We start from the raw sequence: 57095 nt of genomic DNA on the forward strand, positions 1-57095 counted from the left end.
CGCACCCGCGAATCGGGAGCCCCGAAGCGGTGACTCGACTGGCCGAAAGGCGCCGTCACGAGCATCAGGGCCAGAAATGCCATGAGCGCAAGGCTCACGAGTGCGAGCGCCTTCCAGACGCGTCGTCTGGGAAGTCGCCCGTCAGGGAACAGCACGAGCACGAGCGGCACGGCGAACATCGCAATGCCCGAGCACCGCTGCACCAGCCACAGCGCGGCAGCGACGAGAGGCAGTTCGGGCGACCCCGTCGCCGCCACGTTCACCCACCCCGCGCTCAGCCCGACGAGCAGTTGTCCGAAACCGAACACGAGGAGGATGACCGCGATCGGATGCCGGGGCATCCGACCCGCCATCAGCGCACCCGCCGAGGCGAGGCATCCGCCCGGGAGTGCGAGCGTCCATGCCGGAGCCACCGGCGGGTTCTCGCCGCGGGCGGCGACGAGCAGGTCGAGCGCCACTGCTGCAGCGGCGAGCGCCACCGCGAAGGAGAGCGTGACCGACATCGCCACCGGCGAGGCCCGCAACACCCTGGCCCCGGTCGCCGCGCCGACGGTCACTGACATGTGCTCATCGTCGCAGGCCGGACGGCCGCTGTCAGCGGGCAATTGTCCCGACCCTGTCCCGTTCTGCGGGGACATCGTGCCGCTGAAGGCATGGCGCGCCGTCACTGTCCGCCCGGGACGCATGGCCGCGATCGTGGCATCAGTTGGAACCACCTCGACCGATTGGAGCACCATGAACACCAGCACCATCCCTCGCGCCGCACGTACCGATGTGCCGGCGCATAGTGAACCGAAGGCGCCTCAGCAGCGCCAAGCCGTGCGGGCCGGGGGCCTCGCGATCACCGCGCTCGTCGTCGTCTTCGGAGTGCTCGTCGCGCTTCCGTGGCCGGAGGGCGAGCGCTATTCGCTGACCGGTGCGTTGGCGGCGATCGCCCTCGAGCTCGCGATCGTCGGCGTGCTGCTCATCGTCACGCTTGCAGGCGGCGTGGGCCGAAGCAGCGGCTGGCGAGCGATGGGCGCCGTGGCGATCGTGCTGAGCCTCGGCACGATGGCCACCAGCATCACGCACGCGATCGCCCCGAGCGAGACGAGCCTCACCGTGTCGAACACCGCGATGTTCGTCACGGCGGCCGCGACGTTCGCCGTCGCGCTGAGGGTGGCGCTGAACGGATCGTGGCGCGGCGCGGCGCGGGCGCTGCCGCTGGTCGCGGCATCCTGGCCGCTGATCCCCTTCATCGTCACCGTGCTCGAACAGGGCGACCAGCCGCTGGCGTGGCCTGCGTACATGACGTTCATGACGCTCAGCCACCTGGCGATCGGGCTCACGTTCGCGATCTCGCCCCAACTGACGGAGCGCGCACGCCGGTGACGGGGTGCGGTGAGGCTGCGGCCGCGACCGCATCCGGCGCAGCAGCCGCTCGCGCCGCCATCGGGCCGCGAGCACGACGACATCGGTCCGGTGAGCCCATTCAGGGCCGCCGGACCGATGTCGTTATGGATGCCGCGCGACGCCTTTGCGCTACGCCGCTTGAGGAGCGCGCTCCTCGAGCCCCCAGGGCTGACCGTAGCCGCCCTCCTCGACGGGCTTCGCCATGAGTTCGAGGAACGGTGCAGCGTCGAACGCCTCAGGGCCGACGACGCCCACGCCGTGCCAGACACCGGTGGCCAGCAGCTCGAGGGCGATCACAGGATTCATCGCGGTCTGCCACACGACGCATTGCGCGCCATACTCGGCCATCGTCCACTCGTTGTCGCTGACGTTATAGAGGTAGACCTCGCGCGGCTCGCCGTCTTTGCCGAGGCCGGTGACCCAGACTCCCGCACAGGTCTTGCCCGTCATCATCGGGCCGATCGTGGCCGGGTCGGGCAGTGCTGCGGCGACCACATCACGCGGCGCCACTTCGACCGGGCCGTTCGCGGAACGCACGCGGATCGGCGTGGTGGAGTCGAGTCCGAGCTGGTTGAGGGTCTTCAGGATGCCGATGAACTCGTCGCCCAGCCCGTACTTGAACGTCACGCGCTGCGCGTCGAGGTACCGCGGCATGAGCATGACCTCTTCATGCTCGACGTTGACGCACTCGACCGGCCCGATGCCCTCGGGGAAGTCGAACACCTCCGGCTCGGAGAAGGGTTCGGTCGTGTACCAGCCGCGGTCCTTCTCCCACACCACCGGCGGGTTCAAGCATTCTTCGATCGTGGTCCAGATGCTGAACGAGGGGGCGAACAGTTCGTTCCCGGCGCTGTCGCGCACGACGAGGTTCGCGCCGTCGCGAGTGCCGAGCTCGTACACCTCGCTGAACAGATGGTCGACGGCGTACCGGGCGAAGACATCGCTCAGCCCGGGCTCAACGCCCATGCCCACAAGCGCCAGCCGCCCGGCGGCCTGCCAGTCGGGCGCCTGCGCGAACTGATCGTCGCCGAGCTTCACCCCGGGCTGCTCGTACGGCGCGGTCGGGTGCGGTTCCGACAGGCTCATCGCCATGTCGAGGTAGTCGGCGCCGCCATCCAACGCGCCGGTGAACACCGAGGGCACGAACTTCGGCTCGACCGCGTTCATGACGTGCGTGATGCGGTGCTCGCGCACGAGCGCCGTGACGCTCGCCGGGTCGCCGGCATCCACCCTGGCCGCGATGAAGCGCGAGCCCTGATCGCCATGGCGCTCGGTGAGCCAGGCGATCGTTTGCTCGGCTCGCTCCGGGTCGTAGTCGCTCACGACCATGGTCTCGAAGAAGTTGCGCCGTGCGGCGATCTTCGCGATCGCATTGCCGACGCCGCCGGCACCCACTAGCAGGATTCGCATGCCCTGACCGTAGCGGCGTCATCGGCCTCGCACCAGAGCGAGGCCGTCAGAGCCGGTAGCCGGATGCGCCGCCGGAGCCGTCTCGGCGCCGGTCGTCAGAGGCGCCGCCGGAGCCGGTCGTCAGAGGCGCCGCCGGAGCCGGCCGTTAGAGCCGGTCGTCAGAGGCGCCGCCGGCGCCCGTCGTCAGAGCCGGTCAAGCGCCTCTGTCAGATCGGCGAGCAGGTCGTCGACCGACTCGATGCCGACCGATAGGCGCACCACGTTCTCGGGCACGGCCAGCTCGGTGCCCTTGACCGACGCGTGCGTCATCTCGCTCGGGTAGCCGATGAGCGACTCGACGCCGCCGAGCGACTCCGCCAGCTGGAACAGCGTCGTGCTCTCAGCGAGCTTGCGCGCGGAATCACTGCCACCGCGCACGGCCAGCGACAGCATCCCGCCGAAACCGTGCATCTGCTTCGCGGCGATCGCGTGACCCGGGTGATCGGGGAGGCCGGGGTAGTAGACCCGTTCGATCTTCGGATGCCGCTGCACTGCCTCGGCGATAGTGCCGGCGTTCGCGCTATGCCGGTCCATGCGCACCGGAAGCGTCTTGACGCCGCGCACGGTCAGCCACGCCTCCATCGGCGACGAGACCGCTCCCGCGCCGAACTGCTGGAAACCGACCTTGGCGGCGAGTTCATCGTCATCGAGCACCACCGCTCCGCCGAGCACGTCGGAGTGCCCGCCGAGGTACTTCGTCGTCGAGTGCACCACCACATCGGCGCCGAACGACATGGGTCGTTGCAGGTAGGGCGATGCGAAAGTGTTGTCGACGACGACCAGAGCGCCCGCATCGTGGCCGATCGCGGCGAGCGCGGCGATGTCGGTGATCTTCATCAGGGGGTTGCTGGGGGTCTCGAGCCACAGCACGCGAGTCTCGGGCCGGATCGCGTCGCGCACGGCGTCGGCATCCGACATCTCGACCGTCGAGAGCCCCACTCCCCACGGCACGTGCACGCGGTTCACGAGGCGGTGAGTGCCGCCGTAGACGTCATTGCCCATGAGCACGTGGTCGCCCGGCTTCAGCACCGCGCGGAGCAGCGCGTCTTCTGCCGCGAGGCCCGAGGCGAAGCTGAATGCGTGCTTGGCGCCCTCGAGCGAGGCGAGCATCGTCTGCAGCGAATCGCGCGTCGGGTTTCCGCCACGCGCATACTCGTACCCGCCGCGGAACCCGCCGATGCCGTCTTGCACGAACGTCGACGACATGTAGATCGGCGGCACCACGGCGCCGGTGGTGGGGTCGAAGGCCTGGCCGGCGTGGATCGCTCGGGTGTTGAAGTCGTAGCCGTCGAGGCGGTCGGTGTGGTGAGTCATCTCAGAACCCTTCTCCGTTGAATCGGATGCCGTCGCTCCGCCTGTGGTCTGAAGCCAGGCGGGCGGGCGCTCAGCGAGCCGCGATGGGGATGCGCCTGTCGATCATGGGCGTGTGCGCGAATGGGCGAGGGCTCGGTGGCGAAGGATCGCCGCCCTCGTGATGGTGGCGATCGGCTTGCCGAGGTCGAGCACGAGCGCCGAGCCGACCCCGCGCTCATCGAGTAGGCGCTCGGCCTCTTCGATCGGCTCGTTGGCTCCGACGAGCGGCAGCGCCGATTCGGGCAGCGAGTCGAGCCGGGCGAGAACGGTGTCGCCGGTGATGCCGCCCTCGGCGAGCGCGGAGAGCAGCCCCGACTGGGTGACCGCCCCGGCCACCTCGCCGAGCACGACCGGCTGGGCGGCGCTCAGCACGGCGAGCTCCGTGACGCCGTGGTGGGCCATGGCTTCGACTGCCTCGCGCACGGTCGCGTCGCGGTGGATCGCGATGAGGGGCTCGGTGCCGCGGGTGACCTCGGTTCCCGAAGCGCCCGAAGCGCCGGCATCGCCGGCATCCGCACGTGACTCGTCGAGCACATCGCGCACTGTGAGCACTTCGCTCTCGTCGGGCTCTTCGCCGAAGCCGTGGTGATCCATCCACGTGTCGTTGAAGATCTTGCCGAGGTAGCCGCGTCCTCCATCGGGCAGCAGTACGACGACGACGGCGTCCTCATCGAGGGATGCCGCGGCTTTGAGCGCAGCGACGACCGCCATCCCGCTCGAGCCGCCGACGAGGATGCCCTCTTCGAGTGCGAGCCGTCGAGTCATGTCGAACGACTCGGCATCCGTCACTTCGATGATCTCGTCGACCTGCTTCGGGTCGTAGGCGCCGGGCCAGAAGTCTTCGCCCACGCCCTCGACGAGGTAGGGACGCCCGCCGCCGCCCGAGTAGATCGAGCCCTCGGGGTCGGCGCCGATGATGCGCACGCGATTGTCCGAGACCTCCTTGAGGTACCGGCCGGTGCCGCTGATGGTGCCGCCCGTGCCGACTCCCGCGACGAAGTGCGTGATGCGCTCGTCGGTGTCGCGCCAGATCTCGGGACCGGTCGTCTCGTAGTGACTCAGCGGACCGTTCTGGTTCTCGTACTGGTTGGGCTTGAACGCGCCGGGAATCTCGCGTGCGAGGCGGTCGGAGACGCTGTAGTACGACTCGGGGCTGTCGGGCGCGACCGAGGTCGGCGTGACGACCACCTCGGCGCCGTAGGCCTTGAGCACGTTGCGCTTGTCTTCGCCCACCTTGTCGGGGCAGACGAACACGCAGCGGTAGCCGCGCTGCTGCGCCACAAGAGCGAGGCCGACACCCGTGTTGCCGCTCGTGGGCTCCACGATGGTGCCGCCGCGCTTGAGCTTGCCCTCGCGCTCGGCCGCGTCGATGATGCGGGTCGCGATGCGGTCCTTCGACGAGCCGCCCGGGTTCAGGTACTCGAGCTTGACGAGCACCGTGGCCTTGACATCGGCGGTCACGTGGTTGAGCTTGACGAGGGGGGTGTCGCCGACCAGGTCGATAACACTCGCGGCGTACTTCATGACTGCGAGGCTAGCAGCGGGGTCTGATGCTGTTACGAGTACTTGGGCGCCTGGGCCGGCCTGCCGCCTGGGGCCTGCCGCCTGCCGCCTGCCGCCTGCGCGAGCCGCCGACCTCGAGCCCAGACCCGCAAGGGGTCGACCCGGACGCCGACCACCCGCGAAGCCGCCGACCTGCGAGCCGCCGACCTACGAGCCGCCGACCTACGAGCCGCCGACCTACGAGCCGCCGACCTACGAGCCGCCGACCTACGAGCCGCCGACCTACGAGCCGCCGACCTACGAGCCGTTGACCTACGAGCCGTTGACCTACGAGCCGTTGACTTGCGAGGGTTTGCTGCACTCGCGCGGGATTCAACCCTTGCTGGTGCAGCAAACCCTCGCGACGACGGACAGCGGCCGCACCTGGTGCGCCGACTGCCTGGCTCGGCTCCTCGGACGCGCGCTGCCTCGCGGCCGCGCCCCGCCACTCGACGGCAACGCCGAGCCACCGCACCACCGCCTGCCACGCCACCGCGCTGTCGAGCCACCGCGACTTCGGTTTCGCGAGGGTTTGCTGCACTCGCGGGGGTTTCAACTGTCGCAGGTGCAGCAAACCCTCGCGACGGGCAACTCAGGCTCACTCGGGACGGCGGATGCCGCGGTGCCTGCGGCGGCGGCAGCGCTCAGTGGCACGCGGGCACACCGAGGCGGAGTTGACGGGCGGGGTGTGGTGGCGCGGGAATGCCGAGGGATGCCGTGCCACCGGCATCCGTCATCCGGCATCCGGCATCCGTCATCCGGCATCCCTCGGCACGCGGCATCCGTCACCGCTGCTGTTCGAAGAGGCGCGCGTAGGTGCCGTTCGCGGCGAGCAGTTCGGCGTGGGTTCCGCGCTCAACGACGCGACCCCGCTCGACGACAAAGATGACGTCTGCACCGACGATGGTCGAGAGGCGGTGCGCGATCGCGATCGTCGTACGCCCTCGCGAGGCAGCGTCGAGCGCTTGCTGCACGACACGCTCCGATACGGTGTCGAGCGCGCTGGTCGCCTCATCGAGCACCAGCACGGCGGGGTCCTTCAGGAGCACTCGCGCGATCGCGATGCGCTGCTTCTCGCCGCCGCTCAGCCGGTACCCGCGTTCGCCGACGACCGTCTCGTACGCGTCGGGGAAGCTCATGATCGTGTCGTGGATGTTCGCTGCCCGTGCTGCAGCATGCAGTTCCGCGTCGCTCGCATCGGGCTTCGCGTACCGGAGATTCGCGGCGATGGTCGAGTGGAAGAGGTACGTCTCCTGACTGACGATGCCGATCTCGGCGATCAGGTCGTCGTGGCGCAGCTTTCGCACGTCGGTACCGGCGAAGCGCACCGTCCCACCCGACACATCGTAGAGACGCGGCACCAGGTAGCCGATGGTCGTCTTACCCGCACCGCTGGGGCCGACGAAGGCCGCGAACTGTCCGGGCTCGATGCGGAAGCTCACCTCGCGAAGCGTCGGCTCTGCCTCGCTCGCGTCTGGGTAGTGGAAGCTCACGCCGTCGAACTCGACGAGGCCGACGCGGGTGCGATCGACCGGAGCGGATGCTGCGGCATCCGTGATGCTCGGTCTGAGGTCGAGGTACTCGAAGATGCGCGCGAAGAGGGCTTGCGAGGTCTGCACGTCGAGCGCCAGGCGCATCAGGCCCATGAGAGGGAACAGCAGGCGCCCCTGCACCGTGGTGAAGGCGACGATCGTGCCGGCGGTGATGCCTGCGGCGCCGCCCGTGATGAGGAGGCCCGAGACGAGGTACACGATTGCCGGCACCGCCGACAGGAAGATATTCACGAGCGCGAAGAACCACTGGCCGCTCATCTGCTGGCGCACCTGCAGCCCGACCTGCCGCCTGTTCTCGTCGGCGTAGCGGTCGGTCTCGGCGCGCTGACGGTTGAAGCTCTTCGCGAGCAGCACTCCCGAGACGCTGAGCGCCTCCTGCGTGATCGCGGTCATCTCAGACAGCGACTCCTGCGACCTGGCGGCGATGCGGGCGCGCACCTGCCCCACGCGGCGCTGGGCGATGACGAGCACCGGCATGAGGAACAGCGCCACGATCGTGAGCTGCCAGCTGAGGAGCAGCATGGCGATGAAGGCCGCGATCACGGTGACGGTGTTGCCGAGCACGCTTGAGATGGTGTTGGTGAGCACGTTGGCGACGCCGCCCACGTCGTTCTGCAGGCGCGATTGGATGACGCCGGTCTTCGTGCGAGTGAAGAAGCCGAGCTCCATCGTCTGCAGGTGGCGGAACAGACCGACGCGCAGTTCACCCATGACGGTGTTGCCGACCGTGGCGGTGAGCCAGGTCTGCCAGACCCCGAGCAGCGCCGACACCACGTACACCGCGATCATCAGGCCGACCAGGATGCCGAGGACCTGCAGGTCGGGACCGCGCTGATGCTGCGGGAACAAGCCGCGGTCGAATGCCTGCTGCGTGAGCAGGGGCGGCACGACGCTGAGCGCAGCGCCGACCAGCACGAGGGCGATGGTGACGCTGAGCTTCGCCTTGTGCGGCGCGAAGAGCGCGGCGATCCGGCGGAGCAGGTGCGGGATGTGCGGGGCCTCGGCGTTGATCGCGCGCTGCGCCTCGGCATCCCCGCCACTGATGCGGGCACCCGGCCTGCCCCCGCCGCCGCCGCGGCCTGCTCCCACCACACTCACACGGCGAGGCTACCCCCGCGCTGCCGAGTGCCTCGGCGGTGCCGGCTGCCTTGGGGTTCCAGTGCGCCCGACTTCGCCGCGCCGCGGCCTCTGCCTTCGTCTCCGTCGTCGCTTCTGCCTTCGCCTCCGCCTTCAACTCTCGCGCGGGTCTGCTCGAGCCGCTTCGGCTTCGACGGCAACTCACGCGAGGGTCTGCTGCACCTGCGCGGGTCCAAACCGTCGCGACTGCATCAAACCCTCGCGCGGACCGGAGGTGAACCGTCACGCGAAGGAAGGGTCGGTCGCGGACCGGAGGTGGTCGGTCGCGGACCGGAGGTCGTCCGTCGCGTGAGGATGACACCTGCCCTCTCGCGGGTCGAAGGCCGTCGCGACGGTTTGCTCGAGCTGCACCGCGGCGGCGTGCTGACACGCGCGAGAGATTGCTGCACCTGCGCGGGTTCAAACCGTCGCGACTGCATCAAACCCTCGCGCGGCCGGCGGCCAGGCGCTCGCGTGAAGGGATGCGCGCGGGAGGTGATCGGCGCGTGTGAAGCTTCGGTCAGCGGGTGTCTGAGGCGCGCGGCACACCGAAGTCGGACAGCAGCGCCGCGAAGCGCCGTGGCGAGATCGCGTCGTCCCAGGTCCAACGCTCGAAACCCCTGACTTGCCGGCGCAGCTCGTCTTCTCGGCGCTTCTCGGCGATGACGGATGCGGCGGGCGACATCCCATTCAACTCGCGCGACCGCGAGTACTTCACGAGCCCGTCGAACTCGCCGATCAGCGCCTGCCGTCTCCAGAAGAAGTCGACGAACGAGACACCTCCACCCGGGCGGTCGAAACGCACCTGAAGCTCTGGAACCTCGAAGCCGAGCTCGATCATGCGCGCGCGGCTCAGCGACTCGCCGGCGCTGCCGGAACGCCTGTCGGCGGCTCGCAGCACGCGCAGCGCACGTCGGAGGCCGCGCGTCGGTTGAAGGGACTCGAGCGTCTCCAGCAGCGGCGCCGGAGTGTCCGCGTCGATCAACGCGAGCGCTCGGTCAGCAGCGGCCAGCGCGGCTGCGAAGGATGCTGTCAGCGCGAGGTCGACGACCGTGCGCTCCAGCGAGGTGACGAGCAGGCCCTCCACGACCACCGGGCGCACAGGAGACTGTGTCGTGTGGACGCAGCGACCAGCAGAGTTGCTGCCGCTGCGGGTCTCAGCCACCACGTGCACCCTGCCCGGTGCGTCGCCGATGAAGGGAAGACCATGGAGGGCAGCGGCGGAAACATGGCTGAAGACGAGGGGCTTGTGCGCGACCGCGGCTTCTGCCCGCATCCGCCACACATGCCGCTCCTCGGGCCCGGCGGCGTGCACTGCGGCGTCGGCATAGACCCCGCGTCGCAAGGGCGCGAGCCGGCCGGTAGCGACCGCGCGTGACACTGCTCGGCTGCTGAACCCGAGCTCGGTGAGCTGAGCGGTCGTGACCAGGCCGTCGTGGGAGGCGAGCGCGACTTCGAGGTCGTCGGCGAGAGCGGAGTGCAGCATCCGTCCAGCACACAAGACGACCGCGGAGCATGGATGCCTATGCGACGGCCTGTGGACGAGGGCGCGGCCGTGTGAACTGTGGTGGCGGCGCGAGGGTTTGCTGCACTACGTCGGGTTCCAACGCGCGCGGGCGACGCAAACCCTTGCGACAGCGCGGAGGGCGACGCAAACCCTCGCGACAGCGGGGGCTGGCCGCAAGGCACAAGTCGAGGCAACTGCGGGGGGGCGTGACTGTGACGGTCGCGGTCGCGGCGGCGGCTCTCGCGAGGGTTTGCTGCACTCCGTCGAGTTCCAACCCGCGCGAAAGACGCAAACCCTCGCAACAGCGCAGGCTGGCCGCAAGGCACAAGTCGAGGCAACTGCGGGGGGCGTGACTGTGACTGTCGCAGTCACGGTCGCGGTGGCGGCGATGGCGGCGGTCGCGCGAGGGTTTGCTGCACTACGTCGGGTTCCAACCCGCGCGAGCGACGCAAACCCTCGCGACAGCGCGGAACACGGGCGGCTACTTCTGCGAGCCGGCGAGCAGCGCCTGCACGAAGTACCGCTGGAAGGCGAAGAACACGACCAACGGCACAAGCATCGACAGGAACGCGCCAGATGACAGCACGTCGATGTTCGCGCCGAACTGCCGCAGCTGGCTCTGAATCGCGACCGTCAGCGGTTGCGACTCAGAGTTGCTGAAGATCAGCGCCACGAGCATGTCGTTCCACGTCCACAGGAACTGGAAGATCGCGAGCGAGGCGATCGCGGGCCCGCCCAGCGGCAGCACGATCCGCGTGAAGATGCGGAACTCGCTCGCCCCGTCGATGCGCGCTGCCTCCAACAGTTCGCCCGGGATCTGCGTGAAGAAGTTGCGCAGCAGGAATACCGCGAACGGCAGACCGAAGGCGATGTGGTACAGGATCACACCGATGATCGAGCCGAAGATGCCGATGGCCCCGAACATGCGTGCGATCGGGATGAGGCCCACCTGGAGCGGCACCGCGAGCAGCACGATGATCGCGATGAGCAGCCAATCGCGCCCGGGGAAGTCCATCCATGCGAAGGCGTACCCGGCGAGCGCGCCGATCACTACGACGGCGATCGTCGTCGGCACTGTGATGACCACCGTGTTCCAGAACGATCCAGTGATGGTGGAGTTCGAGAGCAGGTTGGCGTAGTTCTCGAGCGTCAACTGCGCCGGGGCGGTGAAGACCGTCCACCATCCCGACGAGGTGCTCTCGCCGATCGGCCGCAACGACGAGATGAAGAGTCCCACGGTCGGTACGAGCCAGAACACCGCGACGATGATGAGCAGGACGTTCACCAGACCGCGGCCGAGGAATGTAACCACGCGCTCAGCGGGCGACCGCTTACCCCGCACGACGGTGAGGTCGCTAGTAGTCATCGCGCACCCCCGCATCCGCAGCCTGCGCATCGCGCCTGCGCATCGCGCCGCTCATTGCTCTCGCTCCTGCTTGAACCGGCGCACGTTGATGATCATGAACGGCAGCACCAGCACGAGCAGCAGCACCACGAGCGCGCTGCCCAGCCCTTGATCGTTGCCGCCGCCGAACGAGACCGTCCACATCTCGACGGCGATCACGTTCGCCGCGGGCTTCGACGCACCGGGCGGTATGACGTAGACCAGATCGAAGATCTTCAGCACGTTGATGATGAGCGTGACGAACACGACGATGATCACCGGCGCGAGCAGAGGCGCCGTGATGCGAGTGAACACCTTCCACTCGCTCGCGCCGTCGATCCGCGCGGCCTCTTGCAGGGAACGGTCCATGGCCGAGAGGCCCGACGAGATCATCACCATCGCGAAGCCCGCCCAGATCCAGATGTACGAGAGGATGATGACGCCGGTGATGAACGAGGCGCTCAACCACGACACGCCGTTGAAGCCCTCGTCGAAGTTGGAGGCGGGCAAGGCGACGCGATAGCTGCCCGGGTCCAGGCCCGACAACGTGTACCGCCCCTCCGCATCGGTCTCAGCGGACGCAGCCACGGTCCCGTCGTCTGCCACGGCATCGACCCGGATGCCGGGCAGCCCTGGTTTGCCGTCACCGATCTCTCCGTCGACACCACCGCCGCCGCGCACGACGTCGAGCCATACGGTGCCGCTGATCTCGTCGTTGCCCGCGCTGCCCGCTTCACGGGCATCGTCGGCCTCTTCGGGCACCCCGGACTGGCGGATGCCGACGAGCGGGAAGTTCTGCTCAGAGCCCGTATCGACCTGACTCTCGCTGGCTATGAGCCCTCTGTCGGCGACGATTCCTTGGCCCTCGCGCGGTCGTGCGCCGGGATACGCAGCGTCGTCTCCGAACACGCTGTTGACCGCCACCAGCGATGCGTTCACGACACCGAGGTTCGGGCTCTCCTGGAACATGCCACGGAAGATCACGCCCGCCGCCAGCATCGAGATCGCCATCGGCATGAAGACGATGAGTTTGAAGGCGTACGACCACTTGATCTTGTCGAGCAGCACGGCGAAGATCAGGCCGAGGATCGTGCAGGTGATCGGCGCGACGAGCACCCAGATGATGTTGTTGCGGATCGCCGTGAACGTGGAGTCGTTCGTGAACATCGTCACGTAGTTCTCCCACCCGACGAAGCGATCGCCGGTGCGGTCGTACAGCGACCGGATGACGGTGTAGACGATCGGGTAGACGACGAGCGCACCGAGCAGGATCAGTGAAGGCGCGAGGAAGATGAGCGCGATGCCGACCTTGCGCCAGCGAGAACCCGATGAGGGGCGGCGAGCTTCGCCGTCCCTCATCGGTTGCTCGCGCGGTGGCTCCGGCGGCGCCACTGCAGCTTGCGTCATACGTCACCGCCTGCTCTGATCACCCGAGCCTCCTCTGCACTCGCCGGGGCTCAGCTCGTGTACGCCGCTGCGGCAGCCGACTCGAGCTTCTGCTGCGTACCCGGGATGTCGCTCGGATCCTGCAGGAACTCGATCATGATCTGCCAGAACCCCTGACCCGGCGTACCGCCGAAGGCGCTCGGAGTGAGGTCGGACATGTCGAAGCGGAACGTCTCGGCGCCGGTGAGCGCTTCAGCGATCTGCCGCGAGATGTCGTCGGGGTAGAGCGAAGTGTCGACCGAACTGTTCGGCGAGGTCAGACCGCCGTTGGGCACCCACACCTCAGCCGAGTCGGCCGAGGCGAGGAACTGCATGAAGGCATCGGTCACCTCGTCGTCCACGAACGCGACGGCGACGTCACCGCCTCCGACCACGGAGGGCTCCGAGTCATTGATCGCAGGGAAGTCGTAGAACAGGGCGTTCTCACCGACTGTCGAACTTCCGTCGTCGGCGATGTTGCCTGCCACGAAGTCGCCCTCGTACACGGTGCCGGCCTTCGGATCAGCCCCGAACACCTCGGTGACCGACTCAGGGAAGGTTCGCTGTGCCGCACCCTGCTGCACGAGGTCGGTGCCCCAGAGCGTCGCGAGTACTTCGAGGGCCTCGGCCACCGACGGGTCCGTCCACGGGATCTCGTGGTTGGTCAACTGGTCATACATGTCGCCGCCCGCAGTGCGCAGGTAGACGTTCTCGAACCAGTCGGTGAGCGGCCAGCCCACGTCGGCGCCGATCGAGATGCCCGCGTACCCGGCATCCGACACCAACTGCAGCTGCTCCAGGAAGCCGTCCCAATCTTCTGGCTCCGTAGCGCCGGCCTCGTCATAGATGTCAGCGTTGTACCAGACGGTCGACTTGTTCGACGCCTTGAACCACACCCCGTACAGCTCGTCGTTGACGGTGCCCAGCTCGATCCAGCTCTCCGAGTAGTTGTCTTCCACCGCGGATCGCGCATCGTCCGATAACGGGATGAGGTTGCCGTCGTTCGCAAGCTGCTCAAGAAGCGCCGGCTGCGGGAGCAGCGCGACATTCGGCGGACTGCCGCCCTCGATCTGGGTGCCGAGCGTCGTCGCGGCCTGGTCGCCGAAGCTCGAGTAGTTCACGGTGGCACCGGTCTGATCCTCGAATGCTTTCAGCACCTCTTCGAAATTGGCTTGCTCGGCACCCGACCACGCGGCTGCGACCTCGATGGTCTCGCCGCTGAAGTCCTGATTCGTCGCATCGGTATTGCCATCATTGTTGTCGCCGCCGCCTGTGCAGCCGACCAGCGTCAGGGCGAGAGCCCCGCCGAGTGCGACAGGCGCAAGAGCCCGTCTGCGTTGCAGGATGACACGCATTTCTCCTCCTCATCGGTGAATGCCGAGCGTCGTCCGTGCGAGGAGAAGATGCTGTGGCGAAACCTCTCGGCGATCGGACGACGATCGCAGGTGCTTCCCAGGTTCAACGTATGCCGCCCCCTTGAGGGGGGCAAGGGCGCAGGTGAAGAGCCTTCGACCTTTTCTGAATCGTTATCGGACCCGTGAAGAGGAGAGTCGCGGGTTTGCGCGCCGGGCGGCGAGTCAGCGGCGAGTCGCAGCCGCCGTTAAACGACGGATGCCGCGACACGAAGTCGCGGCATCCGGTGCAGTGTTCCGTTGTCGCCGTGGCGACTGCCCCTCGCGGGGCGCGGCTCACTTGAGGACGACGGTGGCGCCGGCCTCTTCGAGCTGGGCCTTGGCCTTCTCGGCGGTCTCCTTGTTGGCACCCTCGAGGACGGTCGACGGAGCGCCGTCGACGAGCGCCTTCGCCTCACCCAGGCCGAGGCTGGTGAGCGAGCGCACCTCCTTGATGACCTGGATCTTCTTGTCGCCTGCGGCCTCGAGAACGACGTCGAACGAGTCCTTCTCCTCGGCCTCTTCGGCACCGCCAGCAGCGCCACCGGCGGCGGGGGCCGCGGCAACGGCGACGGGGGCGGCAGCGGTGACCTCGAAGGTCTCCTCGAACGCCTTGACGAACTCGCTGAGCTCGATGAGGGTGAGCTCCTTGAACGCCTCGAGCAGCTCCTCAGTGGAAAGCTTGGCCATTTCTATCTCCTTGTTGGCAGGGTTTGTAGTGGTTGTTGTCGTACCGCGGATTAGGCGGACTGCTTCTCACGCAGCGCGTCGACCGTGCGAACGGCCTTCGACAGCGGAGCGTTGAAGAGGTATGCAGCACCGAACAGCGAGGCCTTGAAGGCACCGGCCAGCTTGGCCAGCAGCACCTCACGGCTTTCGAGGTCGGCGAGCTTGGTGACCTCTTCGGGGCTGAGGGCGTTACCGTCGAAGTAACCGCCCTTGACCACGAGCAGAGGGTTTGCCTTGGCGAAGTCACGCAGGGACTTTGCAACGGCGACAGGGTCGCCGTGAACGAATGCGATCGCCGACGGGCCAGCGAGCTGGTCGTCGAACGCCGTGATCCCGGCGTTGTTCGCCGCGATCTTGGTCAGCGTGTTCTTCACCACGGCGTACGTTGCGTCCGCACTGATCGACTTGCGCAGCTGCTTGAGCTGAGCGACAGTGAGGCCGCGGTACTCGGTCAGCAGAACGGCGGTCGAGCTCTGGAACTTCTCCGTGAGCTCGGCAACCGAGGCTTCCTTGTTCGCCATGGCGCTCCTTGATGAATTGAGCCGGTAGCCCCTGGCGCACCAATGAAAAAAGCTCCGGCGCACGCGCACGGAGCTTGGTCCTGCCGACGGATGCTTGGCATCCGTCTTGGAATCTCACTTCATACACCTGCGCAGGCCTTCACCCTTGGTGAACCTTCGGTCGCACACCCCTTCGGGCACGCGACAACCGGCGGTCTTTGGCTTCGACAAGGGTACGCGGAGGGTGTCGCTACGCGCAAATCGGCAACACCGGCTCCAGGGGCGACCGCCAGGCGGGCAGGCGGGCAGCACAGTTCTTCAGGCGATCGCAGTCAGGCGGAGGGTGAATCGGGTGAAGCCGGACGCCGCGGCATCCGTCGCCTCCGTGGCACTCGGCTCGGCAAGTCGGCTCTCGACGGTCAGCGATCCCCCGTGCGCCTCGGCGATGGCGCGCGCGATGGCGAGCCCGAGCCCCGTGCTGCCACCGTTGGCGCGCGTGCGAGAGCGTTCGCCGCGCACGAAGCGCTCGAAGAGCGTCGCCTGCAATTCGGGTGCGATGCCAGGGCCGTCGTCGGTCACGGTGATGAGCACCTCGCGTGACGAGCCGTGATCCGGCATCTGCGGGACGTGCGACGAGAGGGCCACCTCGACACGCGTGCCCGCCGGGGTGTGCAGGCGCGCATTCGCAAGCAGATTGCCGACGGCCTGCTGGAGCCTCGCGGCATCCGCGTTCACAGTGACCGGCTGATCGGGCGCGTCGAGCGACCACTCATGGTCGGGCGCAGCCGCTGCCGCGTCGGCCACGGCGTCGCGCAGCAGCGCACCGATGTCGACCGGATGCCGTGAGAGCTCGGTGCCGGCATCGAGCCTCGCGAGCAGCAGCAACTCGTCGACGAGTCCGGTCATCCGCACCGATTCGGATTCGATGCGGGCGAGCGCGTGCCTGGTGTCGTCGGGCAAGACGTCAGCACCTCGCCGTGTGAGCTCGGCATACCCGCGGATCGAGGCGAGGGGCGTGCGCAGCTCATGGCTCGCGTCGGCGACGAACTGGCGTACGCGTCGCTCGCTCGCCTCACGAGCGGCGAGCGCTGCGAGCACGTGGTCGAGCATGCGATTGAACGCCTGCCCGAGGCGGCCGAGCTCGGTTCGCGGGTCATCGAGTGCGACCCGCTCGGCCAGCTCGACCTCGCCGCGATCGAGCGGAAGCTGCGCGACACGACCGGCGGTCGCCGCGACGCGGTCGAGCGGGCGCAGCGCCGCTCGCACCACCATGCCTCCCGCGAGCGCGGTCACGATCAGCGCAGCCGCGGTGATGGCCGCGATCGCGAGGGTGAGGTTTCGCACCGCGTCGTCCACCTGCTGCTGCGGCAGACCGACCACGAGCCCGAGGCCCGGTGCGAGTTCGACCTGCGTGACCCGGTAGTTGCCGAGTTCACCGCCCAGCTCGACGGTTCGAGGGATGCCGTCGGCCTCGACGCCGAGCAGCGCGCTGAGCTGCGAGCGCGTGAGCGTGTGCACCTCAGCGCGCTCATCGAAGTACTGGGCCCGAACGACCACCCCGTCGAGCACGACCAGACCGATCGTTCCGCTCGATTGCGCGTTGCCGAGCCCGGGGGCCGCGTTGCCTGGCGCGCTCAGTTCGGCCTCGATCGCGCGCTCGCTGCGCTGCTGCGCCAGCGCCACTTGCTGATCGAGCTGCGACATGAGGAGCCCCCTGAGGGCCAGCACACTGACCACACCGACCACGAGGCCCAGCACCGCGATCATCGCGATGACGCCGAGCATCAGCCGACGTCTGAGCGACCACGGCGCGCGGGAGAACCGCGGCCGACCAGCGACTGCGAGCTGCGAGTTGGCCGCCTCTCCTGGGGGCGCAGCTTGTGATTCGGGCGGCGACGGAGCGGGCGGGACTGAGACGCGAGCCTCGACGGCATCCGTCTGTCGGTCGGTCATGGTGCCGGCTTGATCATGTAGCCGACCCCCCGCACCGTGTGGATCATCGCGGGGCCCAGCGAGTCGATCTTCTTGCGCAGATACGAGATGTAGAGCTCGACCACGCTCGCCTTGCCATCGAACTCGTAGCTCCAGACGCGATCGAGGATCTGCGCCTTCGACAGCACGCGGCGAGGGTTGCGCATGAGGTAGCGCAGCAGCTCGAACTCGGTGGCGGTGAGCTCGACCGGGGTGCCGCCCCGGTGCACTTCGTAGCTGTCCTCGTTGAGCACGAGATCGCCGACCCGCAGCTCGGGGTCGACGGCATCCGCTCTGATCGTCACGGTGCGGCGGATCAGTGCGCGCAGCCGGGCGACCAGTTCTTCCAGCGAGAACGGCTTGGTCAGGTAGTCGTCGCCGCCGGCGGTGAGGCCTGCCACGCGATCGTCGACCGCGTCTTTCGCGGTGAGGAAGAGCACTGGAACATCGTCGCCACTGGTGCGGAGCCTTCGGAGCACCTCCAGCCCGTCGAGGTCGGGCATCATGATGTCGAGCACGATCACGTCGGGCTTGAACTCGCGCGCATGCGTCAGCGCTGCTTGGCCCGTGGCCGCCGTGCGGACCTCCCAGCCCTCATAGCGCAGCGCCATGTGCAGCAGGTCACTCAGGCTCTCCTCGTCGTCGACCACAAGCGCGCGCACCGGGCTGCCGTCGAGGCGGGTGAGACGGGGAGCCTCTGCGGATGCCGCGGGCGCAGTGCGCGGGTCGCTGCCAGGTGCCATGGCTTCAGCATCCCGCCGAGGGCTATGAGTTGTCTATGAACATGCTGGGGCGATACCGGGCCCGCCGCGCTCCGCAGTCGATCGCACCGGCTCGCGGGATTCTCTGGGTGCCCTCACTCGCGCACAAGGGGAGACAATGGAGCGGTGACCGTTCCTGTCGACACCGCTGCGCAGCCCGTGCTGCCGCTCCGGGTGGAGCAGAGCGATCCCCGCCAGCAGCAGCGGAAGCGAACGGATGCAGGTCTCTTCTCGCCGATGGCGCTGCAATCTCCCGGTGCGGCTCAACGCGACCAGCCGACTCTCGCCGAGCCCGCGATGCTCGGATCGACCGCGGCTCTGGGCATCGGCAACGGCGCAAACCCGGCGATCGGCAATGCTCAGCAGCATCCGCACCTCGCGCGAATCCTCGCCCGGTCGAGCGACCGCGTCGCGTGGCTGCGCGCTCGCGCTCGCGGCGTGACCGCGACCGATGTCGCCCGTTTCAGCAGTGAGCGCGCACTCCAATCGGTGGTGCGCGACAAGCGCTACGGCACCGGGTTCGCCGGGAACGCCTATACCGACCACGGACGTCAGCGAGAGCCGGAGATCGCGCGTTGGGTGCGTGCGGAGTACGGCATCGTGCCGAGCGATGCGCTGTTCCACGCCTCCAACTCGCCGCTGCACCTCGCGACGCCAGACGGGATCGCCGTACGGGGTGGCGGAGCGCTCGAACTGGCCGAGATCAAGACGACCACGACCGCATGGAAGTCGATCCCGCGCTCGTACCTGCGGCAGGTGTGGTGGCAGCAGTACGTGCTCGGCGCAGAGCGCACCCTGGTGGTGTGGGAGCAGCACGACGATTTCGTGCCGGTCGGCGACCCGCGATGCCGGTGGGTCGAGCGCGACGAAGACGAGATCTACCGCCTGGTGACCATGGCCGACCGGCTGCTCGAACTGCTCCGGCACTGACCCGCCTCGACGCGCAGCCGCCGCACGCGCCGTCACTGCACTGCTGCCTCCGCCCGAGGCCGACGTTCTGAGCGAACAGCTGCGGCCGTGTCGCTGCCGCCGCAACACCCCGTAACCCCGAATAGGCCCCGAACTAGGCTTGCCCGCATGAGCACCACCATGCGCGCAGCTGTCATCAACCGCACCGGACCGGCCGAGGTCCTCGAGATCGCAGAGGTGCCGGTGCCGCCGAAGATCAGCGCGGAGTTCCTCATCGAGGTCCACGCCGCGGGCATCAACCCGATCGAGGCCAAGAGCCGCGCCGGCGGCGGCGTCTCCGCAGCGTTCACCGGGTTCCCGGTGACTCTTGGAGCAGATTTCAGCGGTGTCGTGGTCGAGTCGCCCTACGTCACGCACCCGCTCGAACCGGGCACCGAGGTGTACGGGATGTCCTCGACACCGCGCATCCCTGGCACCTACGCCCAGTTCGCACCGGTGTCGGAGATGAGCGTGGCCCGCAAGCCGAAGAATCTGACCCACATCGAGGCAGCCGGGGTGCCGCTCGCCGCGCTGACCGCCTGGGGCGCGGTCGTCGACGTGGCTCGTGCGCATGAGGGGCAGCGGGTGCTGATCCACGCCGGCTCGGGGGGCGTCGGTCACTTCGCAGTGCAGTTCGCCCGCTACTTCGGCGCCCACGTCATCGCGACAGGCTCGACGCGCAACGTCTCGTTCTTGCGCGAATTAGGAGCCGCCGAGGTGATCGACTACACGACATCGCGCTTCGAAGACGAGGTCTCAGAGGTCGACGCGGTCATCGACCTCATCGGCAATGTGAAGGACAACACCGGCTCGCGATCGCTGAAGACCCTGCGCAAGGGTGGCCTGCTCGTCAACGTGCCGACCGGCAGCTGGACCGGTTTCATCGAGGAGGCGGCGGATGCCGGCATCCGCGCCACCGACTACAAGGTCTCACCAGACGCGCGCACCCTCGACACCATCACCAGGCTGATCGAAGACGGCGATGTGAAGGTGCACATCGACCGGGTGTTTCCGCTCGCTGAGGCGGCCGCCGCGCACGCGGCACTCGAAGAGGGCCACACCCGCGGCAAGATCGTGCTCGACATCGCGGGCTCCTGACACCGTCTCACGGCTTCGGCACCGGTTTCGGCTGGCCGGTCACACGCAGAAGCATGACCGGCCGGCCCGACCAAGGTTGAGCCCTTCCCGTAGGGGTCAGCAGCGCCGCGGCGCGCTGGGCGGATCGCCCGGTGACTCAGGCGGCGTCGCGAAGGGTGCGGAGAGCGGCATCCGTTCGCAGCATCGCATCGAGCATGGCGTCAGCGGACGCTGTCGCGTGCTGATCGGGCGCGAAGACGCCATCGTGCACGTGGTTGCGCACCATCTGGATCGACACGGCCTCGACCACCGTGTGCAGCCCGACCGTCGACAAGACCGGCTTCAGGTGCTGAGCCGCCCGCAAGCCGCCGGAGACGCCGCCGTACGAGACGAGCCCCGCCGTCTTGTCGTGCCACTCCTGGAACAGGTAGTCGATGGCGTTGATGAGCGGGGCGCTCACTCCGTGGTTGTACTCGGGCATGACGAACGCGAACGCGTCGGCGCTCTCGACCATCCGGCTCCACTGCCACGTGGTCTCCTGCGTGTACTGCTTGAGCCTCGGGTGGTTCGGCTCGGTCATGAGCGGCAGAGCGAGCTCTTTGAGGTCGACCAGGCTCACATCAAAGCCGGCGTGCGCGCGCGCAACGGACTCGAACCACTGGCCGACCGGCAACCCCACTCTTCCGTCACGGATGCTGGCGATCACGACCATGAGCGTCGGGCGGGCGGGCTGGTGGGGTGCTGTCAAGGAGACTCCTGTGCGATGGGATGGACGTGGGCAACTGTCATGGTGAACAACGGAATGGCCGCTGAGCTTCCGAGCGGCCGGCGCTCGGTCATTCCACGTGCGCCGGAGTGGCGCGAGGCCACCACGCCGGCACGGCCGCGCGATAGCGGCGGTACTGCTCGCCGAATCGTCGCTCGAGGCGCGGCTCCTCGTAGAACCGCACGAACAGCACGCTCGCGATGACGATCACGATCGTGTACAGCACGAGCCAGAGCGACCCGAAGAAGAGCACCTGACCGGCGAGCACCGCGAAGATCGCGAGGTACATCGGATTGCGCACGAAGCGGTAGGCGCCGCCGACGACGAGTTGCTCGGCCGGCACGAGCGGTGACGGCGTACCTGCTCCTTCGCCCGCGAATCTCACGTAGGAGTGAGTGAGGAACCACGCACCACCGATGATCAGCACGAAGGCGAGGCCCATCGCCAACGGCTGCATGATTCCCCAGTCGGCGACGTCCCACCTCGTGATGAGCCAGGGCAGCAGCACGCCGATGATGCCGGGCAGCACGACGAGCGATGTGAGCGTCCCGAGCCAGTGCGGCAGCCGTCGTGCCATGGGTCGAGCCTAACGCCGAGCGAGCGCTCGCCGCCGCAGTGCGCTGCGACCGAACGCAGAAGAGGGCCCGCCGAAGCGGACCCTCTTCACGCGATAGCAGCGTCGGGCTGCGATCAGATCAGATCAGCCCAGATCAGATCGCGGTGACGTCGAGCGGGATGCCGGGGCCGAAGGTGGTCGACACGGCGCCCTTCTGCACGTAGCGGCCCTTCGCCGAAGCGGGCTTGAGGCGCACGATCTCGTCGAGTGCCGCGCGGAGGTTCTCCTCCAGCTGCTTGGCCTCGAACGCGGCCTTGCCGATCACGAAGTGCACGTTGGCGTGCTTGTCGACGCGGAACTCGATCTTTCCGCCCTTGATGTCGGAAACGGCCTTCGCGACGTCGGGGGTGACGGTGCCGGTCTTGGGGTTCGGCATGAGGCCACGCGGACCGAGGACCTTACCGAGACGACCGACCTTGCCCATGAGCTCGGGGGTCGAGACCGCCGAGTCGAACGAGGTGTACCCGCCGGCGACCTTCTCGATGAGCTCGTCGCCGCCGACCTCGTCAGCGCCGGCCGCGATCGCAGCCTCGGCCGCAGGGCCGGTCGCGAAGACGATGACGCGCGCGCTCTTGCCGGTGCCGTGAGGAAGAATGACGGTACCGCGCACCATCTGGTCGGCCTTGCGGGGGTCGACGCCGAGCTTCAGCGCGACCTCGACGGTCGAGTTGAACTTGGCCGAGCCGGTCTCACGAGCGAGGCCGACGGCCTCCTCGGGCGTGTAGTACTTTCCGGCCTCGATCTTCTCGGCCGCGGCCCGGTAGGCCTTGGACTTCTGTGCCATGTTGGTTCTCCTTCAGAGAGTGTGGTCGTCGCGCCTGGCCGGCGCTGCCACGAAAGGTGTGATGAGCGGTGGGATGCCGCTCGGTTGGCGCTGCGGCATCCGTTCAGAGCCGAAGCACCCGTGAGTCAGGACTCGACGGTGATGCCCATCGAGCGGGCGGTGCCGGCGATGATCTGCTCGGCAGCGGCGACGTCGTTGGCGTTCAGGTCGGGCATCTTCTGCTCGGCGATCTGACGCACCTGGTCACGGCTCAGCTTGCCGACCTTGCTCGTGTGCGGGGTGGCAGAACCCTTGCCAACGCCAGCGGCCTTCTTGATGAGCTCGGCGGCCGGAGGAGTCTTCAGGATGAACGTGAACGAACGGTCTTCGTACACGGTGATCTCGACGGGGATCACGTTGCCGCGCTGCGACTCGGTGGCCGCGTTGTAGGCCTTGCAGAACTCCATGATGTTCACGCCGTGCTGACCCAGCGCCGGACCGATCGGCGGGGCGGGGTTGGCGGCGCCGGCCTGGATCTGAAGCTTGATCAGACCCGTGACCTTCTTCTTCGGTGCCATTGTTCTTCCTTCTTCTGGTGTTCGAGCAGCAGGCGAATTCCTGACCGCTCTCCCGCGAACCCGGACGGGCTGCGGTGGTCGTAGAGCGCGCGGCGGCGCTTGAGCCGGTGTTAGAGCTTGGTGACCTGGTCGAAGCTGAGCTCGACCGGGGTCTCACGCTCGAAGAGCGACACGAGCACCGTGAGCTTGCCGCTCTCGGGCTTGATCTCGCTGATCGTGCCGGGGAGGCCTGCGAACGAGCCCTCCTTGATGGTGATGGTCTCGCCGATCTCGAAGTCGACCTCGGCGGGGATGACGCGGGCTGCGGCCTTCTGGCCCTTCGCGGCTCCCTTGGCGGCCGGCGCCGCCTCGACCTGCACAGTGCTCTTCAGCATGTTGAACGCCTCTTCGAAGCGCAGCGGCGTCGGGTTGTGCGCGTTGCCGACGAACCCGGTGACTCCGGGGGTGTGGCGCACGGCCGACCAGCTGTCTTCATTGAGGTCCATGCGCACGAGCACGTAGCTGGGGATGCGCACGCGGTTCACCAGCTTGCGCTGGCCGTTCTTGATCTCGACGACGTCTTCCATCGGAACCTGCACGTCGTAGATGTAGTCCTCCATGCCGAGGCTGATCTTGCGGCTCTCGATGTTGGACTTCACGCGCTTCTCGAAGCCGGCGTAGGAGTGCACGACGTACCACTTGCCGGGAAGCACGCGCAGTTCGGCGCGGAATGCGGCGTACGGGTCCTGCTCGGCCTCTTCGTCTTCGGTCGCCTCGGCCGCGGCCTCGGCCTCGTCGGCCGAGTCGATGTCGAGCGCGTCGTCGACCATGGCGTCGGCCTCAGGGTCGACTGCGGCATCCAGGGCGTCGATCAGGCTCTGGATGTCGTCATCGCCATCGCTGTTCTCATCGACGACGTGCAGCGCCTTCTCCTCGGCGGGCTCGCTCGATTCGATGTCGCCGTCGAGCACAGAGCCCTCCTGCGCTTCGTCCTCCTCCGACGACTGCTCCGCGGCAGTCGCGAGGTCGATGTCGCGGCGCTCTTCTTCAGACACTGATTCCCATTCCGTTCTTGTGCGGTTCCGACATGGTCGTCGCCGCCTCGGATTCCAGCCGAACTGCTCGGCTAATTGACCGGACCGTTACCGAACACGTACGCGACGAGCGTGCCGAATCCGAGGTCGAGTACTGCGACCAGTCCCATCATGATGACCACGAACACGAGCACGACGCCCGTGAAGCTCAGCAGCTCCTTGCGCGTCGGCGTGACGACTTTCTTCAGTTCGTTGACGACCTGACGCAGGAAGAGGGCGATCCGCGCGAAGGGGCCGCGACGCTCTGCGCGATCCTTCTTCGCGTTTGCGACGACTTCCTCGCTGGGCTCGTCGACGACGTTCTTGGCCATCACTACCTTCTGCCGTTGTCACGGGTCAAGCCGCTCCGCGAGGAGCAACTTGCAGGGCGGACAGGACTCGAACCTGCAACCTGCGGTTTTGGAGACCGCTGCGCTACCAATTGCGCCACCGCCCTTCGCATTGTCGATGCGGGCTTCCCCCATCGCGACAGGCATCTCGCCTGACGTTCCAGGGATTGGAAGGAACCAGCCTAACCTCCGCTGCGAGCCGCGTCATGTGCGGGTCTCACACCTGAAACGGGCAGCGCAAATCTTGGCAGATTTCAACCACCTCGAACAGTGTAAGTCAGGAGCCTGAGCGCTCCAAAACGAACGAGGAGCAAGCCCCGGCGGCATCCGGCTCAAGACGCTCTTCCTTGGCAGGGGGAACGCGCCGCGGATGCCGTAACGCACTCTCGCGCTCGGGTCGCGGTGGCTAGGCTGATCCCGTGCCTGAATTCCCCCGTATCTCCCGCAGAATCGCATCGATCAGCGAGTCGGCGACGCTCAAGGTAGACGCCAAGGCGAAGGCCCTGCAAGCACAGGGCCGCCCCGTCATCAGCTATGCCGCAGGCGAGCCCGACTTCGCCACTCCCCCGCACATCGTGGAGGCCGCCGCCGCCGCAGTGCTCGAGTTCAAGAACTACCGCTACACGCAGGCGGTCGGCCTACCCGAGCTTCGAGAGGCGATCGCGGCGAAGACGCTGCGCGACAGCGGGCTCGAAGTCGACCCGTCACGCGTGATCGTCACGAACGGCGGCAAGCAGGCGGTGTACCAGTCGTTCGCGACGCTGCTCGATCCCGGTGACGAAGTGCTCATGCCGACGCCCTTCTGGACGACGTACCCCGAGGCGATCCAGCTCGCGGGCGGTGTGCCGGTCGAGGTGTTCGCCGGCAGCGACCAGGACTACCTCGTCACGGTTGAGCAGCTGGAGGCGGCTCGCACCGAGCGCAGCAAGGTGCTGCTCTTCGTGTCGCCCTCGAACCCCACCGGCGCGGTCTACTCACCCGAGCAGGTGAAGGCGATCGGCGAGTGGGCCCTCGAGCACGGTCTGTGGGTGATCAGCGACGAGATCTACCAGAACCTCGTGTACGACGGCATCCGTGCGACCTCGATCGTCGAGGCGGTGCCCGAGCTCGCCGACCGCACGATCCTGGTCAACGGCGTGGCGAAGACGTATGCCATGACGGGATGGCGTGTGGGCTGGATGGTCGGCCCCGAAGACGCCATCAAGGGCGCAGCGAACCTGCAGTCGCACCTCACCTCCAACGTGTCGAACATCTCGCAGCGTGCCGCGATCGCGGCGCTCAACGGCCCATGGGAGCCGATCGAGCAGATGCGCCAGGCATTCGACCGCCGCCGCAAGGTGGCCGTCGCCGAGCTGAGCAAGATCGAGGGCATGCGCGTGCCCACGCCCAAGGGCGCGTTCTACGTGTACGCGGATGTCTCGGGGCTGCTGAACCGCGAGTGGCGCGGCGTCACCCCGACCACCTCGCTCGAGCTTGCCGACTTCATCCTCGAGCAGGCCGAGGTCGCGGTGGTGCCCGGTGAGGCGTTCGGCCCGAGCGGTTACATCCGGCTCTCGTACGCGCTCGGCGACGAGCCGCTGCTCGAGGGCATTCAGCGTCTGCAGCAGCTCTTCGCGGGCTGACGCTTGATCGATTCATGAAGCGGGGCGGATGCTGCACGGCATCCGCCCCGCTTCTGTTCTGCCGGCACCCTCCTGCGCGGCTAGAGGAGCTTGCGAGAGAGCGCCCAGGCGGTGAGTTCGTGGCGCGACGAGAACTGCAGTTTGCGCAGCACCGCTGAAACGTGGGTCTCGACCGTCTTGATCGAGATGAAGAGCTCGCTCGCGACCTCCTTATAGGCATAGCCTCTAGCGATCAGGCGCATGACCTCGCGCTCGCGCGCCGACAGCCGGTCGAGCTCGTCGTCAGCGGCGGCCTGCTCACCAGCCACCGCACCGAAGGCGTCGAGCACGAAGCCGGCGAGTCGCGGCGAGAACACCGCGTCACCGGCCGCGACAGTGCGCACGGCGCGCGACACCTCGGCCCCTGAGGAGCCCTTCGTGATGTAGCCGCGGGCTCCGGCGCGGATCACGCCGACGACGTCTTCGGCGGAGTCCGAGACGCTCAGAGCGAGGAACTTGACCCGGTCGAGCAACGCGCTGCTGCGCTGCAGCACCTCCGCGCCGCCGCCGCCCGCTCCCCCGGGCAGGTGCACATCGAGCAGCACCACGTCTGGCAGGTGCTGCGCGATCAACGCGACGGCGTCGTCGACGGTGGCCGCCTCCGCGACGACATCGAGCGATGCATCAAGGTCGGCCCGAAGGCCGGAGCGGAAGATCGAATGATCGTCGACGATCAGCACGCGCAGCGGCGGCGGAGCCGCTGCACCGGCACCGGCATCCGCTGAACTGATGTCGCTCTCGTGAGTCATCGCTCTCGCCCTTCGGTTCCTTGGGTATCTGCTGAACTCGCCCGAGGCTCGCTCGGCTCGGGAGCGCTCTGCGGTGACGGCGCGCTCTGCGGTGACGGCGCGCTCTGCGGTGACGGCGCGCTGCGCGAGCCCGAATGGGCCACCACTGGGCTGTGCAGGTGAACCTGCGTGCCGTTCTCGTCGCTGGTCACGGTCGCGGTGCCCCCGTGGCGCGCCATGCGGCCGATGATCGAGCCTCGCACTCCCATGCGCCCCTCCGGCATGGCGCCGATGTCGAAGCCGGGGCCTCGATCACGGATGTACACATCGAGATCGGATGCCGAGAGCTCGACGTACACCGACACCTCGCCGCCGGCGTGCCGAGCCGCATTCAGCATGGCCTCGCGAGCAGCTGCCAGCACCGCTGGGAACGACCGATCGGTGAAGTCCCCGGTCGTCACCACGTCGAAGCGCACGGCGTGCTGCAACTCGAGCTCGAGCGCGACCTCGCGAAGCTGGGCCGCGAAGTCAGCATCGCTGGGCTTAGTCCCCGCGAAGAGCCAGTCTCGAAGCTCGTGCTCCTGAGCCCTCGCGATGCGCGCGATCTCGCTCGAGGCGCCCGCGCGGTTCTGGATGAGCGCGAGCGTCTGCAGCACGGAGTCGTGCAGGTGCGCGGCGACCTCGGCGCGGCTCTCCTCCTGCGCCCGGGCGGCGCGCTCGGCGAGCAGGGAGGTCCACAGTCGCACGATCGCGGGAGCGGCGAGCACGCCGGCGGCGCCGACGATCATGACGACGGCGATGACCGTGGCGGGCACGGGCGGGCTCGTGGCGAGCAGGAGCACTCCGGTGAGCGCCAGCCCGACGGCGGCCGTGGTGCGCGTCGCCACGCCGTAGCGCTCGGAGCGCTTCGGATCGTTCCGGTCGAAGAGCAGGCTCCACGCCACCGCGGCGGCTGTTAGCACGAGGGCCGCGAGCGCCACCATGGCAGCGGGTGCATAGGCGCCCACCACTGCGGTCACCAGGGCGATGACGGCCGCGACGGCGGCGAAGCCGACGAGCACCGGTGCGACCGGGAACGCACGGTGAGCGGATGCTGCGGCATCCGTCTCTCCCGTTGCCGGCTCGAGCGGCGTCAGCGCCCAGAGCCACACATACAGCAGTGCCGCCCCGCCGCCGAGCAGCGTGAACACCACCGCGCCCGCGCGCACCCAATTGACGGGCCACTGCATATGCTCCGCGACGCCCGCGCACACGCCCCCGAGCATCGCGCCCCGGGGACGGAGCATGCGCGTTGGCACGCCTGGCGTGCGGCGCGAGACAAGCGGCGCGGGTGGGGTCATGACAGCAATCCAAGCACCTGACGCAGCGGTCAGGGTCCCCTCTCGGGGTCGGTTCAGGGGAACACCCCATGGCAGTGGGGCCCCCGGCTCGAGAGCATTGGACCATGCAGAACCACGCCTCTCAAGACACGTCGGCGCCGCAGCAGCCGCAGAGCGGGAATCGCTTCTTCGCCTGGCTGCGCTCGCTCAGCATCACTCGGCAGCCCGGCTGGCTCGGCGGCGTCGCCGCCGGTGTCGCGCTGCGCCTGGGCATCGACCCGATCATCGTGCGCGGCATCCTCGTGGTGCTCGGCTTGCTCGGCGCACCAGTGCTGCTGCTGTACGCGGCGGCGTGGGCCCTGCTGCCCGACCGGTCGAACCTCATTCACGCCGAGGAACTCGGCCGCGGACGCGTGAACGGCGCGATGGCGGGTATCGCCGTGATGGCCCTGCTGGTGCTCTGGCCATGGGGCAACGGGTTCGCGCCCTTCAGCTTCCTGCTCTGGCCGTTCTTCGCCTTCAACGACTGGTTCGGATTCGACTGGAACTTCGGCGGACCGATCGGTGCGGTCTTCTCCGTGCTGTGGACGCTGGCGCTCATCGGCCTGGCGATCTGGGCGGTCGTGGCGATCGCTCGCAAGTCGGGGCCATCGGGAAACGGAAGCAACGGCGCAGCGGCACAGACGCCCGGCGGCGGCTACACCGGCGCTCACGGCACTCAGCACTTCGACGCGACGCAGCAGTCCGCACCGGCGACGGCGGCGACGCCGGCGACGGGCGCGGGCGCCGCGGGGGCGTGGGCGGCTGACACCGCGACCACTGCGCAGTACGCGCACCCGTCGACCACGGCGCCCTCCGACCACCAGCCCACCGTGCCGCTGTCGGCCGCGGCCACCCCGCCCGCGGACCCCGATGGTCTCGCGGCCTGGCGTGAGCAGCAGGCGCGCTTCAAGCAGGAGAAGGACGACTACGTGAGAAACGAGAACGCCGCGCAGCAGGCCGCTGCGGCGGCCCGCCTCGAGGAAGAGCGCCGCCAGCGTCAGCAGGCGGCCGCGGAACGCCGGGCCGAGTACGCCCGCACACGATCGAACCCGCTGTACAGCCTCGCAGCGATCGGCGTCTCCATCATCGCGGGCGCCGCAGTGCTGCTCGCGGTCGGCGGTGACCAGATCACGCAACAGGCCGTGATCGCGGGACTCGCCACCACCCTCGGCGTGCTCGGGCTGGCGATCGTCATCAACGGCATCATGGGCAAGCGCAGTGGCGGCGCAAGCGGCATGGCGTGGATCGTGGCGTTCGCGCTGGTCGCGGCATCCGTCGTCTCCGTTGGGGCCCGGGTGGTCTTCGCCGGCAATGTGCACTACGAACCGAGCTACTCCCCGACCTCGCAGACCTACCTCGTGGGTGCGGGCGAGGCGACGCTCGACCTCAGCGACTACTGGGACGGCGTCGACCTGCCCGCTGATCCCTTCGCCAGATCGAGCGACCGGCCGTGGGGCAATGTCAGTCTCATCACCGGCGCTGGTGACGTCACGGTGATCCTCCCTGACGAAGCGGTCGTCGAGCTCGACGTTCGGCATGGCGTCGGTCGGGCCACGGTCGAGAGCGAGGATCGCGACCGCATGTCGCTCTGGACCGGACGGCACGAGGTGCTTCCGCCAGGCGTCACGCGCGAGCAGTACAACGCCGCGATCGACCGGGGCCGCACCTGGTCGACCGGACTCAACCTGACGATCACACTGGGCGCAGGCGACATAACGATCATCACCGAAGGAGCAGTGCAATGACCCCCAGGGCATCAACAATCGTCTGGGGCTTCGCGATAATCATCGTCTCAGCCCTGGTGCTGATCGCGACGCTCACCGATCTCCGTCTGCCGTCATTCTTCGAGCGGCCGTCGATGCTCGTCGTCCTCGTCGGCGCCTTCGGAGCCTTGCTCGTGGTCGGTGCGGTGGTCGGCGGCATCATCTCGCTCGCGCGCCGTCGGAGCGGGGCGGATGCGTTCGGCTCCACCGCCGGCGCCGCCGCCGCGTACAGCGGCGCCTACGCGTCGCCGTATCAGGGCGCGGCGACGGGCGCGGGCTCGTTCCCGTCGGCGCCTTCGGCCCCCACTGCTTCCGCCGCGTCGGCGTCTTCCGCTGCGCAGCCGACAGTGCCGTACGGCGCAACCCCGGGCGGTCAGCCGAGTGGGCCGTTCGACCGCACACAGCCTGTAGACGGCGTCGCGTGGATGAACGCTCAGGCGGATGCCGCGGGCGGCTCCGGGTCGCGGCCCAGCTCCCCTCCCGCCTCCGCCTCCGGCGGCTCCGAGGAGGGCGGTCCGACCGGCACGCCGGTTCCCCCGGTGGAACCGGGCGATGACCAGCTCGCCATCGACGATCTGCGCACGCCGGCTCCGAACGACAGCAACACCGACCACCGGCACGACGACGCGGCATCCGGTCAGGGGAAGCCGGCTTCCCGCCCAGACGAGCAGGCCTGACGCTTTCTCGCGACCTCACCGCGAGGTCGCCGGGGGCATCGACCGTCGTCCCGAGAACTCGCGCCCGGCTCCCATCTGTGGGCGGGGCGCGAGTTCAGCTTTCGGCGTCGGAGGACGAAGCCGCCACTGAGGCTGACGCCCGCTCATGCTCGGCGGCGCGCACGATTCGCCGTGCCATGCCGCCGAAGATGAGCGCGTGCATGGGCACGAGCGTCATCCAATAGAGGCGCCCGCTGAGTCCTCTGGGCAGGAAGACCGCGCGCTGCCGGTACACCGAGCCACCACCCGTCCCAGGACTGGCCGTGAGCTCGAGCCAGGCGTCGCCGGGCACGCGCATCTCGGCTCGGAGCACGATGCGGTGGGGCGGGTCGAGCGATTCCACCCGCCAGAAGTCGATCACATCGCCCTGCCGCAGTCGCGATGGATCGCGCCGCCCGCGCGACAGCCCGACGCCGCCGAAGAGCTTGTCGATCGTGCCCCGCAACGACCACGCCCACGGCAGCGAATACCAGCCGTTTGGGCCTCCGATCGACTGCAGCACCAGCCAGAGGTCAGTGGGCGAAGCGGTGGATTCGCGCTCCCGCTCATCGCTCAGCACCGTGCGCCCCGCCCATGAAGGGTCCGATGGGAGGGGGTCGCTCGGGGCCTTTGCGAGCGAAGCGCCCCGCCAGGTGGTCGGGACTTCGCTCGCGTCGATGCGAGCAAGCGCGAGCCGCACCGACTCGCGATAGCCCAGGAGCCCTCCGGGCGGAGGAGCGATGAACCCGTCGACATCGTGGTTCCTCACCACGCAGGAGTGCTGCAGCGACTCGACGATCGGCACCGCCAGATCGCGTGGCACCGGGGTGACCAGGTTGATCCACTGCGAGGCGAGCCAGGGAGTCAAGACGGGAAGCGCCGCGATTGGCCGCTGGGGCAGGCCCGCTTCGACGGCGTAGCCGTTCATCAGCTGCCCGTAGCGCAGTACGTCTGGCCCTCCGATGTCGAACTCACGGTTCACATCCGGAGGCAGGTCGGCAGCCTTCGAGAGGTAGTGCAACACATCTCGGATGGCGATCGGTTGCACGAAGTTGCGAACCCACTTCGGCGCGGGCATGTACGGCAGCACCTCGGTCAGGTGCCGAATGATCTCGAACGATGCCGAGCCCGACCCGATGATGGTGCCGGCTTGCAGCACCGCGGCGGGAACCGCCGAATCGAGGAACACCTGCCCGACAGCCGCGCGCGAGGCGAGATGCCTCGAGAGCGGTCGGTGCTCCGGGTGCAAGCCGCCGAGGTAGACGATGCGCGACACCGAAGCGGACTCGGCCGCCCTCGCGAATGAGACCGCGGCGCGGAGCTCCTCACCGCCGAAGTCGCCGCGGGCGGTCATCGAGTGCACCAGGTAGTAGGCGACGAAGACGCCGCGCATCGCCTCGTCGAGCTCGGTGGCCGCCGGCAGCGACCCGCGCACGACTTCGACGTCGGGATACCACTCGACGTCGCGCAGCTTGTCGGGCGATCTCGTGTAGACGCGCACCCTGAACCCGTCCTCCAGAAGCCGCGGCACGAGCCGTCCGCCGACGTAGCCGGTCGCCCCGGTGACCAGGGCCAACCTGCGGCCGGTCGTTTCTGGACCATGTTCGGGCTCAGTTGCGGTTGCAGCCGCGGTTTCGGTTGCGGTCACGGAGCACTCCGACCTTCCCAAGGGAGCCGGCCTCGACCGACCCTCCGACTAGCGTTCGAACGACCACCAGATCAGCAGCATCGTCACGAGGAAGCCGCAGACGTAGTTGACCCAGAGGAACTTGCGCCAACCGCGATTCGACTCGGATGCTGTGACATCGTCGATCTTGAAATGCGACAGCGCGATGCCCACGTAGGGCAGCGTCAGCACGGCCGCAAGGGGCCCAGGCCACTGCGTGCCGAGCAGCAGCAGCCCCGCGATCGCCCACAGAGCGGCGCTCAGCCGCACGGTGGCGCGAGCACCGAACTCCGTCGCGATGGAGCGGATTCCCGCGCTGCGGTCGGGCTCGATGTCTTGCACCGCACCGAACGCATGGCTCGCGACGCCCCAGAGGAAGAATGCGGCGAGGATAGCGGCGAGCGCGGGCGTGACGACCGTGCCGGCCGCGGCGACCGCGTACAGCGCGGGCGAGACGAAGTGGGTGCTGGAAGTGAGCGAGTCGAGCACCGGTATCTCTTTGAAGCGGAGCCGGGGCACCGAGTAGGCGACGACCGCGAAGAGGCTCAGAGCGAGCACGGGCGATGCTGCGGGCTGCGCGACGACGAGTGCGATCACGAACGGCAGCGCTGACGCGACCGACACGATCACCAGCATCCGGTGCAGCGTGGGTGGGACGAGCGCCCCTTCGGCGCCTCCCTTGCGTGGATTCGCCAGATCGGACGCGTAGTCGAACACGTCGTTCAGCCCGTACATCAGCAGGTTGTAGGGCACCAGGAAGAAAAGGGTTCCGAGGACCATGAACGCATCGACGGTGCCGGTGCTGAGCCACCAGACGGCGGCGAAGGGGAACGCCGTATTGATCCAACTGAGCGGTCTTGAGGACAGCACGACGGTGGAGAGCACCGGCCGCACCGTATTGCGCGACGTCCAGCTCACAGGTCTCCCTCCGGAACGCGCTCGGAGGTGTCGGGCGCGCGAGCGAGCAGCGCAAGCCCTGGCAGCAGCAGCAGCGCTGCCACGGGGTACGCGAAGTCTTCGACGGGTGCCAGCAGCACCCGCACGCCGGCGGTTTGCGACCACTCGTAGTCGAAGAGCCCTGCCCAGATCATGACATTGTCGAAGACCGCTGTGAGGAGCAGCAGCGCGACCATGCTGAGGAGCCATGGGCGCCACCACCTGGCGACGATCGCGGGGCCCCGCCCGCTGCTGATCAGAGCCACGGCGAGAACGACGAGAGAGAGGGCGAGGAAGCCCGCGGAGAACAGTGCGTAGCTCACGAGCGCTCCCTCACTCTCTCTCGCTTCGCCGAGAGCAGACGGGAGCTCCCGGTGAGCAGCACCATGCTCAGGTGGCAGAAGAACAGCAGGAACACCAGTTCCTCGATCGGCAGGTGCGGCGCGACGAGGATGCCGGAGGACCAGGCGGAATCGAGGTGCAGGAACACGCCGGAACCGATGCCGACGAGATCCCACGTCAGGAAGAAGACGAATCCGATCAGGAGCACGACGGCGGCCCGACGCGGCTCTCGCCAGAGGAAGAGCGAGAAGCGCGCGTCGACGAGCAGCGATCCCATGAGCGAGATCAGGAGCAGCGCGAGATAGAGCAGCGACATCAGGGGCGACTCTCGAGGGGCGTGCTCGACCCGCTGGGCACTCCGGCGGGTTCAGGCAGTGGACCGGGCGAGGAGTCGCCTCTCAGGTGCTTCACCACGAGTTCGGCGCTGATGAGGCACATCGGTACACCGACGCCCGGCACGGTGGTGCCACCCGCCGCGTAGAGCCCGGAGACCCGGCGCGATGCAGTTCGACCGCGGAACATCGCGCTCTGTCGCAGCGTGTGCGCGTACCCGATCGCGCTCCCCTTGAACGATGAGAACTCGCGCTCGAAGTCGCGAGGGCCGAGCGTGCGGCGCACCAGTATGCGCTTTCTGAGATCCGGGATTCCGGCCCGCGCGGCAAGTGCATCGATGGCGCGGTCGGCGGCTGCTTCGACCGCCGGATTCCCCTGCCCGTCGAGTCCTCCCGACCCGAGCGATGGGGCTGCTGGTCCGGGGATCAGGATGAAGAGGTTCTCGCTGCCTTCCGGCGCGACGGAACGATCGGAATGGCTGGGCATGCACACGTAGAAGGAAGGGCGCTCCGGCATGTTGCCATCGCGGATCGCTTCGAAGTTGCCGCGCCAATCGTCCGCGAAGAACAGCGAGTGGTGCTCGAGCTGCGGGATCGGACCGTCCACCCCGAGCATCGCGATCACGGCACTCGGACCGGCATCCACTCGATCCCAATCCGTTTTCGGGCGGAACCGGTCCTCCGGATCGAGCAGCCGGGTCTCGGTGTGGTGCATGTCGGCTGTGCTCACAACGACATCCGCGTCGATCGTGCTCACCTCGCCGGACCTGTCGCGCCACTTCACGCCGGTCACCTGAGAGTCGCTGGTCAGGATGCGGATCGCCTCGGCACCCATCACGAACTCGGCCCCGTCAGCAAGCCGGCGCATCGAGCGGATCAGCTCGGAGAAGCCGCCCTGCGGGTAGTAGACGCCGTCGCTCAGGTCGAGGTGGCTCATGAGGTGGTACATGGCCGGCGCGGTGAAGGGCGAACTCGCGAGGAACACCGCCGGGAACTCCAGAACCTTCTGAAGCCGCTGGTCGCGCACTGTCCTCCCGACCCGACGGTGGAGCGATTCAGAGAGCATGCGCACGAGGCGGGGAAGGCGGCGAAGCACCTGGGGTTGCAATAGCTCCGACGGCCGCGTGAACGGGTTGTAGAGGAAGCGGTCGACCGACAAGCGGTACGCGTCGCCAGCCGATTCGAGGTACTTTCTGATTGCTGCACCGGCGCCGGGCTCGATCGCCTCGAATGCAGCGGCGACGGTGTCGATGCCGCTGCTGAGCACGAGCGGCTCGGCCTCTTCAGCCCCTGTCGCGCCGGCGGGTTCGAAGAAGACGCGGTAGGCGGGGTCGACCCTGACGAGGTCGAGCTGCTCGGCCAGCGAGGTGCCCAGCATCCGGTAGAAGTGATCGAATACCTCAGGCATCAGGAACCACGATGGTCCGGTGTCGAAGACGAACCCGTCGCGTTCCCACGTGCCCGCGCGGCCGCCGACTTCGTCTCGCTGCTCGAGCACCGTGACGTCGAGGCCCTCGTGCAGCAGGAGCGCCGCGGTGGCCAGGCCGCTGACCCCCGCGCCGATGACGACTGCGTGGCGTCGCGCCCCCGGAGGAGAGGCGCTCGCGTTCGCGCGGCCGCTCACGCGGACCACCTCAGCGAGGCACGGAGCGCGATGAGGAGCTTGACCGCATCCGGCACCCTGATCCTCCTGTCGATGATGGCCTCGGCAGGAGTGCGTTCGATGCGCTTCTCGAGTTCGGAGAAGAGGCCGTGCGCGGTCGCGACGGCGCGGCGCGCACCTGCGGGCAGCAGGCGGATCGACGCCTCGGCGGCCTCGAGATCCGCGCGAATGGACTCGGTGATCTCGCGCTTCTCCGACTCGCCCAACCGACCGCTGTCGACGTTCGGGAAGTAGGAGCGCCCCAGCCCTCGCGCATCGTCGCCGAGATCGCGGAGGAAGTTGATCTTCTGAAACGCGGCCCCGAGCCGACGCGCGCCGTCGACCAGCACGGCGCGCTCGGCAGCGTCGGGGCGCGCGTCTTGCAGGAAGACCCGCAGACACATGAGCCCCACGACCTCGGCCGACCCGTAGACGTACTCGCGGAATGCGGTCTCGTCGAGCCGCGTGAGGTCGAGGTCAGCGCGCATCGACCTGAAGAACGGTGCGATCAGGTCGCTTCCGATGCCGGCGTGCACTGCGGTGCAAGCGAAGGCGTGCACCACGAGATTCGTGCTGAACCCTCGCCGGATCGAGTCGTACACCTCGTTCTCCAGGGCATCCAGCAATTCGAGCCGCTCTCCCGCCACGAGCCCGGCGCACTCGGCAGGGCCGTCGACGATCTCGTCGGCAATGCGCACCAGGCCGTAGATGTTCGCGATATGCGGGCGATAGCGGGGTGCGAGCAGTCTGGTCGCCATCCCGAACGAGGTGGAGTAGTCGCTGAGCACCACCCGGGCGACATGAGACGCGCATGTCTCGTAGCGGTCGAGGGTCATTGAGTCGATCATGATGTCCGCTCCGCGCATCGGGTGAGTAAGTGGGCGAGGTAGGTCTGCAGTTCCTGCGGCAATGGAGCTTCATCGATCCGCCGGGCGGCCGAGTCGACTCGGCGCTGGATCTCGCTCTCGACCTGGGCGAGAGCCCCCGAATCGCGAAGGGCCCCGCGCAGGCGCTCGGCATCGACCTCATCAAGGTCGGGTTTGCCGAACCGGTCGCTGGCTCCACGCCAGGCATCCGTTGACCGTGCCAGTTCCACAAGAAGGGTGTGCTTGCCCTCGCGAAGATCACCGAGCGCCGACTTGCCAGTTGTCTCGGGATTGCCGAAGACGCCCAGCACATCGTCTCGCAACTGGTAGACCGTGCCCAGCGCTGCGCCGATCTCATCGAGCGCATCGCGCACGGCCGGTTCAGACGTCGCGAGCGTTGCCGCGGCGAGCAATGGCGCCTGAAACGAATAGCGCGCGGTCTTGAGCTCGCTGGTGATGACGACGCGCTCGGGGTCGGCGTGCGAAGGGGCGATGCTGAACCAGACGTCGGCGTACTCGCCCTCGGCCGAATCGAGCAGCGTTCGATCCACAAGATCGAGCAGCGACGACCGCACCTCCGTCGGGAGCGTCGCCCGCGCCACCAGCGAGTACGCCGTGCCGAGCAGGAGATCTCCGGAGAGGATGCCGGCGGTCACCCCAAGTCGCGCCGCCGCCTTCGGCGCCACACCGTGCTCCACCGCGAGCGACACCGCCTCGCCGACCGCGTTCAGGTCGCCACGGCGCTTCAGATCGCCGTCGATGACGTCGTCGTGCGCGACGAATGCCGCGTGCAGCAACTCGAACGCGGCGGCGATGTCGATCACGCCCGAAGCGGTCTTTGACGACGACGAATCGGTGTCGTGCGAGCTGGCGCGCTGCTCCTCGAGCCGGCGATAGGTGTGCAGGAGAAGGAGGGGGCGGATGCGTTTCCCGCCGCTCAGCGACCGCGTGATCGAGCCGCGAATCGCGTCGAACGGCAACCGGACCGTGTTCGTGCTGCTGATGCGCAGCGCCACGTCGCGCAGCCGCGACTCCACTCGCGCAAGGTCGACGCGGTCGCGTTCGAGTTCGCGCTCCAGTTGCAGTGCGCTCATTGCGACCTCCTCGGTTCTATGAGCACGGTGCGGGGGCGACCGGCGAGTTCGTCGAGCTGCCAGACGAGCCAGGGGCTGAACGCCCAGGGGGCGGCGTGCACCGCCCGGGCGAGGTCGTCGGGCTGCACCCAGCGGTACTCCTGCACTTCGTCGGGGTTCGGGGCCGGATCGCCGATGGCGCGCGCCGAGTACACCGGGCAGAACTCGTTCTCCTCCACACCAGAGGCGTCAGTGGCGCGATAGGCGAAGTCGGGCAGCAGGGGCTCGATGCGGTCGATCGCGAGGCCCAGTTCGTGCTCGGCGCGGCGGACGATCGCGGAGTCGATGGGTTCGTCGGGCCCGGGGTGCCCGCAGAAGGCGTTGGTCCAGACTCCGGGCCAGGTGGCCTTGCTCAGCGCACGCCGCGTCACCAGCACGCGGCCGTCGTCGTCGACGACGTGGCACGAGAACGCGAGGTGCAGCGGCGTCTTCTCGCTGTGAACCAGGTGCTTCGGCATTGCACCGGCGGGCTTCCGCTCGTCATCGAGCAGCACGACCCGCTCGAGGCTTCGCGTGCTGCCTTCGATGACCATCAGGAATCCCCCGAGGTGTGAGCGAGGTCGCGCAGAAAGCGCACCACGATCTGTCGCTCCTCGCTCGACAGGCGCGCGGCAGCCTGAAAGCGGCGGGCATGCGAGACACCGACGTGGTCCCTGGCGTCGCGACGGGTCTCCTCGGTCACGGCCAGGGTGATCGCTCGCCGGTCGGTCGGGTGGGGAGAGCGCGTCGTGTGCCCACCCGCCTCTAGCCGGTCGAGCAGCTTGGTCGTCGCGGCGCTCGTGATCTCGAGGTACTCGCTGAGCATGGCGGGCGTGACAGCCACTCCGCACCGGTGCCCGGCGAGGATGAATCTGATGGCGCGCATCTCGCGTTCGGAAAGAGCCATGTATTTGCTCGATGCCTTGCTCTGCTCGGCCTCAGCGAGCTTCCACTCCATCATGGCCCGCATCACGTCTGCGATCTCGGCCTGTTCTGCGCCCGGCATCCGGTCGAGCTCGAGTAAGGAACCGTCGGGATCCATCAGGCGCGGATCGTGCATGTGCTCGAGCACCTTCGCAACGTGAGACGAGTAAGCCACTCCCAGATAGTAAGTTACTTAGTTAGTTACTTGCAACGTCGGGACGGAACCGTTTGGGGTTCTCCTGAGGTGGGAGTTGCTCGCGAGGCGGAGGGTTCTCGCGAGGTGTGGGTTCTCGCGAGGTGTGGGTTCTCGCGAGGTGTGGGTTCTTGCGAGGCAGGGGCTTCTCGCGAGGGTTTGCTGCAGCCGCGAGGGCTGCAACCCGCGCACGTGCAGCAAGCCCTCGCGACAGCGCAGCTTCGAGGCTGCGCAACGTTGAGGCAGCGGCTCGGAGCGCCGGCGGCACGGCGACAGTTGCGGCAGCGACGGCGATGGGCACCGCGACGGGACGTGACAGTGCTGGCAGCGGATGCCGTCAGCCGAGGCGTCACGCGGCTCGCCGGCGAGCGCGGCGACACTCCAGGGCCTGAAACCCGGCCGCATCACGCGCTCTGAAAGACGGTTCGAGTCGGCCGCGGTGCTCGACGGCCGAAATCAGCTGCGGTACTCGATGGGCGGCCGTCTGCCGAGGTGCTCGACGAGTTGAAGTCAGCTGCGTACCCGACCCGACGGTCCGCGTGAGCCGCGTTGCTCGACGGGCTGAGTCAGCCGTGGTACTCGACGGGCGGCGCGAGCACTACCGGCTCCGGCTGCAGTTGCACCCCGAACTCAGACATGACCCGGGTCTGCACGAAACTCGCGAGCTGCAGCACCTCCGCTGCGGTCGCGCCCCCGGTGTTGGTGATCGCCAGGGTGTGCTTGCTCGAGATCGCGGCGCGAGAGCCCGTGAGCCGGAACCCGCGCGAGATGCCGGAGCGCTCGATGAGCCACGCGGCGCTGAGCTTCACCATGCGCTCCTCATGCTCCGGCGGAGAGGCGGGCTCAGCGCCGAGCGGCACCGCGAGATCCTGCGGCTCATCCCAGAGCGGCCAGCGCGGCGCGTCGGGCGGCAACGCGCGCGCGAACTCCTCGCTGACGATCGGGTTGGTGAAGAACGAGCCCGCGCTCCAGCTGTCGGCATCCGCCTCGTCGAGCACCATGCCCTTCGAAGCGCGCAGGGCGAGCACGGCATCCCGCACCTCCGAGACCCGCACTCGGTCGCCGACCTCAGCGCTGAGCGCCGCGGCGAGCTGCGGATACGCGATCGGCGCGCTCGCGCCCAGGATGTCGTCGAGCTCGAGTTCGACCGCGAGCACGATGCCTCTGCGTCCCTGCTTGAACACGCTGGTCCGGTAGCCGAAGCCGAGCTCACCCGCGGGAAGCCGAAGCACCTCACCGGTCTCGTAGTCGAGGAACTCGACCGCGGTGAGCACGTCAGCCATCTCCTGGCCGTACGCGCCGATGTTCTGAATGGGTGCGGCTCCGACCGAGCCTGGAATGCCCGAGAGTGCCTCCATGCCCGACCAGCCGTTCTCGACGGTCCACGCAACCAGCTCATCCCAGTTCTGACCCGCCTGCACGCGCAGATACACCTTCGAAGGCTGCTTGGCGGTACGAGCGAGAGTCGCGGTCACCTCCGCCGCCGGAGCCGCCTCGCTGGCGATCGCACTGATCACCGCGGATGCCGGCGGCACCGCAGCCGTCAGATCCCGCCCGAGCGCCGATGACGCCCACACGTGCCCCGCGTCGCGTGACACCTCGATGCCGCGCGTGACCACCCGAATCACGGTTCCGTGGAATCCCTCGTCGGCGATGACGACGTTCGACCCGCCCCCGAGCACGAACCACTCATCGCCCGACGCCCAAACCTCCAGCGCGCTCTCGACGAGCTCGCGCGTCGTGGCAGGCGCGATGATCCGCTCGGCGGGGCCGCCGACCCTCAGCGTTGTGAGTTCCGAGAGGTTCGTCACGCGGGCAAGCTCACCCTGGCCTGCGCCTTGCCGAGCACGGTCTGTTCGGCGTAGGTGACCGTGAGGTCGATCCGCGCTCCGGCCTCGTCGACCGCGCCGACCTTGGCGACGACGGAGACGTCGGCCCCCGACTCGGGGTCGACGACCACCGGACGGGTGAACTTGACCTGGTAGTCGATGACGCGGCCGCTGTCACCGCCGAGCCAGTCGACGACCGGCTGCACGGCGAAGCCCATGGTCAGCATGCCGTGAGCCAGCACACCGGGAAGCCCGACCGACGCGGCTACATCGTCGCGGTAGTGGATGGGATTGAAGTCGCCAGAAGCTCCGGCATACCGAACGAGCGTGTCACGCGTCAGGTGGAAGTCGCGCTCGGCGATCACATCGCCGACCTTGATGCTGCTCATTCGTCTCCCCTCACTACGAGCGTCGAGGTGGCCGTGACCACATGCGCCCCCTCGGCATCCGTGATGTCAGAGACGGCGGTGACCATGCTGTGCGCACCGAGAGTCTTGACCGCCGAAACCGTGAGGCGCGCGGTCAGCTCATCGCCGGCGACGATCGGGCGGGTGTAGCTGAAGCGCTGGTCGCCGTGCACGACGCGACTGAAGTCGATGCCCGCATCCGGCTCGGCCAGCAATTGTGCGAGCGTGTGCTCCTGCACGACGACGGCGAAGGTCGGCGGGGCCACCACATCGGCGTAGCCGGCAGCACGGGCTGCGTCGGCGTCGTGGTTGAGCGGGCTGGTGGCGAGCACGGCGCGCGCGAACTCGCGCACCTTCTCGCGACCGACGAGGTACGGGGCGGTGGGGGCGAACTCGCGCCCGGTGAGCTCGGGGTTCACTGGCACCCCGACAGTCTACGGTGACGGGTTAACCACAGCAGCGCCCCGCTTGTGGCGAGGCGCTGCTGCTCAGCTCCGCATGTCGCGCGCCGGTCTGGGATCACAGCCGGTCTCGCAACATCCGAGGTATTGCGCGAATGCACTCGGCATCCGCAGGTCTGGTGAGTGCGCGAAGCACTCGGGTCGTGGGCGGATGCCGGCGCCGCTGGCCGTTCGACACGGCGGCGTCGCGGCATCCGCGATGGATCAGGCGAAGGGGTTCGGGGTGAGCGTGTACTTCGTCTCGAGGTACTCGTGGATGCCTTCGGCACCGCCCTCTCGGCCGAGGCCCGACTGCTTGACGCCGCCGAAGGGCGCGGCCGCGTTGGAGACGACGCCCACGTTGAGCCCCATCATGCCTGTGTCGATGAGGTCGATCATGCGCTGACCGCGCTTGAAGTCCTCGGTGAACACGTATCCGACGAGCCCGTACTCGCTGTCGTTCGCGATGCGCACGGCGTCTGCCTCGTCCTTGAACCGGATGATGCTGACGACCGGGCCGAAGATCTCCTCCGCCTTGATCGCCATGCCGTCGGTCACACCGTCGACCACCGTCGGCTCGAAGAACGAGCCCGGGCCATCGATGGGCGAGCCGCCCGCGAGCACCTTCGCGCCCTTCTCGACCGCGTCGCTGACGAGACGCTCGGTGTTCTTGACCGCCTTGTCGTCGATGAGCGGGCCGATGGCGACTCCCTCTTCGGTTCCACGGCCGACGCGCATCTCCTTGACGCGCTCGGTGAGGCGGCGCGCGAACTCGTCGGCGATGCCCTCCTGCACGATGAAGCGGTTCGCCGCGGTGCAGGCCTGGCCGATGTTGCGGAACTTGGCGATCAGTGCGCCTTCGACCGCCTTGTCGAGATCAGCGTCATCGAACACGACGAACGGGGCGTTGCCGCCGAGTTCCATCGAGGTGCGCAGCACGTTGTTCGCGGCGAGCTTCAGCAGGCCGACGCCCACCGGGGTCGAGCCGGTGAAGCTGACCTTGCGCAGGCGAGGGTCTGACATGAGCGCCTCGGACAGCTTCGAGGTCGACGTGGTCGTGATGACGTTCACGACTCCCTTGGGCAGTCCGGCCTCTTCGAGCAGGGCGACGAGGGCGAGCGTGGTCAGCGGCGTCAGGGTGGCCGGCTTCACGACGGCGGTGCAGCCCGCGGCAAGCGCCGGGCCCAGCTTGCGGGTGGCCATCGCGAGCGGGAAGTTCCACGGGGTGATCAGGTAGCACGGCCCGACTGGGCGGTGCGTGACGATCATGCGACCGGTGCCCTCTGGGTTCGCGCCGTAGCGCCCGTCGATGCGCACGGCCTCCTCGGAGAACCAGCGCAGGAACTCACCGCCGTAGGCGACCTCGCCACGCGCTTCGGCGAGGGGCTTGCCCATCTCCAGCGTCATGAGCAGAGCGAAGTCTTCCTTGCGCTCCTGCAGCAGGTCGAACGCCTTGCGCAGGATCTCGCCGCGCACGCGGGCCGGGGTCGCGGCCCACTCCTCCTGAGCAGCGGCGGCGGCGTCAAGCGCGCGCACGCCGTCTTCGACGGTCGCGTCGGCGATCTCGCGGATCACTTCGTAGGTGGCGGGGTCGCGCACCTCGATGGTCTTGCCGCCGTCGGCGTCGACCCACTCGCCGCCGATGTACAGCTGGTTCGGCACGCGCTCGAGCAGGTCGCGCTCGGTGCTCGTCACGGTCATGGTCATGTCGTGCTCCTCCGTCGGAGTGTGTGGAAGTTCAAGAGGGGGTGCGGATGCCGGAGCCGTCGGCCGCGGCATCCGCACCGCTCGATCAGGCCGCGGCGATCGCGTCTGCGACGATGCGCAGACCCTCGTCGAGCAGGTGGTCGGGCATGGTGAGCGGCGGGAGGAAGCGGATGACGTTTCCGTAGGTGCCGCAGGTGAGCAGGATCACGCCGTGCTCGTGCGCGTACTTCGCGATCTTGCCGGTGAGCTCTGCGTCAGGCTCGTTGGTGGCCGGGTCGACGAGTTCGATCGCCACCATCGCACCGCGTCCGCGGACGTCGCCGATGCGGGGGTCTTCGCTGGCGAGCGCGTTGAGGCGGCCCATCATCGTGGTGCCGATCTCCTGGGCGCGCTGCACGAGGCCGTCCTGCTCGTACGACTCGATCGTCGCGAGGGCCGCGGCGCACGCGATCGGGTTGCCGCCGTAGGTGCCGCCGATGCCGCCGACCTGCGGGTGGTCCATGATGTCGGCGCGTCCGGTCACGGCCGAGAGCGGCAGGCCACCGGCGATGCCCTTGGCCGTCACGATGATGTCGGGTGCGATGCCCTCGTGGTCGCTGGCGAACATGGCGCCGGTGCGCGCGAAGCCGGTCTGCACCTCGTCGGCGATGAACACGACGTCGTTCTCGCGAGCCCATGCCACCAGCGTGGGGAGGAAGCCCTCGGCGGGAACGATGAAGCCACCCTCGCCCTGGATGGGCTCGATGATGATTGCAGCGAGGTTCTCTGCGCCGACCTGCTTCTCGATGGTGCTGATCGCCTTGCGTGCCGCGGTGACGCCGTCGAGGCCGCCGTCACGGAACGGGTACGACAGCGGCGCGCGGTACACCTCGGGCGCGAACGGGCCGAAGCCGCTCTTGTACGGGATGTTCTTGGCGGTAAGGCCCATCGTGAGGTTCGTGCGGCCGTGGTAGGCGTGGTCGAACGCGACGACGGCCTGCTTGCCGGTGTAGTGACGCGCGATCTTCACCGCGTTCTCAACAGCCTCTGCACCCGAGTTGAAGAGGGCGCTGCGCTTCTCGAAGTCGCCAGGGGTCAGGCGATTGAGCGCCTCTGCGACCTCGACGTACGAGTCGTAGTGCGTGACGGTGAAGCAGGTGTGCGTGAAGCGGTTGAGCTGCTCGGCCATCGCCTTCACGACGCGGGGGTTCGAGTTGCCCACGCCGGTCACGGCGATGCCGGAGCCGAAGTCGATGAGCGAGTTGCCGTCGGCGTCGACGAGCACGCCGCCGCCTGCTGCAACGGTGAACACCGGCACGGTGGCGCCCACGGCCTTGGAGACCGCGGCCTGCTTGCGGGCCATGAGCTTCTTCGACTCAGGGCCAGGGATCTCGGTGACGAGCTTGCGCTCCTGGGGAAGCTCGGGACCGCCGACGATTGCAGCGGTGTTGTCGGTCATGGTCATAGTTGCTCCTCGACTCTCTAAGACGACTCTGTGGACCCGGGCCGAGCGACCGGGCGCGCGGTGATCCTCTGGAGATCCTGCGCGCCGCGGCTGACCATTTCGTGAACGCCGCGGCCTGAGTGGTCGCGACAGTGCGGAAGAGGGGCTGCCCGGACGAGAGCCATGCTAGGCGCGCTCTGCACGGCTTCACATTCGACGGGTTGTACATTATGAGCAGTCGCCTTCACCGCCGTGTACATGGTCGGAATGCACGGCCTACAACGCGGGCGAGGGGCTTCGGTCGTGCGTCCGCGACGCCGGCCGCTTCACTGCTCAAGAAAGGTCGGATGCTGCTGTGCCAGCCACCCTGCGCCGCCTCCTGGCGACCCCGGAGTTCAAGCTCACCCTGCTCAGCACGGATGCCGCCTCCCTCTCACGACTCGATGAGCCGGCCGCGTGGGTGCACAGCTCGGATCTCGCCGACCCGACCCCGTTCCTGTCGTCGGGTCAGGTGCTGCTCACGACGGGCACTCAGTTCGGTGCCGGGCCGGCGGCGACCTCTGCTGACGAGTACGTCGAGCGGCTCGTCGCCTGCGGCATCCTGGGACTCGGCTTCGGCACCGAGGTGATCAGGGAGGGCACTCCCGCTGAACTGATCGAAGCTTGCGACCGGTTCGGGATGCCGCTCTTCGAGGTGCCGTACCGCACGCCGTTCATCGCGCTGATCCGCGCGGCGGCCGACATGGTCGCCGCCGATGCCTATGCGCGGAACACCTGGGCGCTCGAAGCGCAGGGTGCGATCGCTCGCGCCGCGCTGCGCCCCGACGGGCTGAACGCCACGCTGGCGGAGCTCTCGCGGCAGCTCGGCCACTGGGTGGCGCTCTTCAGCCCCGGCGGCGGGCTCGAGCGCGTCTTCCCAGAGGAATCTCTGCAGGGCGAGACGTTGGCTGCGGTGCGCGAAGAGGCCACGCGCTTGGTTCGTCGCGGGCAGCGCGCCAGCTCGACCATCACGATCGGCGGCGAGCAGCTCACCGTGCAGACGCTGGGGGGGCTCGGCCGGCTGCGCGGCGCGCTCGCCCTCGGAGGCTCGGGAGACCTCGACGAAGCCGGCCGTGACGTGCTCACCTCTGTGATCGCCCTCGCGAGCCTCGCGCTCGAGCAGAACCACGCGCTCGACCGGGCTCGCTCGCACCTGCGCTCGGGAGTGCTGCACGCGCTGTTCGGCGGCGGCATCGAGCTCGCAGCGGGCATTGCGCGCGAGATGTGGGGCCCGCTCCCCTCTGGGCTTGTGCGCGTCGCGGTCGCGCCGATCACCACGGGGTCGACCGACGCCGCGACCGACTGGCTCGCCCTGCAGGTGGAGCAGCGCCCCGGCGACCTCTTCTTCGGCCTGCTCGACGGCAGCTTGATCGTGGTGCTGGAGGAAGGCGCGATCGGGCTGCTCGACGAACTCGGGCGCGAGTTCGCGATGCCGGTCGGCCTTTCCGACCCGGTCACCTACGCGCGGCTCGGTGAGGCCCGTCAGCAGGCGCAGCAGGCGTTGAATCGGGCCCTCGAGATCGGCCCCGGCGTGGTGGCCTTCGACACGGTGTCGCAGCAGGGAGTGCTCGCGTTCCTGGCGCGCACCAACGCGCGGCAGATCGCCGGGGCGACGTTGCGACCGCTGGTGGAGCACGACGAGTCCGAGGGCACCGAGTTGGTGCGCACACTGCGCGCCTGGCTCGAGTCGAACGGACACTTCGATCAGACCGCGCGCGAACTCGGCGTGCACCGGCACACCGTGCGCAGCCGCGTCGCCACCGCCGAGCGGCTGCTGGGGCGCGACCTCTCGACATTCCATGCCCGCGCCGATGTGTGGGCTGCTCTGCTGGCCGCGGGGGACCCGGCCGGCGCGGCGTAGGTCTGCGCCCGGTTGGCCCGCGAGGGCTGCGTTCGGGACATGCTCGGTGCTCGCTTAGGCGGTGCGACGGCTTGCTCGGTGCCTGGCCTGCTCGGCGCGGCGGCTTGCCGCCTGCGAGCCGTCGCCGCTGCGAGGGTTTGCTGCGGTTGCGACGGTTGCATCCCTCGCGCGTGCAGCAAACGCTCGCGAGAGCGACGGCGCCCCTCCCGAGAGCGACAGCACACGCAGAGAGCGACGGCATCCTTCGCAAGAGCAAGGCACGCGCCGAGACAGCAGCCGAGAGCGACCGCACTCTTCGAGCAGCGCGCCAGACAGGCATCCGACGCGAGGGTTTGCTGCGGTTGCGACGGTTGCATCCCTCGCGCGTGCAGCAAAACCTCGCGAGAGCGACGGCGCCCATCGCGAGAGAGACAGCACCCGCCGAGAGCGACGGCATGCCTAGCGAGGGCGACGCATCCTTCGCGAGAGTAAGGCGCGCGCCGAGACAGCAGCCGAGAGCGACCGCACTCTTCGAGCAGCGCGCTGGACAGCATCCGACGCGAGGGTTTGCTGCGGTTGCGACGGTCCCTCGCGCGTGCAGCAAACCCTCGCGAGAGCGACGGCGCCCATCGCGAGAGCGAGGGCGCCGATCGCGAGAAGATACAGCATCCAGGCCGGGAGACACTCGAGCGTGACCGCTGGGCACGGGCAGAACGGATGCCGCGACCACAACGGATCCCGCGACTCAGGATCCCGCGACGTCACACCGCGGGCAGGGGCATCGGCTGCAGGGCCGCGCGCCTGGCGATCAGGTCGCGAGCGTGCTCATCGAGGCGGCGGTCTTCGTCTGAGCGCAGTTCCAGTTGCGGCACGGGCAGCGCCTTGCCCTCGTCGTCGACCGTCACGAAGATGCTCATGCACTGCGTCGTGAGTTGCCGCTCCGGCGAGCGCGGGTCGCCCGAGCGCACATGCACCGCGACGTGCATGCTGTGCTCGCCCGTGTGGATCAGCCGCGCGTCGAGCTCGACCACATGCCCCAGATGGATCGGCCGGTAGAAGTGGATGCCGCCCGAGTACACGGCGACCGCCTGCCGACCGGCCCAGCCAGTCGCGAGCGCGCCCGCGACCTCGTCGATCCAGCGCATCACGAACCCGCCGTGCACCTTCCCACCCCAGTTCGCATCAGTGGGTGCGGCGAGGAACCGGAATGTCTCGCGAGGTGTGGTGCCGGCATCCGTGTACTGCTGAGCCCGCATCACGTCGTGGATCGCCCGACGTCCCTCGATACGATCGACGGCCCCGCGTGAGAGCTTCTCGTCGGCGCTGCTCGTCGGCCGCCACGGCGGCACTGTTCGCGGCGCCCCGTGCTCGTCGACGGCGACGAACACGAGCAGGCAGTGCATGGCTCGCTCGAATCGGCTGTCTCGCACATCCGCGGCGTCGACCGTGACCAGCACATGCATGCTGGTGCGTCCGGTATGCACGATGCGGGCGGTGGCCTCGATGAGGTTGCCCGGGCGAATGGGCCGGGTGAAGTGCACATTGCCCACGTACGCCGTGACGCAGTACGACCCGCTGTATCCGCTTGCGCAGGCGTATCCCGCCTTGTCGATCCACTCGAGAACGCGCCCGGCCTGCACGCGTGTGCCGTCGGTGACGACATCGGTTGGAGCGGCGAGGAAGCGAAGCGTGATGCGATCGGTCATGCGTGGTCCCGTAGCGGTTCACGCCGGGTGGTACGCGCGCGATGCGCCGGCAATGCGGCAATGCTACCGGGGCTGAGCGGGTGACAGCATCCGCTGAGAGGTCGCTGACTCACCCTCCCCGGATGCCGACGTGCTGCCTACCGTGGTCAGCGAATCGAAGGGAGCAATCATGACGAATCTCGATGGCAAGACCGTGGCGTTCCTCCTCACCGACGGGTACGAGGACTCGGAGTTGACGAGCCCTTGGCAGGCAGTGACGGATGCCGGCGGCAACGCGGTGCTCGTCGCTCCCAAGTCAGGAGTGGTCGAGGGCAAGAAGGGTCACAGTCAGGCGGTGGACCGCGCAGCCGACTCGGTGACCGCGGACGAGTTCGACGCGCTGATGCTGCCGGGCGGGGTCGTGAACTCCGACCACCTGCGCATGGATGAGCCGTCGATCCGGTTCGCCAAGGCGTTCTTCGAGCAGCACAAGCCGGTCGGCGTGATCTGCCACGGCGCGTGGATCCTGATCGAAGCCGGAACTGTCGATGGTCGCACGATCACGAGCTATCCGAGCTTGAAGACGGACCTCCGGAACGCCGGCGCGAACTGGGTCGATGAGGAGGTCGTGGTCCACGCGGGACTCGTCTCAAGCCGCCGGCCGGATGACCTGCCTGCCTTCAACGCGAAGCTGGTCGAGGAGATCGCCGAAGGGAAGCACGAGAAGCAGACGGCGTGATCAAGCAGCAATGAAGGGGCGCGGCGTTGAACGTCGCGCCCCTTCGCTTTGCCGCGCCCTGCATTCGGGGATGCGTGAGGGCCGCGGTCCAGTGACGCCGCAGTCGATTGACACCGTTGCTCAGCGCGCCGCTGCGCCCGTCACCAGGGCAGATTGTCGAGGATGGCGTCGCTGAGGTGGGGCCAGATGTCGCGATGGCGGCTGGAGAACGGTCTCGCTCCGAGGAACGCCGCGGTGGCTTCACGCTGCGGGTCGACCCAGAGGAAGCTGCCCGATTGCCCGAAGTGGCCGAACGTCGCGGGGGAGTTCTTGCTGCCCGTCCAGTGCGGTGCCTTGCCATCCTTGATCTCGAATCCGAGGCCCCAGTCGTTGTGCTCCTGCCGCCCGAAACCGGGCAGCACACCGGTCAGGCCGGGGAACACGACGTTCGTCGCTTCCCGGTGGAGGTCGCTGCTGATCAGGGTGGGGGCGATGAGCTCCTGGCCGAGACGGGCGAGGTCGGTCACCGTTCCTGCGGCGCCGGCCGCAGGAGAACCGCGCAGCACGACCGACTGCATGCCGAGCGGCTGGAGCACGCTGCGGCTGAGCCAGTCGGTGAACGTCATGCCCACGGCATCGGCGACATATCGGCCGAGCACATCGAAGCCGAAGTTGGAGTAGCCGCGCCTGCGCCCTGGCTGCCCGATCATGGTGTCGGAGTCGAACGCGTAACCTGCGGCATGAGCGAGCAGGTGACGGACGGTGGCGCCCTCCGGGCCGGCGGGAGCGTCAAGGCTCACTCTTCCCTCATCGACCGCGACGAGAGCAGCCATGGCCGTCAGCGGCTTCGTGCAGGATGCCCAGGGGTAGACCGCCTCGAGTTCGCCCGTTGTGAACACCGGCTCGGCGGCATCCGCGACGACTATCGCGAAGTCGAAATCGAATTCACGCGCTGGGGCAAAGGGATCGTGTGACACTGGTTCGACGATAGCAAGCCGAGCCGAGCGGTCACGGGGTCGACGGCAGAAGCTCTGCAACGAGAGCCTCGACACGGAGTCGGATGTCGTCACGGATGCGCCGAACCGCTTCGAGGTCTTGGCTTGCGGGTTCGCGATTCGAGTCGCTCCTGGTGCACTCAGGAGCGACTCACCGTGTCAGCAGCAGCCAGACGAGCAGCAACTCTGGTCGAGCGCAGGCGGACAGCCCAACTCGAAGCACAGGGTTTCGGCATCCATAAGATCACCTCCTTGCATCGACAAAGGTCGATACAGGAAGTCTGAACCAGATCATCGACGGCTGTCAATACATGCGGGATGCTCGGGCTGTGGCGGCAGCACGCCGCCTGGCCCACGAACCGACGCAGTGGCGTCAGTGCATCGGAACCAGGCGGCGCACGGGATGCCCTGAAGGGAGGGCTCTCGCTCAGCGATCGAGTTGCGACACTTCGATCAGGCTGCGGCAGCGAGCTCGCGCGGGTCGGCCAGGTATCGCTCCAGCGAGTCGTCCAGCTCTTCCACCCAGGGCGTGTGGTGCTGCACGGCGAGTGTGCCGGTCATCACCGACCGGTAGCACCGGTCGCGGTAGCCCATGATGTCCTTGGCCTTGTCCTTGACCCACGCCAAGAAGATCTGGACGACCGCGTCGACGTCGAACTGCGGATAGTCGGTGAGCTCGAGGAGATCCTTGACGTAGTCGCCCTGGAAGCGGATCTCCTCCTCCGCGTCGCGGATCGCCAGGAACCGCTCGCGCCACTCAGCCATCGAGGCCGCGCGCTCCTCGGCATCCGGCAGCTCTGCACGACCGAGGATCAGGTCACGCACGTACCAGGCCTGGGTGTCGAACATGTTGAACGTGAACCACTGGTCCTGCGCGCCGACGTACGCGAGGTTCGGCATGTCTTGCCAGATCACCCCTCGATACAGCCCCTCGGGGTAGACGGTGTTCGGGCCGCCCAGGGCCAGCTCACCCGGCAGGAACGGGTACTTGTGCTGATACCCCGTGCACATCACAACGGCGTCGACTCGTTTCGAGGTGCCATCGACGAAATGCACGGTGTCGCCGTCGAAACGCACGACCGCGGGGCGTTCCTCGAAGCCTTCGGGCCAGTCGTAGCCCATTGGGTTGCTGCGGTAGCTCGCAGTGACCGACTTCGCGCCCATTTTGTACGCCTGGCTGCCGATGTCCTCGGCTGAATAGCTGGCGCCGATCACGAGCACGTCACGACCCTCGAACGCCTCGGCGCCGCGGAAATCGTGGGCGTGAGAGATGTATCCGGGGAACGTCTCGATGCCCGGGTAGTCGGGCACGTTCGGGTATGAGAAGTGCCCGCTCGCGACGACGACGTGGTCGAACTCCTCGATCGTCGACTCGCCCGTTGGCAGGTGCTCGCTAGTCACGCGGAAGGTTCCGCTCTCGGCGTCCGGCTCCACCCACCGCACGACCGTGCTGAATCGGATGAACCGTCGCACATTCGAGTGCTCCAAGCGGCCGGCGATGTAGTCCCAGAGGGCCGCGCGCGGCGGGTATGACGAGACCGGGCGCCCGAAGTGCTCATCAAAGGTGTAGTCGGCGAACTCTAGGGCCTCCTTCGGCCCGTTCGACCAGAGGTTTCGGTACATGCTTGTGTGCACCGGTTCGCCGTGCTCATCAAGACCGGTGCGCCAGGTGAAGTTCCACTGTCCACCCCAGTCGGCCTGCTTCTCGAAGCAGACGAGCTCGGGAATCTCGGCGCCCGACCGGGCTGCCGACTCGAATGCCCTCAGTTGAGCCATCCCACTGGGGCCGGCACCGATGATTGCCACGCGTTTCCGGTTCTGCATGAATCTCCTCGTAATCGTCATCTCTCGCAGCAGACAGCCGCTTGCGCGCGATCAACGACCGACGATTCGGTAGGACTCACCTCGGCTCGCGGGACGCTCTGCATCAACCGCATCGGCACAAGTGGCTTCATCCCGACCGTATCAAATGCACCTGTTCGAGCCCTTCGAAGGCCCGTCACGCGAGGGCAGACATCCCCTCTGCTAGATTTTTTCCGAATCTGAGGAACTTTCGGTGTGTCGAGTGTGCGCGCTGTCTCCGTGGATCTGCACCACCTTCATCCGTCAGCGACTGAAAGCGACATTGTGAGCAGAACCCTGTCAACTCCCCCTCCCCGTACCGCCAGACTCGTGGCAGCCGGCGTCGGCTTCACGATGATCGGCGGAATGGCCGTCGCGGCTGCCGCGCCCGCGTACGCGGCGCCGGGTACGCCGGATCCGTTCGGCTACACCGTCTCCGAGGTGTATGCCAGCGACATCGCCCCTGACGAGTCGGTCTACACCGGTTGGCACCAGGGCCACCCCGGTGCAGTGAACGCGCACGAGGTCACGGCCGACGGCCTGGTGTTGACCGGCAAGTCGCAGGTGATCTACGGGTACGACGAATCGGTGCGTCCCTCGATCGAGTACCGACTGTTCATGAACTCCGTCGACCGAGGCGAAGTGTCATGGACCTCGACTTCTGACAGTGACCCGGCGTACTTCCAGATCCCTGTCTTCTTCGGTCAGGATGTCGCCGCACCGAACTTCACCACGCTGCGCCCGGCCGCTCCGACGAGCGGGCAGAACATCGCCTCGCTGGATCAGCAGTGGGTCACGAGCCGCGCCATTGGTTCCGCATACGCTGCCGACGCGACCGATGCTCTCGGTGAACTGCTCAGCGCACTGATCGCCGAGCAGAACGCGGAGATCCTCGGCTTCGGGGTATTCGCCGATGAAGGTCAGCAGAGCACCGTCACCGGCATCGGCTGGCTCGGGACCGATTACACCTTCCACCCGGGAGAGCGCATGATTCCGGGCACGGTGAGCATCGCCGGCCAGGCGAAGGTGGGATCCACCTTGACCGCGGAGGTTGCCGACTGGCCCGCGGGCGCGACCTTCACCTATCAGTGGTACCGCGCTCAGGAGAACATGGGCGGTCCCATCGACGGCGAGACGGGCGCCACCTACACGGTGACAGCAGATGACATCGGTTTCTTCATCGGCGTCGACATCACCGGACACAAGGCCGGGTACGGCGACGCGCAAGCGCGGGCCGATGTGACCGCGAAGGTCACCGCCCCGGTGAAGCCGGCCGCTCCGGCGCCGGTTGCGAACTCGACTGATCTGGCCGCGTTCCTTTCCTCCAACGGGGCGACCGTGCAGCAGCCTTCTGCCGCCGGACTGCCCTCTTCCCCGCTGAGCCCTTCCCAGGCGTACACGGCGACCTTGCCGTGGACCGAGGCGGACTCGTGGGTCGATGTCTACATCTACTCAACGCCCGTGTTCGTCGGCACGTTCCCGATCGTGAACGGCCAAGCGCAGATCGTGCTGAGCGCCTCGGTGCTCAGTGCTCTGGATGCCGGAACGCACACCCTGGTGGTCACAGGGCAGTCCTCCGGCGCAGTCCAGGCGGTGTCGGTGAGCTTGGCCCGCATGCTTGCCGCAACCGGTGCGGCGCCCGCACTGCCGCTCGCCGCGAGCGCGGCCCTGCTGCTCCTCGGCACGGCCCTCGTCGTGCTTCGTCGAGCCCGCCTCAAGGCCGCCTGACGTCAGTGGGATCGGTGGGGTGTGGCCGGCTCGGTCACACCCCACCCTTGTTCTATCCACAACTTCTCCAGCAGCCCCGCCACCTCGGGCCGGGCTTGCCAGGGAAGAGATGTCGACCGAGGCGCTCCGCGAGCCACCGGGGACGACGCCCGAAGTCTTGCGACTCGGCAGGCTGAAACGTATCCAACGGTCAGCCCGCAGTCCGCGCGACCCTGACGGTCGCGGCAACACAGAGAAAAAGACCGGTCGATCGGCGCGAGGAAAGAGCCCGGTGCAGTCCGGCAAGCGACTTCGTGAAGCCACTGCCCGCTACTGCGTGGATGGGCCACTGTAGCTGGGGCGGGATTCGAACCCGCGACCTCACGATTATGAGTCGTGCGCTCTCACCAACTGAGCTACCCAGCCACGATCTGGCATCTGAACCGAGGCTCAGTGTCAGTCGAGCCCCCTGTGGGAATCGGACCCACTACCTCTTCCTTACCAAGGAAGTGCTCTACCAATGAGCTAAGGGGGCGCAGCCTGCGGGATCGACGCCCGGCGCAGGCAACCGCTCAAGAATAGCACCTCTGCGAAGTGCGATTTTCAACGGATGCCGGTGGCGCAAGCCTCCCGGGGGCCGGCCACGTCGCTTGCGAAGCGACGCCCGTCGCGGCGAGGATTCGCCATGCCGGAGAGAGTTGCTGCTCGGGCCCGGGCTGGCAACTCTGGCCCGGGTGCGCAGCTTCTGCAGGTACGAGCAACTCGGCCCGGATGAGGCGACTGCCCGCTCGTCATGCTGACGCCTGCACTGCTGACAGACCGCACCGGATCGACTCGAAGGGGGCTGACGCGCCACCGTGCCGCTCGTATGGTGGGCCGCATGGCTGACCCTCTGCAGCATCCCGGCCCCCATGAATTCGCAACGGATGACGCGGGCGCACAGCGCGACGTCACGCAACAAGCCGCAAGCGAATCCGCGCCGCCCGAGTGGTGGCGCACCGCGGTGATCTACCAGGTGTACCCGCGTTCGTTCGCAGATGCTTCGGGTGACGGCATCGGAGACCTGCCGGGCATCACCTCGCGGCTCGACGCGCTCGTCGAGTTGGGAGTCGACGCCGTGTGGCTGTCGCCCTTCTACCGTTCGCCGCAGCGTGACGCGGGCTACGACGTGAGCGACTATTGCGATGTCGACCCCCTCTTCGGCACGCTCGCCAGTTTCGACCGGATGCTTGAAGCCGCCCACCAGCGCGGCCTTCGCGTGATCATCGACCTCGTGCCCAATCACTCGTCGAGCGAGCACCCGTGGTTCCAGGCGGCGCTGGAGGCGGGGCCTGGCTCGCCCGAACGCGCCCGGTACCTGTTCCGCGACGGCAAGGGCGAGCACGGAGAGCTTCCGCCGAACAACTGGGAGTCGGTCTTCGGAGGGCCGGCATGGACTCGCGTGATCGAGGCAGACGGTGAGCCCGGCCAGTGGTACCTGCACCTTTTCGACACATCGCAGCCCGACTTCGACTGGAGCAACCCCGCAGTGCGGGAGCTCTTCAGAGGGGTGCTGCGGTTCTGGCTCGACCGGGGCGTCGACGGGTTCCGTGTCGACGTCGCCCACGGCTTGGTGAAGGCCGAGGGCCTGCCCGACCTCGAGCTTCCAGAAGCGGGAGGCAGTCTGGGTGGCTCGCGCGAGGCGCGGATCGTTCCCTACTGGGCGCAGGAGGGCGTGCACGAGGTGTATCGCGACTGGCGCCGGCTGCTCGAAGAGTACGAGGGCGATCGGGTGCTCGTCGCTGAAGCGTGGGTCGATCCGCTCGAGATGGTGGCGAGCTGGGTCCGGCCGGATGAGATGCATCAGGCGTTCAACTTCTCGTATCTCATGAGCCCATGGCGTGCCGATGCGCTGCGCGAAGTGATCGACGACTCGCTCGCAGCGTTCGGAGGCGTAGGCGCCCCGAGCACGTGGGTGTTGAGCAACCATGACGTGATCCGACATGCGACGCGCCTCGCGCTCGGCGAGGACCACCTCCAAGGGCACGGCATCGGCCCCAAGACTCAGGGCCTACCCGACCGGATGCCGGCGCTTCGTCGTGCGAGGGCGGCGACCGGCTTGATGCTCGCCCTGCCCGGCAGCGCCTATGTCTATCAAGGCGAAGAACTCGGTCTGCCTGAGGTGACCGACTTGCCCGACCACGCACGGCAGGACCCGACCTGGTTCCGCACCAAGGGCGAGCGCTACGGACGTGACGGATGCCGGGTGCCGATCCCCTGGGAAGCCGACGCGCCCGCGTACGGCTTCAGCGAGAGCAGTTCCTCCTGGTTGCCGCAACCGTCCGAGTGGCGGGAACTGGCCCGTGACAGACAGCTCGGCGACCCGTCGAGCACGCTCGAGTTCTATCGCGCGGCGTTGCGGCTCCGTTCCGAGTTCGCACTCGGGGCCGGCGAACTCGAATGGCTGTCGGAGCTCGAGGGCGAGCGGATGCCGGAGGGGGTGCTCGCGTTCAGGAACAACAGTCTCATCGTCGTGGCGAACGTCGGTGCGGACGAGGCGCGGGTGCCCGAGGGAACGCTCTTGCTCGCGAGCGGCGAGGTGCCGGACGGGATCCTGCCCGCTGACACGACTGTCTGGGTACTGCCGGCCCGCTGATCGGCGGTCAGCTGACGCTCGCGGTCAACTGGCGTTCGTAGTCAACTGGCGTTCGCGGTGAGCCAGACGTAAGGGTCGACGTGCGTGCCGTTCACGAGGATCTCAAGGTGCAGGTGGGGGCCGGTCGATTGGCCGGTGCTGCCGACGAGACCGACGAACTCACCCACGCCGATCGGGTCGCCGACGACCAAGGGGCTGGAGTCCCACTGCATGTGGGCGTAGCGCGTGACGACCGTTTGACCGTTCAGTTCGTGCTGCAGGTAGACATAGTGGCCGTAGCTGCCCCCGTTGCCGACCTCGATCACCACTCCGTCGGCGATCGAATAGATCGGCGTTCCCGCGCCTGGCGTCAGGTCGAGCCCGCGGTGGTTCGTGGAGCACCCACGGCAGGGCGCAGATCGGTCACCAAAGCCCGAGCTGATGGGCACCGTGTATGGGAAGGGCCACCGGATCGCACCGGTGCCCGTGCTCACGTAGTTGTAGCTGCGGGTGCCGTAGGTCTGGCGCAGCACCTGCGCGCGCGTCGTGACGGTGTAGTCGTCGCGAAGGCTCTGCGCCGCGACAGTTTCAGCGCTGCCGTCTTCGATTGCGAGCTGCTGGGCTGCAGGCTTGAGCGCGGCCGAGGTCGACGCGTCCGTGAAGCTCTCGGAACGGAAGGCATTGGCAGGCAATGTGGTGCCAACGAGCAGCGCGCCGGCGAAGAGCAGCGCCGCTCCCGAGTACACCTTGCGCAGCACACCGACGGTTCGCGCCGATCGCTCCTTGCGTGGGGCCGAAGCGGCGGCCGAAGCGGTCCGCGGCGTCGACGCGGCACGCGGGGCCCTCGCGATCCGAGCGATGCGCGCATCGGAGCGCGCGGCACGGCGGCGAGCCGTTGCCGCACGGCGGGTGAGCTCAACGTCCGGCGCCATTGCTGCGGCTGGCGCGGCATCGAGGTCGGCCGCGAGGGGAGAAGCCGCGCTGGCGCCGTTGGAAGTCTGAGAAGTCGTTTCGGCGACCTTCGCCTCGGATGCCGTCCCTGCCTCAGACACGGGCCCAACAGTTACGAGGGCGCTCGAGGTCGTCTCCATCGCCTCTGCTGCCGCTTCGACCATCGCCATCATCACGGTCTCAACGGGCGACAGCTCTGGCGACGCAGGCGCCTCCTCGGCGAGGCTCTTCGCCGTCTCACGCTGAAGAGTGGCGGATGCCGCGGCATCCTGTGCCAGCGAGTCGATCGAGTGAGCGGCGACGGCGCCGGTCGACGGCATCGAGATGATCCGCATCGGCGCGGTCTCGAGTGCCGCCGCGCGCTCGCGCTCCGCGCGACGTTCGAGCTCTCGCAGCGCTCTGCGCGTGAGCGGGAAGTCGGTGGCGCCCGCAACGTCGGAGGGGCTGGGGGTGC

At 68.0% G+C, this 57095-nt stretch carries 51 protein-coding genes and 3 tRNA genes (2 of these 54 only partly in view); 11 read left to right on the top strand and 43 right to left on the bottom strand.

Going from position 1 to position 57095, the window contains the following annotated elements; all coding sequences use genetic code 11:
* A protein-coding gene (locus ABV606_RS04695; protein ID WP_353988550.1) for a sensor histidine kinase crosses the window boundary here: on the bottom strand, positions 1-563 show its 5' end (the start). 1525 nt of this gene lie to the left of the window's left edge; 563 of the gene's 2088 nt are visible here — the first part of the coding sequence; the start codon lies at positions 561-563; its stop codon lies beyond the left edge, outside the window.
* Between ABV606_RS04695 and ABV606_RS04700 the strand changes: the two genes are divergently transcribed.
* A complete protein-coding gene (locus tag ABV606_RS04700) occupies positions 493-1371 on the top strand; it encodes a hypothetical protein (RefSeq protein WP_281488627.1) in 879 nt (292 codons plus the stop codon). The genes ABV606_RS04695 and ABV606_RS04700 overlap by 71 nt on opposite strands.
* A gap of 150 nt (positions 1372-1521) precedes the next feature.
* On the opposite strand, the gene ABV606_RS04705 is transcribed toward ABV606_RS04700, so the two are convergent.
* The 3 genes from ABV606_RS04705 to ABV606_RS04715 form a co-directional block, all read right to left on the bottom strand.
* Positions 1522-2802 (bottom strand): saccharopine dehydrogenase family protein, encoded by a 1281-nt coding sequence (locus ABV606_RS04705; protein ID WP_353988551.1) that lies wholly within the window; start codon positions 2800-2802, stop codon positions 1522-1524.
* A gap of 183 nt (positions 2803-2985) precedes the next feature.
* Positions 2986-4155: a cystathionine gamma-synthase gene (locus ABV606_RS04710; protein WP_353988552.1), complete on the bottom strand. Its 1170-nt coding sequence runs from the start codon at positions 4153-4155 to the stop codon at positions 2986-2988.
* Positions 4156-4257: 102 nt separating this feature from the next.
* Positions 4258-5718: a cystathionine beta-synthase gene (locus ABV606_RS04715; protein ID WP_353988553.1), complete on the bottom strand. Its 1461-nt coding sequence runs from the start codon at positions 5716-5718 to the stop codon at positions 4258-4260.
* 42 nt (positions 5719-5760) lie between these two features.
* On the opposite strand from ABV606_RS04715, the gene ABV606_RS04720 reads away from it, so the two are divergent.
* A complete protein-coding gene (locus ABV606_RS04720; RefSeq protein WP_353988554.1) occupies positions 5761-6414 on the top strand; it encodes a pentapeptide repeat-containing protein in 654 nt (217 codons plus the stop codon).
* Here the strand turns inward: ABV606_RS04720 and ABV606_RS04725 are convergent.
* The 10 genes from ABV606_RS04725 to ABV606_RS04770 form a co-directional block, all read right to left on the bottom strand.
* Positions 6381-6518 (bottom strand): hypothetical protein, encoded by a 138-nt coding sequence (locus ABV606_RS04725; RefSeq protein ID WP_353988843.1) that lies wholly within the window; start codon positions 6516-6518, stop codon positions 6381-6383. The genes ABV606_RS04720 and ABV606_RS04725 overlap by 34 nt on opposite strands.
* 3 nt (positions 6519-6521) lie before the next feature.
* A complete protein-coding gene (locus ABV606_RS04730) occupies positions 6522-8378 on the bottom strand; it encodes an ABC transporter ATP-binding protein (RefSeq protein WP_435415529.1) in 1857 nt (618 codons plus the stop codon).
* Positions 8379-8925: 547 nt separating this feature from the next.
* Complete coding sequence (locus ABV606_RS04735) at positions 8926-9891, bottom strand: type IV toxin-antitoxin system AbiEi family antitoxin domain-containing protein (protein ID WP_353988556.1); 966 nt, start codon at positions 9889-9891, stop codon at positions 8926-8928.
* Positions 9892-10393: 502 nt separating this feature from the next.
* Entirely contained in the window at positions 10394-11278 is an 885-nt protein-coding gene (locus ABV606_RS04740; RefSeq protein ID WP_353988557.1) for a carbohydrate ABC transporter permease, read from the bottom strand.
* 51 nt (positions 11279-11329) lie between these two features.
* The gene (locus ABV606_RS04745) at positions 11330-12703 is read right to left on the bottom strand and encodes an ABC transporter permease (protein WP_353988558.1); all 1374 of its coding nucleotides are present in this window, start codon (positions 12701-12703) and stop codon (positions 11330-11332) included.
* Between the two features lie 50 nt (positions 12704-12753).
* The gene (locus ABV606_RS04750) at positions 12754-14076 is read right to left on the bottom strand and encodes an ABC transporter substrate-binding protein (RefSeq protein ID WP_353988559.1); all 1323 of its coding nucleotides are present in this window, start codon (positions 14074-14076) and stop codon (positions 12754-12756) included.
* Positions 14077-14409: 333 nt separating this feature from the next.
* Positions 14410-14802: a 50S ribosomal protein L7/L12 gene (gene rplL / locus ABV606_RS04755; protein WP_281488636.1), complete on the bottom strand. Its 393-nt coding sequence runs from the start codon at positions 14800-14802 to the stop codon at positions 14410-14412.
* 50 nt (positions 14803-14852) lie between these two features.
* Complete coding sequence (gene rplJ, locus ABV606_RS04760) at positions 14853-15362, bottom strand: 50S ribosomal protein L10 (protein WP_281488637.1); 510 nt, start codon at positions 15360-15362, stop codon at positions 14853-14855.
* A 297-nt stretch (positions 15363-15659) separates the two neighbouring features.
* Complete coding sequence (locus ABV606_RS04765) at positions 15660-17294, bottom strand: sensor histidine kinase (protein ID WP_353988560.1); 1635 nt, start codon at positions 17292-17294, stop codon at positions 15660-15662.
* On the bottom strand, positions 17291-18055 hold the full coding sequence (locus tag ABV606_RS04770) for a response regulator transcription factor (protein WP_353988561.1): 765 nt from the start codon (positions 18053-18055) through the stop codon (positions 17291-17293). The genes ABV606_RS04765 and ABV606_RS04770 overlap by 4 nt, the downstream gene beginning before the upstream one ends.
* Positions 18056-18370: 315 nt before the next feature.
* Between ABV606_RS04770 and ABV606_RS04775 the strand changes: the two genes are divergently transcribed.
* Together ABV606_RS04775 and ABV606_RS04780 are read left to right on the top strand one after the other, a co-directional pair.
* Positions 18371-19003: a YqaJ viral recombinase family protein gene (locus ABV606_RS04775; protein ID WP_353988778.1), complete on the top strand. Its 633-nt coding sequence runs from the start codon at positions 18371-18373 to the stop codon at positions 19001-19003.
* Between the two features lie 147 nt (positions 19004-19150).
* Complete coding sequence (locus ABV606_RS04780; protein ID WP_353988562.1) at positions 19151-20119, top strand: NADP-dependent oxidoreductase; 969 nt, start codon at positions 19151-19153, stop codon at positions 20117-20119.
* A 136-nt stretch (positions 20120-20255) separates the two neighbouring features.
* On the opposite strand, the gene ABV606_RS04785 is transcribed toward ABV606_RS04780, so the two are convergent.
* The 7 genes from ABV606_RS04785 to ABV606_RS04815 form a co-directional block, all read right to left on the bottom strand.
* Positions 20256-20846 (bottom strand): NADPH-dependent FMN reductase, encoded by a 591-nt coding sequence (locus ABV606_RS04785; protein ID WP_281488641.1) that lies wholly within the window; start codon positions 20844-20846, stop codon positions 20256-20258.
* An 88-nt stretch (positions 20847-20934) separates the two neighbouring features.
* A complete protein-coding gene (locus ABV606_RS04790; RefSeq protein ID WP_353988563.1) occupies positions 20935-21441 on the bottom strand; it encodes a methyltransferase family protein in 507 nt (168 codons plus the stop codon).
* Between the two features lie 133 nt (positions 21442-21574).
* On the bottom strand, positions 21575-22264 hold the full coding sequence (gene rplA / locus ABV606_RS04795; protein WP_281488643.1) for a 50S ribosomal protein L1: 690 nt from the start codon (positions 22262-22264) through the stop codon (positions 21575-21577).
* Between the two features lie 125 nt (positions 22265-22389).
* On the bottom strand, positions 22390-22821 hold the full coding sequence (rplK, locus tag ABV606_RS04800; protein WP_281488644.1) for a 50S ribosomal protein L11: 432 nt from the start codon (positions 22819-22821) through the stop codon (positions 22390-22392).
* A 110-nt stretch (positions 22822-22931) separates the two neighbouring features.
* Complete coding sequence (nusG, locus tag ABV606_RS04805) at positions 22932-23855, bottom strand: transcription termination/antitermination protein NusG (protein WP_353988564.1); 924 nt, start codon at positions 23853-23855, stop codon at positions 22932-22934.
* Positions 23856-23926: 71 nt separating this feature from the next.
* Complete coding sequence (secE, locus tag ABV606_RS04810; RefSeq protein WP_281488646.1) at positions 23927-24205, bottom strand: preprotein translocase subunit SecE; 279 nt, start codon at positions 24203-24205, stop codon at positions 23927-23929.
* A gap of 52 nt (positions 24206-24257) precedes the next feature.
* Positions 24258-24330: transfer RNA gene (locus ABV606_RS04815), tRNA-Trp, on the bottom strand.
* 312 nt (positions 24331-24642) lie between these two features.
* Between ABV606_RS04815 and ABV606_RS04820 the strand changes: the two genes are divergently transcribed.
* Positions 24643-25845 carry a pyridoxal phosphate-dependent aminotransferase gene (locus ABV606_RS04820; protein ID WP_281488647.1) on the top strand — a complete coding sequence of 401 codons (1203 nt, stop codon included), beginning with the start codon at positions 24643-24645 and terminating at the stop codon, positions 25843-25845.
* A gap of 80 nt (positions 25846-25925) precedes the next feature.
* Here the strand turns inward: ABV606_RS04820 and ABV606_RS04825 are convergent, their stop codons facing one another.
* The gene (locus ABV606_RS04825; protein WP_353988565.1) at positions 25926-26633 is read right to left on the bottom strand and encodes a response regulator transcription factor; all 708 of its coding nucleotides are present in this window, start codon (positions 26631-26633) and stop codon (positions 25926-25928) included.
* On the bottom strand, positions 26630-27952 hold the full coding sequence (locus tag ABV606_RS04830; protein WP_353988566.1) for an ATP-binding protein: 1323 nt from the start codon (positions 27950-27952) through the stop codon (positions 26630-26632). Before ABV606_RS04830 ends, ABV606_RS04825 begins: the two co-directional genes overlap by 4 nt.
* A 104-nt stretch (positions 27953-28056) precedes the next feature.
* Here ABV606_RS04830 and ABV606_RS04835 point away from each other — a divergent pair, with 104 nt between their 5' ends.
* Together ABV606_RS04835 and ABV606_RS04840 are read left to right on the top strand one after the other, a co-directional pair.
* Entirely contained in the window at positions 28057-29718 is a 1662-nt protein-coding gene (locus ABV606_RS04835; protein WP_353988567.1) for a PspC domain-containing protein, read from the top strand.
* The gene (locus ABV606_RS04840) at positions 29715-30413 is read left to right on the top strand and encodes a hypothetical protein (RefSeq protein WP_353988568.1); all 699 of its coding nucleotides are present in this window, start codon (positions 29715-29717) and stop codon (positions 30411-30413) included. The genes ABV606_RS04835 and ABV606_RS04840 overlap by 4 nt, the downstream gene beginning before the upstream one ends.
* A 94-nt stretch (positions 30414-30507) precedes the next feature.
* Here ABV606_RS04840 and ABV606_RS04845 read toward each other — a convergent pair whose 3' ends face one another.
* From ABV606_RS04845 to gabT, 14 genes are all read right to left on the bottom strand, one after another.
* Positions 30508-32079 (bottom strand): SDR family oxidoreductase, encoded by a 1572-nt coding sequence (locus ABV606_RS04845; RefSeq protein WP_353988569.1) that lies wholly within the window; start codon positions 32077-32079, stop codon positions 30508-30510.
* 48 nt (positions 32080-32127) lie between these two features.
* The gene (locus tag ABV606_RS04850) at positions 32128-33015 is read right to left on the bottom strand and encodes a prenyltransferase (protein WP_353988570.1); all 888 of its coding nucleotides are present in this window, start codon (positions 33013-33015) and stop codon (positions 32128-32130) included.
* Positions 33012-33356, bottom strand: a complete 345-nt coding sequence (locus tag ABV606_RS04855) for a lycopene cyclase domain-containing protein (protein WP_281488653.1) — start codon at positions 33354-33356, stop codon at positions 33012-33014. The genes ABV606_RS04850 and ABV606_RS04855 overlap by 4 nt, the downstream gene beginning before the upstream one ends.
* Positions 33353-33691 carry a lycopene cyclase domain-containing protein gene (locus ABV606_RS04860; protein WP_281488654.1) on the bottom strand — a complete coding sequence of 113 codons (339 nt, stop codon included), beginning with the start codon at positions 33689-33691 and terminating at the stop codon, positions 33353-33355. Before ABV606_RS04860 ends, ABV606_RS04855 begins: the two co-directional genes overlap by 4 nt.
* Entirely contained in the window at positions 33691-35331 is a 1641-nt protein-coding gene (crtI, locus tag ABV606_RS04865; protein WP_353988571.1) for a phytoene desaturase family protein, read from the bottom strand. The genes ABV606_RS04860 and crtI overlap by 1 nt, the downstream gene beginning before the upstream one ends.
* Positions 35328-36197, bottom strand: a complete 870-nt coding sequence (locus tag ABV606_RS04870; RefSeq protein WP_353988572.1) for a phytoene/squalene synthase family protein — start codon at positions 36195-36197, stop codon at positions 35328-35330. The genes crtI and ABV606_RS04870 overlap by 4 nt, the downstream gene beginning before the upstream one ends.
* Positions 36194-37309 (bottom strand): polyprenyl synthetase family protein, encoded by a 1116-nt coding sequence (locus ABV606_RS04875; RefSeq protein ID WP_353988573.1) that lies wholly within the window; start codon positions 37307-37309, stop codon positions 36194-36196. The genes ABV606_RS04870 and ABV606_RS04875 overlap by 4 nt, the downstream gene beginning before the upstream one ends.
* Positions 37306-37881: an isopentenyl-diphosphate Delta-isomerase gene (gene idi / locus ABV606_RS04880; protein ID WP_353988574.1), complete on the bottom strand. Its 576-nt coding sequence runs from the start codon at positions 37879-37881 to the stop codon at positions 37306-37308. The genes ABV606_RS04875 and idi overlap by 4 nt, the downstream gene beginning before the upstream one ends.
* On the bottom strand, positions 37881-38426 hold the full coding sequence (locus ABV606_RS04885) for a MarR family winged helix-turn-helix transcriptional regulator (RefSeq protein WP_281488659.1): 546 nt from the start codon (positions 38424-38426) through the stop codon (positions 37881-37883). Before ABV606_RS04885 ends, idi begins: the two co-directional genes overlap by 1 nt.
* 584 nt (positions 38427-39010) lie before the next feature.
* Positions 39011-40255: a UDP-N-acetylmuramate dehydrogenase gene (locus ABV606_RS04890; protein ID WP_353988575.1), complete on the bottom strand. Its 1245-nt coding sequence runs from the start codon at positions 40253-40255 to the stop codon at positions 39011-39013.
* Entirely contained in the window at positions 40252-40662 is a 411-nt protein-coding gene (locus ABV606_RS04895; RefSeq protein WP_353988576.1) for a MaoC/PaaZ C-terminal domain-containing protein, read from the bottom strand. The genes ABV606_RS04890 and ABV606_RS04895 overlap by 4 nt, the downstream gene beginning before the upstream one ends.
* Positions 40659-41105: an FAS1-like dehydratase domain-containing protein gene (locus ABV606_RS04900; RefSeq protein WP_353988577.1), complete on the bottom strand. Its 447-nt coding sequence runs from the start codon at positions 41103-41105 to the stop codon at positions 40659-40661. The genes ABV606_RS04895 and ABV606_RS04900 overlap by 4 nt, the downstream gene beginning before the upstream one ends.
* Positions 41106-41345: 240 nt before the next feature.
* Positions 41346-42827 carry an NAD-dependent succinate-semialdehyde dehydrogenase gene (locus ABV606_RS04905; RefSeq protein WP_281488663.1) on the bottom strand — a complete coding sequence of 494 codons (1482 nt, stop codon included), beginning with the start codon at positions 42825-42827 and terminating at the stop codon, positions 41346-41348.
* Positions 42828-42912: 85 nt separating this feature from the next.
* Complete coding sequence (gabT, locus tag ABV606_RS04910) at positions 42913-44271, bottom strand: 4-aminobutyrate--2-oxoglutarate transaminase (protein WP_353988578.1); 1359 nt, start codon at positions 44269-44271, stop codon at positions 42913-42915.
* A gap of 334 nt (positions 44272-44605) precedes the next feature.
* Between gabT and ABV606_RS04915 the strand changes: the two genes are divergently transcribed.
* Positions 44606-46150 (top strand): PucR family transcriptional regulator, encoded by a 1545-nt coding sequence (locus tag ABV606_RS04915; protein ID WP_353988579.1) that lies wholly within the window; start codon positions 44606-44608, stop codon positions 46148-46150.
* Positions 46151-46890: 740 nt separating this feature from the next.
* On the opposite strand, the gene ABV606_RS04920 is transcribed toward ABV606_RS04915, so the two are convergent.
* Positions 46891-47835 carry an acyl-CoA thioesterase gene (locus ABV606_RS04920; protein WP_281488666.1) on the bottom strand — a complete coding sequence of 315 codons (945 nt, stop codon included), beginning with the start codon at positions 47833-47835 and terminating at the stop codon, positions 46891-46893.
* A 169-nt stretch (positions 47836-48004) separates the two neighbouring features.
* Here ABV606_RS04920 and ABV606_RS04925 point away from each other — a divergent pair, with 169 nt between their 5' ends.
* Positions 48005-48553, top strand: coding sequence for a type 1 glutamine amidotransferase domain-containing protein (locus tag ABV606_RS04925; protein ID WP_353988580.1), 549 nt, complete (start codon positions 48005-48007; stop codon positions 48551-48553).
* 140 nt (positions 48554-48693) lie between these two features.
* Here the strand turns inward: ABV606_RS04925 and ABV606_RS04930 are convergent, their stop codons facing one another.
* Positions 48694-49509 carry a serine hydrolase domain-containing protein gene (locus ABV606_RS04930; protein ID WP_353988581.1) on the bottom strand — a complete coding sequence of 272 codons (816 nt, stop codon included), beginning with the start codon at positions 49507-49509 and terminating at the stop codon, positions 48694-48696.
* A 471-nt stretch (positions 49510-49980) separates the two neighbouring features.
* Positions 49981-51351: an NAD(P)/FAD-dependent oxidoreductase gene (locus ABV606_RS04940; RefSeq protein ID WP_353988582.1), complete on the bottom strand. Its 1371-nt coding sequence runs from the start codon at positions 51349-51351 to the stop codon at positions 49981-49983.
* 348 nt (positions 51352-51699) lie between these two features.
* Here ABV606_RS04940 and ABV606_RS04945 point away from each other — a divergent pair, with 348 nt between their 5' ends.
* Positions 51700-53097: a hypothetical protein gene (locus ABV606_RS04945; protein ID WP_353988583.1), complete on the top strand. Its 1398-nt coding sequence runs from the start codon at positions 51700-51702 to the stop codon at positions 53095-53097.
* Between the two features lie 331 nt (positions 53098-53428).
* Here the strand turns inward: ABV606_RS04945 and ABV606_RS04950 are convergent.
* Positions 53429-53502: transfer RNA gene (locus ABV606_RS04950), tRNA-Met, on the bottom strand.
* A 37-nt stretch (positions 53503-53539) separates the two neighbouring features.
* Positions 53540-53611 (bottom strand) — tRNA-Thr (locus ABV606_RS04955).
* A gap of 345 nt (positions 53612-53956) precedes the next feature.
* Between ABV606_RS04955 and ABV606_RS04960 the strand changes: the two genes are divergently transcribed.
* The gene (locus ABV606_RS04960) at positions 53957-55711 is read left to right on the top strand and encodes a glycoside hydrolase family 13 protein (protein WP_353988584.1); all 1755 of its coding nucleotides are present in this window, start codon (positions 53957-53959) and stop codon (positions 55709-55711) included.
* A 41-nt stretch (positions 55712-55752) separates the two neighbouring features.
* On the opposite strand, the gene ABV606_RS04965 is transcribed toward ABV606_RS04960, so the two are convergent.
* Positions 55753-57095, bottom strand: partial view of a M23 family metallopeptidase gene (locus ABV606_RS04965; protein WP_353988585.1) — the 3' portion only. It continues 43 nt past the right edge of the window; the window shows 1343 of its 1386 coding nt (coding positions 44-1386); its start codon lies off the right edge, out of view; its stop codon occupies positions 55753-55755.

Origin of the sequence: Ruicaihuangia caeni (genome assembly GCF_040536845.1) — a bacterium.
GTDB classification, from domain to species: Bacteria; Actinomycetota; Actinomycetes; order Actinomycetales; family Microbacteriaceae; genus Ruicaihuangia; species Ruicaihuangia caeni.

Bases quoted from the DNA above. Each gene is read 5' to 3' on its own strand.
- gabT (WP_353988578.1), bottom strand. From the start codon at position 44,271: ATGACCATGACCGACAACACCGCTGCAATCGTCGGCGGTCCCGAGCTT.
- idi (WP_353988574.1), bottom strand. From the start codon at position 37,881: ATGGTCATCGAAGGCAGCACGCGAAGCCTCGAGCGGGTCGTGCTGCTC.
- ABV606_RS04735 (WP_353988556.1), bottom strand. From the start codon at position 9,891: ATGCTGCACTCCGCTCTCGCCGACGACCTCGAAGTCGCGCTCGCCTCC.
- secE (WP_281488646.1), bottom strand. From the start codon at position 24,205: ATGGCCAAGAACGTCGTCGACGAGCCCAGCGAGGAAGTCGTCGCAAAC.
- ABV606_RS04770 (WP_353988561.1), bottom strand. From the start codon at position 18,055: ATGGCACCTGGCAGCGACCCGCGCACTGCGCCCGCGGCATCCGCAGAG.
- ABV606_RS04875 (WP_353988573.1), bottom strand. From the start codon at position 37,309: ATGAGCGCACTGCAACTGGAGCGCGAACTCGAACGCGACCGCGTCGAC.
- ABV606_RS04960 (WP_353988584.1), top strand. From the start codon at position 53,957: ATGGCTGACCCTCTGCAGCATCCCGGCCCCCATGAATTCGCAACGGAT.
- ABV606_RS04790 (WP_353988563.1), bottom strand. From the start codon at position 21,441: ATGGCACGACGGCTGCCGCACTGGCTCGGGACGCTCACATCGCTCGTC.
- ABV606_RS04870 (WP_353988572.1), bottom strand. From the start codon at position 36,197: ATGATCGACTCAATGACCCTCGACCGCTACGAGACATGCGCGTCTCAT.
- rplK (WP_281488644.1), bottom strand. From the start codon at position 22,821: ATGGCACCGAAGAAGAAGGTCACGGGTCTGATCAAGCTTCAGATCCAG.
- ABV606_RS04740 (WP_353988557.1), bottom strand. From the start codon at position 11,278: ATGACTACTAGCGACCTCACCGTCGTGCGGGGTAAGCGGTCGCCCGCT.
- rplJ (WP_281488637.1), bottom strand. From the start codon at position 15,362: ATGGCGAACAAGGAAGCCTCGGTTGCCGAGCTCACGGAGAAGTTCCAG.
- ABV606_RS04745 (WP_353988558.1), bottom strand. From the start codon at position 12,703: ATGACGCAAGCTGCAGTGGCGCCGCCGGAGCCACCGCGCGAGCAACCG.
- ABV606_RS04725 (WP_353988843.1), bottom strand. From the start codon at position 6,518: ATGCCGCGTGCCGAGGGATGCCGGATGACGGATGCCGGATGCCGGATG.
- ABV606_RS04925 (WP_353988580.1), top strand. From the start codon at position 48,005: ATGACGAATCTCGATGGCAAGACCGTGGCGTTCCTCCTCACCGACGGG.
- ABV606_RS04905 (WP_281488663.1), bottom strand. From the start codon at position 42,827: ATGACCATGACCGTGACGAGCACCGAGCGCGACCTGCTCGAGCGCGTG.
- ABV606_RS04840 (WP_353988568.1), top strand. From the start codon at position 29,715: ATGACCCCCAGGGCATCAACAATCGTCTGGGGCTTCGCGATAATCATC.
- ABV606_RS04835 (WP_353988567.1), top strand. From the start codon at position 28,057: ATGCAGAACCACGCCTCTCAAGACACGTCGGCGCCGCAGCAGCCGCAG.
- ABV606_RS04775 (WP_353988778.1), top strand. From the start codon at position 18,371: ATGCTCGGATCGACCGCGGCTCTGGGCATCGGCAACGGCGCAAACCCG.
- ABV606_RS04895 (WP_353988576.1), bottom strand. From the start codon at position 40,662: ATGAGCAGCATCAAGGTCGGCGATGTGATCGCCGAGCGCGACTTCCAC.
- ABV606_RS04765 (WP_353988560.1), bottom strand. From the start codon at position 17,294: ATGACCGACCGACAGACGGATGCCGTCGAGGCTCGCGTCTCAGTCCCG.
- ABV606_RS04705 (WP_353988551.1), bottom strand. From the start codon at position 2,802: ATGCGAATCCTGCTAGTGGGTGCCGGCGGCGTCGGCAATGCGATCGCG.
- rplA (WP_281488643.1), bottom strand. From the start codon at position 22,264: ATGGCACAGAAGTCCAAGGCCTACCGGGCCGCGGCCGAGAAGATCGAG.
- ABV606_RS04920 (WP_281488666.1), bottom strand. From the start codon at position 47,835: ATGACCGATCGCATCACGCTTCGCTTCCTCGCCGCTCCAACCGATGTC.
- ABV606_RS04715 (WP_353988553.1), bottom strand. From the start codon at position 5,718: ATGAAGTACGCCGCGAGTGTTATCGACCTGGTCGGCGACACCCCCCTC.
- rplL (WP_281488636.1), bottom strand. From the start codon at position 14,802: ATGGCCAAGCTTTCCACTGAGGAGCTGCTCGAGGCGTTCAAGGAGCTC.
- ABV606_RS04750 (WP_353988559.1), bottom strand. From the start codon at position 14,076: ATGCGTGTCATCCTGCAACGCAGACGGGCTCTTGCGCCTGTCGCACTC.
- ABV606_RS04710 (WP_353988552.1), bottom strand. From the start codon at position 4,155: ATGACTCACCACACCGACCGCCTCGACGGCTACGACTTCAACACCCGA.
- ABV606_RS04780 (WP_353988562.1), top strand. From the start codon at position 19,151: ATGAGCACCACCATGCGCGCAGCTGTCATCAACCGCACCGGACCGGCC.
- ABV606_RS04940 (WP_353988582.1), bottom strand. From the start codon at position 51,351: ATGCAGAACCGGAAACGCGTGGCAATCATCGGTGCCGGCCCCAGTGGG.
- ABV606_RS04830 (WP_353988566.1), bottom strand. From the start codon at position 27,952: ATGACCCCACCCGCGCCGCTTGTCTCGCGCCGCACGCCAGGCGTGCCA.
- ABV606_RS04860 (WP_281488654.1), bottom strand. From the start codon at position 33,691: ATGTCGCTGCTCTATCTCGCGCTGCTCCTGATCTCGCTCATGGGATCG.
- ABV606_RS04825 (WP_353988565.1), bottom strand. From the start codon at position 26,633: ATGACTCACGAGAGCGACATCAGTTCAGCGGATGCCGGTGCCGGTGCA.